Here is a 56,018-nt window from a genome sequence, read left to right on the forward strand (position 1 = left end):
TCATGCCCGGATGCGTTCCGGACTGCTGCGCGGGCCTGGAGGCCCGGTGCGGGTCCGTCCCGCCGCGCGCTCAGTCCAGGCTGTCGCGGCGCCAGAGCGCCGCCGCCTCGGTCAGGTCGGCCGCCAGCTCCGTCAGGCGGAGTGCCCGCGTCGTGAGTTCGCTCGCGCGCTCGGACGCGACCAGGTCCGACTCGTCCGCCACGGCCGTCGCGCCGGCGGCGGTCAGACGACAGAACGACGCCCCGCGGTCGAGCGCCACCGCGAGGTCGCCCGTGTACAGGCCGTGCAGGATGCGGTCGGCGAGCGTCAGGATCTCTGCCGGGCCCGTCGGTTCCTCGGCGCCAGCGACCGCCTGGTCGATCGTGCCGATCTGCGCCGTACCCCGCTCGAACAGGTACGCGATCTCCTCCGGGTTCTGCCGGATGACGATGCGCACCAGGTACACCCGCCAGAGCGCCCCCGGCAGGGTGTGTGCCCCGACCCGTGCCCACAGCTCCGCGATGGCGTCGATGCCGTGCACGTCGGTGTAGGTGACGAGCCGCTCGACCACGGCGGGGTCCGGGTCTTCGCGCACCCGGTGCAGCAGTGCGTTCGCGGTCTCGTGCGCGACACGGTTCACCAGCGCCGGGTCCTCACCGCCCTGGATGGCGGCGAACTCGGCGTCGGTGAAGTGGACGGGACGGTGGTGATCGCGAGGCACCGCAGCAGTGTAGGCGCGGCCGGTGACACGCCCGCGTCCCGTTCGCCCAGAACGCAACGGCTGCGCCACGCGTACCGTGTTGCGGCAGGGAGGCGCTCCTCCCTGCACGTGAAGGAGAGGATCTTCCATGAACGCCCTGCTCATCATCCTGGCTGTGATCGCAGTCATCCTGCTGTTCGTCGGCGGGTTCGCCGCGAGCCTGAAGTTCTTGCTCTGGGTGGGCATCGTGCTGCTCGTCATCGCGGTCATCGCGTGGCTGCTGCGCTCGCTCACCGGACGTCGGGGCTGACCCGGACCGACGGTTCCTTCCTGGAGGCCCTCACCCGCTAGCCTTGCGGGTGAGGGCCTCTAGCTCAGTTGGTAGAGCACCGGACTTTTAATCCGAGGGTCGTGGGTTCGAGCCCCACGGGGCCCACACCTTCGCGAACGCCGGCTTTTCATCCGAGGGTCGTGGGTTCGAGCCCCACGGGGCCCACACCCTCCCGAACGCCGGCGAGTCCCACGGGGCCCACACCTTCGCGAACGCCGCTGTGTCAGGCAGACGCCCCACCGGCGGCGATGCGGATGGCGGTGGACAGGATCGCCCCGGCCGTGGTGCCGGTCGCGACCGTCGGGTGGACGCCGTCGACGTCGGCCGCACCGGACGCGTAGGTGCCGTCGAGGCGACGGACCGGGAACCAGGGGTCGACGAGCAGCCACCCCCGATCGGCCGTGAACCGCGCGAGGTCGCGGTTGTGGGCGAACCCGCCGGCGGCACGGTCGATGTGGTCGGCGCCGTAGTCGATCAGGTTGGACGGTGCGACCTGCCCGATGACGACGTGGTCGGCACCGACGACCTCGACGATCGCCGCGATGTTGTCGCGGATGGTCGACCGACCCACGCCGAGGCGGATGTCGTTGGTACCCACCATGACGACGAGGACGTCGGCATCTACGGGGGCCACGGCGTTCCGCACCGCCGCCGACGTCGCGCCGCTGATGCCGACACCGCTGACGAGCCGCAGATCGGTCCCGGTCAGGAACCGGGTCCAGGAGAACGAGTTCTCGGGGTTGGTGATGCTGTCGCCGGCGTAGGTGACAGTCGTCACGGGAGCTCCCAGGGTCGGTTTCGGTCGCGGGTGTCCAGCCAACCACGCCCAGGACAGCGCTCCGCGTGCCGCCAGCGGTGTTCGCGGACACTCCTCACCGGTCAGCCGAGGTGCGGATCGGGCCGCGTAGAATCCCGGCCGTGGCCCGACGAACCGACGGCGGATGGCCGGACGGTCCCCGTTCGCTGCTGCTCAGACGACGACGCCGGAGGCGACGCCTGGTACCGGCTGTCGCCCTCGGCGCGATGAGCCTCGGCGTCGCCGGGCTCCTCGTCCTGCTCCCGACGGTGTCGGACGCGTGCCAGCCGGATCCGGGAGCGCCGACCGTGTCGGCGAGCGAGGCGGCATCGGCGATCGCCGCCGGCTCGGACGTGCTCATCGTCGGCGACTCGTACACGACCGGGCGAGGCTCGTACGACGGCATGCACGGTTGGGCGCAGGACCTCGTCGCGGAACGCGGCTGGGACGCCACCATCGACGGCGTGCCCGGGAGCGGCTACGTGAACACCGGAAGGTCGCACTCCTCCGCACGGACCTACATCGCGCGGATCGAACGGCACGCGTCCCTCGATCCCGAGCTGGTCATCGTGCAGGGCAGCCAGAACGACTGGCTCGTCGACGCCGCGACGCTCGAGTCCCGCGTCGAGCAGACCCTGCGGACCGCGGAGCGACAGTGGCCGGACGCGGTCGTGGTGGCGATCGGCCCCTCGGCACCGCAGCCCCGCGCGAAGACCACCGTGGCCATCTCGGCGGCGGTCGCCGCCGGCGCACGAGACGCCCGGGTGCCGTTCATCGATGCGATCGACCGGCAGTGGTTCACGTCGGCCAACAGCGCGAGCTACGCGGCGGGCGACGGGCAGCACCTCAACGACGACGGGTACCGCTACCTGGCCGACAAGATCGACGGGGCGCTCGAGGAACTCACCAGGGCCGCGCCGAGCGAACGCTGCTCCTGACGACGCGACCGGGCGCCGGGGGCCGCGGCACCGGGGTACAAGTCCTCCTCAGCTGGCTCATGGCGGATCCCCTGCACAGCCCAGCCCGCCCTCAGCGGATTGTTGGCATAGCGCCGATAGTGTCGTTCCCGGATCCGATCGACGGATCCTGCAGCACAGCACCACCACGAACGAACGGGGTACACCGTGATCGAGCCCATCGAAGCCACGCAGACCAGCACCACCGGTGACGCGCGCCGCATCGTCGAGCTCGCAGCAGCGACCAACACGACGATGAGCAACGAGCTCCTGCTCGACACGCTCCGCCGCAACGCCCAGGTCACGACCCGCCACATCCGCAAGGACTTCATCGAGGTCGCCACGACCACCGCCGTGCTCGGCTACGTCTGCCGGCAGCGCAAGGACTTCATCGCGCTCCGCGGCGACGACCCGGCGTGGGCGCACGAGGTCGGCCGGTACGCGACCGAGTCCCTCGCGGTCGAGGCGCTCCGGATGCGCCGCGGCTGACGCCCGGCTCCCGACACGAACGACGAAGGCCCCGCAGGACACCCGGCGGGGCCTTCGTCGTGTCAGCGGTGCGCGCCGACCGGAGTCCTCAGGACCAGACGCGGCGGATCCCCCACGAACCGGTCCAGGTCTCGTCCGGCTCGAGCCAGCGCAGGCCCTCGCCCGAGTTCAGCGCGTTGGCTGGTGCCGTCATCGGTTCGACCGCGACCGCCAGGCCCTTCCCGTCGCCACGCGGGTACTCGCGCGACGTGAAGACCTGCACGTAGGGGAACGAGGCGTCCTGCCAGAGCTCGACCCCGTCGCCCTCGGGCCCGTGCATCGTCGTCCGGCGGATCCCCTCGGCGTCGGGGGTGACGTCCTTGTACGCGGTGTCGAGGTCCGAGTCCCCGGCCCGCCGCCCCTGGCGCAGGTCGTAGGGCGTGCCCTCGACCGGCACCGAACCGTTCGGCACCTTCTGCTCGTCGACGGTGAAGGCGGTCGCGGCGTCGAGCGTGACGACCAGGTCGTCGGCGGGGGTGTCACCGGCGCGCAGGTACGGGTGCGCACCGATCGCGAAGGGTGCACGGACGCCCGAACGGTTCGTGACCTCGTGCGTGACGCGGATGCCGTCGTCGACGAGTTCGTGCAGCACGCGCGTCTCGAGGGTGAAGGGCCACCCGTGCTGCGGGTGGATCGTCGCCTCTTGCTGGATCGACGTCTCGGTCTGCGAGACCACCCGGTACGGGGCGAACCGGAGCAGTCCGTGCGACGCGTTGCCGTACTTCGGCTCCGAGACGTCGAGTTGCTGCCGCTTGCCGTCGAGCTCCCACACGCCACCGGCGACGCGGTTCGGCCAGGGTGCCAGGACGATCCCGTTCGCCCCCGGCGGCTGCTCGGTCACGGGGAACGGCTCGGTGATGTCGAAGCCGGCGACGCGGAGTTCGCGGATGCCCGCGGCGACCTCGGTGACCACGGCTTCGACGACCCCGTCGGGCCCGGCGTGGTGGAGGCGGTACTGGCCACCCGTGGGTGCTGCGGTCATGGGGTGTTCTTCCTTCCGGCTGGTTCGGTGTGCTGCTCGCCGTCGGCGACGATCACCTGGGCGCCGGCCGCCCGGATCGTGGCGACCGCGGCGGCGTCGGCCTCGGCGGTGACGACGACGTCGATGTCCTCGAGCGCGCGGACGACCCCGATGTGGGCCCGGCCGAACTTCGACCCGTCCGCGACCACGACGGTACGCCGGGCCGTCCCCGCGAGCATCCGCTTGGCCTCGGTCTCGGGCAGGTTCACGTTCGTCAGGCCGTGGTCGACGTCGAGGCCGGTGCCACCGAGGAACACGAGGTCGGCGGCGATCATCGGCAGGACCGCGCCGTTGAAGGGCGCGACGAGTGAGTGCTGCAGGGGGCGGAGGGTGCCGCCGGTGACGATCACGGTGAAGCGCGGGACGGCTCGCTCGAGCGCGAGCGCCGTGGTGAGGGAGTTCGTGACGACGGTGACGCCGGTGAGTTCGGTGCGCGCCACGAGCGCCTCGGCGACGGCGGCGGGCGTGGTGCCGACGTCGAGGACGACGCACTCCCCCGGGCGCACCAGCGCCGCCGCCGCACGGCCGATGGCCGCCTTGGCCACCTGGTGCTCGACGGCGGTCTCCTCGAAGGGGCGCTCGGTGGACCCGGCCCCGAGGCGGACCGCACCACCGTGCACCCGACGGATCCGGGCCTCCTGGTCGAGGACGGCGAGGTCCTGGCGGACCGTCACCTCGCTGGTGCCGAGGGACGCGGCCAACGCGGCCGTCCGGACCATGCCCGGGGCGCCGTCGACGATCGCGACGATGCGGTCCTGCCGCAGGGGCGCGGGCAGCGCGCCGGCGAGGAAGGAGAGGTCGGCGTCCGTCATGTGGACAGTTTCGCTTGCTTCCGATGTCCTTCGCAACGCTTCGGATCGGCGCTAGGCTGTTCCGGTGATCACCAAGCGCGTGACGAAGCTCGCGGACGGCCGCGACCTCTTCTACTTCGACGACGCCGACTCGACGCTGCCCGCAGAACGCAGCATCGACGAGCGCGTGCTCGACCCGCGGCCCGAGACGGCGCGGATGCGGCAGGACGTCCTGACGGGCGAGTGGGTGTCGATCGCGGCGTCCCGGCAGAACCGGGTGTTCCTGCCGCCGGCCGACCAGGACCCGCTCGCGCCCCAGAGCGCGGCCAACCCGTCCGAGATCCCGAGCCGCTACGACGTCGCCGTGTTCGAGAACCGCTCGCCGTCGTTCGGCCCGCTGCTCGAAGCCGACGACGCTCCCGAGTCGCTCGAGTCCCTGAGCGACGTCGGCCTGAACCGCCAGCTCCGCTCGGTCGGCCGGTGCGAGGTCGTGTGCTTCTCGCCCGAGACCTCCGGGTCCTTCGCCTCCATCTCCGAGTCGCGTGCCCGCACCGTCGTCGAAGCCTGGGCCGACCGCACCGCCGCACTCTCCGCGATGCCGGGCATCCAGCAGGTGTTCCCCTTCGAGAACCGGGGCGAGGCGATCGGCGTCACGCTGCACCACCCGCACGGACAGATCTACTCGTACCCGTACATCACCCCGCGCACCCAGCGACTGCTCGCGAGCATCGAACGGTTCGGCCCGGACCTGTTCGAGCAGCACCTGGCGAACGAGCGGGGTTCCGAGCGGGTCGTCCTCGCCGGCGAGCACTTCACCGCCTTCGTCCCGTTCGCCGCGCGCTGGCCCATCGAGATCCACATGCTGCCGCACCGTCACGTCCCCGACTTCGCCGGCCTGACCGACGCCGAGAAGGACGAGCTGGCGCACATGCACCTCCGGCTCACCCGTGGGCTCGACGCGCTCTACGGCGACCCGACGCCGTACATCGCCGCGTGGCACCAGGCACCGGTGCACACCGCCCGCGACACCGTGCGGCTGATGCTGCAGATCACCTCGCCGCGACGTGCGGCGGACAAGTTGAAGTTCCTGGCCGGCAGCGAAGCCGCCATGGGCGCCTGGATCGGGGACCTCGTGCCCGAGAAGGCGGCCGAGTTCATCCGACAGGGAGTCGAGCGCGCATGACGTTCCAGCAGGTCTACGGGTACGAGCCGACGGTGCGGTACTCCGCTCCGGGTCGCGTCAACCTGATCGGTGAGCACACCGACTACAACGACGGGTACGTGCTGCCCTTCGCGATCGACCGTCGCACCACCGCCTCCATCGCGCAGCGCGACGACCGGACGATCCGCGTCGCCTCCGCCTTCGACGCCACGAGCGAGCCGGTGGCGCTGTCCCTCGACGACCTGTCGCCCGAGGCCATGAGCGGCTGGTCGGCCTACGTCCTCGGCATCGCCTGGGCCCTGCGCGAGCAGGCCGGTGCCGATCTGGGCGACAAGACCGGGTTCGACGTCTTCATCGAGTCCGACGTCCCGGTCGGTGCGGGCCTGTCGTCCAGTGCGGCGATCGAGTGCGGTGTCGCGCTGGCGTTCAACGACCTGTGGGAACTCGGCCTCGACCGGAAGACCCTGGCGCGCGTCGGGCAGTACTCGGAGAACCACGCCGTCGGTGCCCCCACCGGGATCATGGACCAGTCCGCCTCGCTGCTCGGCGAGCAGGACGCCGTCGTGTTCCTCGACTGCCGCACGCTCGACACCGCCGTCGTCGACCTGGCGCTCGAGGCGAACGGGCTCGAGGTCCTGGTCATCGACACCCGTGTCGAGCACGCCCACGCGACCGGTGGCTACGCGGCTCGTCGGGCCTCGTGCGAGAAGGGTGCGCGGGTGCTCGGTGTCGAGGCCCTGCGTGACGTCAGCGTCGAGGACCTCCCTCGTGCGCAGGAGCTCCTGGACGACGAGACCTTCCGCCGCGTTCGGCACATCGTGACCGAGGACCAGCGCGTCCTCGACACCGTCCGCACGCTGCGCGAACAGGGCCCCCGGGCGATCGGTTCCCTGCTCGTCGCGTCGCACGAGTCGATGCGCGACGACTTCGAGATCTCCGTGCCGGAGCTCGACCTGGCCGTGGCGACGGCGGTCGAGCACGGTGCCGTCGGTGCCCGCATGACCGGGGGTGGGTTCGGCGGCGCGGCGATCGCGCTGGTCGACCAGGAGTCGCGCGGTGTGATCACCGCCGCCGTCACCGCTGCCTTCGCCGACGCCGGGTACCGCGAGCCGAACGTGTTCACGGTGCACGCCGCGCAGGGCGCCCGGCGCGACTGACGGCGCTCGCGCGCTCGACGTTTCGCGCTCAGCGACAGGTCACGCGGCGATCAGCCCGTGGGCTGTCGCTCAGCGCGAAAGAACGGCAGCACCCCGACCACCCCGACCGCGCGCGTCCGCCTACTCAGCCGAGGTAGTCCGCGTACCGGACGTACTCCACGACGTTCCCGAGCACGAACGGGTGCGTCCGACCGTGCTCCACGGCCCACTCCACCCACGCGGTCTGCGCCGGCATGAGCAGCCACACCACGACGGTCGTCCCGAGCACGGCAGCCAGGGTCAGGCCCATCACGGTGTGCTCGTCGAAGCGGGCTGCACCACGGCGGGCGATCGCGACGACGAACCCGGCGACCGCGAACCCCACCGTCGCGAGCGTCCACCCGAACCAGGGGCCCGACGTGAACGTGTACTCCTGGCCGGCGTGCGCGAGTGTCATCGACCAGGTCGACCCCGGAGCCTGGAACAGCACGCAGAGCGCCACGATGACGATCAGCCACCGGGCGTCCTTGGTCAGTTGCGACGGCTCGGGCCGGGGGCGCATCACCGGCGCCGTCTGCAGTCGTTCGTCCCCCATGCCGCGACCGTAGCACCGGCGGAGTGCACTTCGTGAGCAGCAATGGTCGGGTGCGATGACGCCACCCGACCATTGCTGCACTCCATCAGCACGCGAGCGCCCGCGCGCTACGACAGCAGGCGCTCGGCGGCCTCGACGACGTTCTTCATGAGCATGGCGCGGGTCATCGGCCCGACACCACCGGGAGTCGGCGACAGGAAGCCCGCGACCGATGCGACCGCGGGGTCGACGTCGCCGTGCAGCTTCGCCTTGCCGGTCTCCTCGTTGACCACGCGGGTGATCCCCACGTCGATGACGGCGGCACCGGGCTGCACCCAGTCGGGCTTGACGAGCCCGGCGACCCCGGCCGCGGCGACGATGATGTCGGCACGACGGCATTCCGCGGCGACGTCCGCGGTCAGCGAGTGCGTCAGGGTCGCGGTCGCCTCGAGCCGCGTGAGCAGCAGGCCGAGCGGCCGTCCGACGGTCAGCCCCTGCCCGATGATCGTGACGTGCGCACCACGGATCGGGATCTCGTACGCGTCGAGCATCGCGACGATGCCCCGAGGGGTGCACGGCAGCGGTGCGTCGATCGTGCCGGCACCACCGGGCACGGCGAGCACCAGCTCGCCGAGGTTCGTCGGGTGCAGGCCGTCGGCGTCCTTCGCCGGGTCCATCAGCTCGAGCATCGGCGTCGGGTCGATGCCGTGCGGCAGCGGGAGCTGCACGATGAACGCGGTGACCCGGGGGTCGTCGTTCATCTGCAGGATCGCGGCCCGGATGTCGGCAGCGGACGCCGTCTCGGGCAGGTCGATGCGGTGCGAGTCGAGCCCGATCGACGCCGAGTCGCGGTGCTTGCCAGCGACGTAGGACATCGAGCCGGGGTTCGAGCCGACCATGATCGTGCCGAGGCCCGGACGGATGCCGTGCTCGTGCAGGCGGTCGATCCGGCCCCGGAGTTCGTCGAGCGTCCGGGCGGCGAGGGCCGTGCCGTCGATCCGGACGGCACTCCCCTCACCGGCCCAGAGCTCGCGCGGGAGCGCCGCGCTGACCGAACCGCTCACGCGTAGAGCGGGAACGCGTCGGTCAGGACCTTCACGCGGGCCGAGAGCGCTGCGACGTCCGGGTTCGGCATGAGGGTCAGCGCGATGATGTCGGCCACCTCGGTGAACTCGGCGTCGCCGAAGCCGCGGGTCGCCAGCGCCGAGGTGCCGATGCGGACACCCGAGGTGACCATCGGCGGGCGCGGGTCGAACGGCACGGAGTTGCGGTTCACGGTGATGCCGACCTCGTGCAGCAGGTCTTCGGCCTGCTTGCCGTCGACCTCGGACGCGCGCAGGTCGACGAGCACCAGGTGCACGTCGGTGCCGCCGGTGAGCACGTCGATGCCCGCGGTCTTGGCGTCGTCGGCGGTCAGGCGGGCGGCGAGGGCCTGGGCGCCACGGATCGTGCGCTCCTGACGGTCCTTGAACTCCGGGGTGCCGGCGAGCAGGAACGCGGTGGCCTTCGCGGCGATCACGTGCATGAGCGGGCCGCCCTGCTGGCCCGGGAAGACCGCGGAGTTCAGCTTCTTGAACAGGGTCTCGTCGTTCGACAGGATGATGCCCGAGCGGGGGCCGCCCAGGGTCTTGTGGACCGTCGACGAGACGACGTGGGCGTGCGGGACCGGCGACGGGTGCAGACCGGCGGCGACGAGGCCGGCGAAGTGCGCCATGTCGACCCAGAGCTTCGCGCCGACCTCGTCCGCGATCTCGCGGAACTTCGCGAAGTCGAGCTGGCGCGGGTAAGCGGACCAACCGGCGATCAGGACCTTCGGCTGGTGCTCGATGGCCTTCGCGCGGATGTCGTCGTAGTCGACCTCGAACGTCTCGGGGTCGACGCCGTACGCCACGGCGTTGTAGATGCGGCCGGAGAAGTTGAGCTTCATGCCGTGGGTCAGGTGCCCGCCGTGCGCGAGCTCGAGGCCGAGGATGGTGTCGCCGGCCGAGGCGATGGCGTGCAGGACGGCCGCGTTCGCCGTCGCGCCGGAGTGCGGCTGGACGTTGGCGTACTCAGCACCGAAGAGCGCCTTGGCACGGTCGATGGCGAGCTGCTCGGCGACGTCGACGTACTCGCAGCCGCCGTAGTAGCGCTTGCCCGGGTAGCCCTCGGCGTACTTGTTGGTGAGCACGGAGCCCTGTGACTCGAGCACGGCGCGCGGCACGAAGTTCTCGGACGCGATCATCTCGAGGGTGTCGCGCTGGCGGCCGAGCTCCTGCTGCAGGACGGCGGCGATCTCGGGGTCGACCTCGGTGAGCGGGGCGTTGAACGCGGCGCGGGCGGCGGCCGGCTCGGCCACCTCGGCCGAGTCGGAGACGAACGGGGGCAGATCGGCAATGGACACGGGACTCCTACGGTGTGCGGACGACCAGCTGGTCGCACTCGGACGGTCGGTCGGTGCAGCCCAGGCGTACGGCCGCGCACCGTGTCTTTGTCGCTCCCCGATGGTGACCCATCCAACGCCAGTCGCGACCTGACGATCGTACCGAGCGACCCCGCCCTGTGTCACCCTGGATGCATGACGCTGCTCTCGCCCGACGTGGACGAACGGACCACCACGGACGAACGGACCAGTGCGCGGGCGGACACCCCGTGGGTCACGGTGGTGTGGGACGACCCGGTGAACCTGATGTCGTACGTCACCTACGTCTTCCAGCGGCACTTCGGGTTCTCGCGCGAGCAGGCCGAGCGACTCATGCACCAGGTGAACGACGACGGTCGGGCGATCGTGGCGTCGGGTCCACGCGAATCGATGGAGGCCCACGTGCAGTCCATGCACGGCTACGGGCTGCAGGCGACCGTCGACAAGGCCCCCGAAGCGTGATCCCGTTCGTCCGCCGCGCCGACGGCGTCCACCTCGGCCTGTCCTCCGGCGAGCGCGACCTGCTCGCCTCGCTCACCGCGCAGCTGCGGCAGGTGCTCGGCGGCGACCTGTCCACCGATCCGATCAGCGAGCGGATGTTCCCGGACGCCTACCCCGGTGACGACGAGGCGAGCGCGGAGTTCCGGAAGTACACGCAGTCCGACCTGCTCACGCAGAAGACGACGAACGCCTCGATCGTGCACGACTGGCTGACGGGCACCCGCGACGGTTCGCTCGACGCCGAGGACGAGCAGGCGTGGCTCCGCACCCTCACCGACCTGCGGCTGACGATCGCCGACCGGCTGGGCATCGAGGACGCCGACGACGAGGAGCGCTCCGTCGAGGCCGACGCGGGCGTCGGCCTGCGCGACGTCTACGACTGGCTCGGCTACGTGCAGGAGCACCTGGTCGTGACGCTCACGTCGCGCTGACGGCCCACGGCCTGGAGGCCCGGATCACCTCCGGCGCGACGGGTCACCCCAGCAGGTCGTCGCGGTGGGCTCGCGCCCAGTCGGTCAGGCTCCGGGGTGCGGTGCCGGTGATGCGCAGGACGTCGTCGCTCATCACGTCGACGCCGTCGAGGCCGCGTCGGACGACCCGGCCGAACTGCTGCCGGAGCCCCTCGGCCTGCCAGGCGGGCACCCCGCTCAGGCGCAGCACACCGGCGTAGACCCGACTCGGCAGGTGCAGGGCGCGCACGGGTCGGCCGAGCCCTGCGGTGAGCGCGGCGGCGACACCCCGCGCATCGAGCAGGTCCGGCCCGGTGAGCACCGGTTCGGTGCCGTCGTGGCCGTCCTCCGTCAGCACCCGGGCGGCGGTCCGGGCGATGTCCTCGGTGTCGATCCAGCCGATCACCCCGCGGCCCGTGGTGTGCGGGAACCACCCCCGGCGGATCGCGGGCGCCGAGGGCTGCACGTTCGTCATGAACGACGAGGGGTGCAGGATCGTCCACGCCAGCCCGCTCTCGCGCACCAGCCGGTCGATGTGCCAGGCGGCGCTCGCCCACGACATCGGGGAGTGCTCGGCGGCGTCCCCGCCCGACAGCTGCACGATCCGGCCGACCCCTGCCCGCTGCGCCGCACGGACCCCGGTGGTGCCCTGCTCGCGCTGCCGCTGGCTCACCGGCGTCACGAGGAAGAACCGGTCGACCCCGTCGAGCGCGGCGGTGAGCGCGTCCTCGTCGTCCAGGTCGGCCAGGCGGCCGTCGATGCCCCGCGCCCCGAGCGCGTCGACCTGCTCGGGTCGTCGGACCACGGCTCGCACCGTCACCCCTGCCGCCCGCAGCAGCTCCGCCGTCTTGCCCCCGACGTCTCCGGTCACGCCGGTGACCGCCACGATCTCGCCCATGTCTGCTCCTCGTTCCACTGACCGGTTCTGGTATCAGTTTCCTGATACATGAACGTACGCCGGTACGATCACCCCGTGCCCCAGGAACTCCCAGCCCCGCGTGACGACGTCGACGGCATCGTGGCCTGGACGGTGATCCGGGCCGCACGGACGCTCTCCCGCCGACTCGCGGCCGAGCTGGCGCCGCTCGGGTTGACCCCCGTCGAGTTCGGGGCGCTCATCCAGCTCGCAGCGGCCGGCGAGCTCAGCCAGGCCGACCTGGCGCGGGCGGTCGGCGTCCGACCGCAGAGCATGACGACGCTCGTCGGGGGGCTCTCGACGCGGGGACTCGTGGAGCGGGGTGCTGCACCGGGCCGGGGACGGGCCTCCCGGATGCGACTGACCGACCAGGGCGAGGCGCTGCTGGCACGCGCCCACCCGATCGTCCGGGCGAGCAACGCGTGGTTCGGCGACGGCGCGGAGCCGATCTCGGCGACCCTGCTCCCGCTGCTCGAGCCGGACGCGGGCGACGTCGGTTCCGCCGTTCCCTGACCGGTATCGGAAGGCAAACTTGCAAGGTGGGCTGGTGACGGACTAGCCTCCGGGGCGTGACCGACGCACCGGAGACCGACCCGACCGACCTGGCCGACGCCGTGCTGACGATGCACGGACGACTGCGGCGGTCGTTGCTGGCCTCGAAGTCGGACGACGTCACGGCGTCGCAGACCGCCGCCCTCGGACGCCTGCTGCGACACGGGCCGGCCACCATCGCCGACCTGGCCCGAGCCGAGGGTGTCCGACCGCAGTCGATGGGCGCGACCGTCCAGGCCCTGGTCGACCTCGGCCTGGCCGAGCGGCAGGCCGACCCGACGGACGGCCGGCGGGCGATCGTCAGCGCGACGGCGGCCGGTCGGGACGCGCGCCAGACCGCCTGGGCCGCGCGGAACCACGAGCTCGCCGAGCGGCTCGCGACCCTGCCCGAGGCGGACCGCCGCGTCATCGCGCGGGCGATGGACCTGCTCGGGCCGATCGTCGATCCCTGACCCGCACCCCTCGCCCAGTCCTGCAACCGGAAGAAGCGCTCTCACGTCCACCACCACCACGACCCCCGACACGACCACGGGCAGCGGCTTCGGCCCGAAGCTCCTCATCCCGGTGCTCGTCGGGCCCCTGCTCAACCCGATCAACACCACGATGGTGTCGGTAGCCCTCACCCCGATCTCCCGCGACCTGGGCATCGGTGCGGCGCAGGCGATCTGGCTCGTCGCGGCCCTGTACCTGGCGAGTGCGATCGCGCAGCCCACGATGGGCAAGCTCGCCGACCGGTTCGGCCCGAAGAAGGTGTTCCTGACCGGGCTCGTCATCGTCGGGATCGCCGGGGTGGTGCCCGAGGTCCTGACCGGGTTCGGCGGCGCCGTGTTCGCCCGGGTGCTCATCGGCATCGGGACGTCGTCGGCGTACCCGGCGGCGCTCACCACGCTCCGGCAGCACTCCGCCCGGATCGGGAAGCCGACGCCGCCGCTCGTGCTCGGGGCGCTGTCGATCACGTCGCTCGTGTCCGCCGCCGCCGGCCCACCGCTCGGCGGGGCGCTCATCGCCGCGTTCGGCTGGCACGCGATCTTCCTGGTGAACGTGCCGCTCGCGGTGTTCGGCATCGTCGTGGCGACGCTCTGGCTGCCGTCCGACCGGCTGCGTCCGCGCGACGACGCCGAGCTGCCGGTGCTGCAGGCGCTCGACCCGCTCGGCATGGTGCTGATGACCGGGACCGTCTCGGCGCTGCTCGTCTTCCTGCTCGACCTGTCCGCCGGGCTGTGGTGGTTGCTCGCGGTGGCGCTCGTGCTGCTCGTCGCCCTGGTGGCGTGGGAGCTCCGGGCCGTGCGACCGTTCGTCGACGTGCGGCTGCTCGCCCGGAACGGCGCGTTGTCCCGCACGTACGGCCGCCTGTTCCTGACGTACCTGCTCGCCTACACGATGACCTACGGGTTCTCGCAGTGGGTGCAGGACGTCGCGGGCTACCCGAGCGACGTCGCCGGGTACATCCAGCTGCCGGCCGCGATCGTCGCCGGGGTGGCCTCGTTCGTCGTCGCACGGAAGACGGCGATCCGCGGGCCGCTCGTCGTCGCCGCGCTGGTGCCGATCCTCGGCGGTGTGCTCCTGCTCTTCCTGCACACCGGGTCGCCCGTCGTCCTGCTCGCCCTGACCCCGGCGCTGTTCGGGGTGCCGCAGGCCCTGGCGTCGGTGTCGAACCAGGCGGCGCTGTACCGGCTCGTCCCCGCGGAGTACATCGGCACCGCGGCCGGGCTGTCCCGCACCGCGGTGTACATCGGGGCGATCGCGGCGTCCTCGCTGATCGGCGGCGTGTTCGGCCAGGCCCCGACGACGCCGGACCTGCACGTGCTGGCGTGGGTGATCCTCGGCGTCGCGGTGCTCCTGACCGTGCTGACCCTGGCCGACCGTCGCCTGCGTGACGCCGACGCACCGGCCCCTGCGCGTGCGCCCGACGCCACCGCCGCTGCGTCTGACGCCCCCGCCGCTGCGTCTGACGCTTCGTGAGCAGGAACGGTCGGGTCACCGCTGCCCACTCGACCGTTCCTGCTCACGAAGCACATCCCCCTCGGCCGGTACCCTGATCCGGTGACCGACCCGACCCCCACACACTGGACCCTGACGCTCGTCTGCGACGACCAGCCCGGGATCGTGCACGCTGTCTCCGGAGCGATCGTCGCCGCCCAGGGCAACATCACCGAGTCGCAGCAGTTCTCCAGCGCCGACACGAACACGTTCTTCATGCGCCTGCAGGTGATGGCGCCGGTGGACCGCGCCGCCTTCGAGGCAGCGCTCGCCCCCGTCGCCGCCCGCTACGACGCCCGCGTCCAGCTCGACGTCGTCGGGCGTCCGCTGCGCACCCTCGTGCTGGTGTCGAAGGCGGGCCACTGCCTGAACGACCTGCTCTACCGGCAGCGCGGCGGACAGCTGCCGATCGAGGTCCCCCTCGTGCTGTCGAACCACGCGGACCTGTCCGAGCTCGCGGCGTTCTACTCCGTACCGTTCGAGCACCGCCCGGTCACCGACGCCGATTCGAAGGAACAGATGGAGCGACGCGTGCTGCAGGCGGTGGAGGAGCACGACATCGAGCTCGTCGTCCTCGCCCGCTACATGCAGATCCTGTCGCCCGAGCTCTGCGCCGCGCTCGAGGGCCGTGCCGTCAACATCCACCACTCGTTCCTGCCCGGCTTCAAGGGCGCGAACCCGTACCGGCAGGCACACGCCCGCGGGGTGAAGCTCATCGGTGCGACCGCACACTTCGTGACGAGCGACCTCGACGAGGGCCCGATCATCGAGCAGAACGTCGTCCGCGTCGACCACACCAAGGAACCGGCCGAGCTGGTGTCCATCGGGCAGGACGAGGAGTCCCGCACGCTCACCCAGGCGGTGCGCTGGATCGCGGAGGACCGCGTCCTGCTCGACGGCGCCCGCACCATCATCTTCAAGTAGGCAGCACCATGACCAACGCCCCGCAGTCCCCCGTCGACTGGGAATCGGTTCCCGACCCGGCCGCCGTCCGGCAGCCGCGACGGCGGTTCGAGGCCTGGATGGTCCTGCGGATCGCCGTGATGGTGTTCGGCCTGCTGTCCCTGGCCTTCTGGGGATACTGGTCATGGCAGCTCCCGCTCCCCGGCTACCTGTTCATGGTCGGCGCCCCGCTGTTCGCCGCGGTCGTCTGGTACTTCTTCCGGTCGCCGCGGTCCCCGATCGAGACCGACATCGTCGGCAAGACCATCGTCGAGGTCGCCCTGGTCGTCGCCGCAGGCGCGACCTGGATCTCCATCGGCCACCCGGTCGTCGGGATCGTCTTCATCGTGATCGCCGCCCTGAGCGGCCTGATCGCGTTCCGCAAGGAGACCGCATGAGTGCCACGGGCCTCCAGACCGGCCAGGAGGCCCAGCGCACGTTGGTCCGCGCAGCCCGCGTCGTCGACGCAGCCGGCACCACGGCCGACGGCTGGGTCCTGGTCGTCGGCGACACGATCCACGCGACCGGTTCCGGCCCCGAGGCCCCCGCGGCCGACCGGGTCGTCGACCTGGGCGACGCGGTCCTGACGCCCGGCTTCGTGGACCTGCACGGGCACGGCGGGGCGACCGAGGCGTACGAGGACGACTCGTTCGACCGTTCGCTCGCGATGCACCGTTCGCACGGCACGACCCGCTCCGTCCTGTCGCTCGTCGCGAACCCGGTCCCCGCCCTCGCGGCGTCGCTGACCCGCGTCCGCGCCGTGATGGCGACCGACCCGCTCGTGCTCGGTGTGCACCTGGAGGGACCGTTCCTGTCCCCGCACAACAAGGGTGCGCACAACGAGTCGTTCCTGATCGACCCGACGCCCGCCGCGGTCGACGCGCTGCTCGGAGCGGGCGAGGGCGTCATCCGACAGGTGACGATCGCGCCCGAACTGCCCGGAGCCCTCGACGCCGTCCGCCGGTTCGTCGAGGCCGGCGTCACGGTCGCCGTCGGGCACACGGTCGGCACGTACGACCAGGCCCGCGCCGCCTTCGATGCCGGGGCGACGATCCTGACCCACGCGTGCAACGCGATGCCGGGGCTGCACCACCGCGCACCGGGGCCGATCGGCGCTGCCGTGGCGGACGACCGGGTGACGCTCGAGCTCATCCTGGACGCCGTGCACGTGCACCCGGTCGTGGCGGACACGCTCTTCCGGGCGACGCCGGGTCGTGTGGCGCTCATCACCGACGCGATGGGCGCTGCGGGTGCGGCCGACGGCTCGTACCGGCTCGGATCGCTCGACGTCACGGTGACCGACGGGGTCGCGCACGTCGCGGGGACCGACACCATCGCGGGATCGACGCTGACGCAGGACGTGGCGCTCCGCAACGCGGTCTCGCTCGCCGGGCGGACCCTGCCCGAGGCCGTGGCGGCGCTGACGAGTGCGCCGGCCGCGGCGCTCGGGCTCGGCGACCGCCTGGGTCGGCTGGCGCCGGGGTTCGCCGCGGACCTCGTGGCGTTGTCGCCGTCGCTCGAGGTGCAGCGCGTGTGGGGCGGGGGGCGCGAGCTGCGCTGAGGCGCGCAGCGCGTGTTCAGCGGTCGACCGGGCGCCCTCGCTCGCCGCTCGCCCACGACGTGTCCGCCGTCTCCCCGACCCGGAGCGACAGCGTGCCGCCCCGCGTCACGAAGGACGCCGGCACCCACGACTGCTCCAGCGTCCGCCCGTTCAACCGGGCTCCCTGCACGTACGGCTCGGTCCCGGTCGACCGGATGACGATCCGCTCCCCGCTCGAGCGCCGGATGTCGACCGTGCTGAACGTCGGGCTGCCGATGAGCATGTCCGCTCGGCCGGGCGTCTGCGGGAACAGGCCGATCGAGGCGAAGACGTACCAGGCGCTCATCGTGCCGAGGTCGTCGTTGCCGGGCAGGCCGCCGGGGCCGGTCGAGTAGGCGTCGTCCACGACCTGCCGCACGGTCTCCTGCGTCTTCCAGGGCTTGCCGAGGGCGTTGTACATCCACGGCGTGTGGATGTCGGGCTCGTTCGTCGGGTCGAACTTCGTGGCGTCGCCACCCGTCACCGCCCAGTTGCCCGAGGCGTCGTGGAAGAAGTCGTCGAGCCGTGCGACCGCGGCGTCGTCACCGCCGAGCGCGCTGGACAGCCCCTGCACGTCCTGCGGCACGAGCCAGGTGTACTGCGCGCTGGTGCCCTGCGCGAACCCGGTCCCCGTCGACGGCGACCAGCCCGGCGTCCACGAGCCGTCGGCCTGCCGCGCGGCCTGGTACCCGACGGCGGCGTTGAAGGTGTTCCTCCAGGAGGTCCCCCGCTCGGCGAACATCCGGGCGTCGGAACGAAGTCCGAGGGAACCTGCCCAGTACCCGAGCGCGCTGTCGGAGATCGAGTCCTCGAGGGTCTCGGCGGCACCGCCCCAGCAGGAGCAGTCGTCGTTCGCCGCGTACTGCCGCTCCAGGTACTCGTCGAGTGCGGGCCGTTGCGCCAGGCACTGCCCCGGGCACCCGATGTCGCTCTCGGCGTCCGCGTTCTCGACCGTCGCCTGGCGTTTCAGCGAGGCGTAGGCGGCCCGGACGTCGAAGTTCCGGACGCCCATGGCGTACCAGGTGGCGAGCGTCGCGGCAGAGGGGTCGCCGGTCATCACGTGTGTCGGCGCGCCGAGGTGCAGCCACCGGTCCCACACCCCGCCGTTCTGCTCGGCGAACCGCAGCATCGACTGCGCCATGTCCCCGGCGACGTCCGGCCGCAGCAGCGCGAGCAACTGGATCTGCGCCCGGTACTGGTCCCACCCGGAGTACGTGCCGTAGACGGCCCGGTGTCCGCGGTCCATCCGGTGCACCCGCAGGTCCGGGCCCAGGTAGCGCCCGTCGCGGTCGTTCAGCGTGTTCGGCTGCATGAGTGCGTGGTAGACCGACGTGTAGAGCTGGGTGGTCCGGTCCGCCGTGCCGCCGCCGACGCGCAGGCGCGACAGTTCACGGTTCCAGGAGGCCCGTGTGCCGGCCGCCACGCTGGCGACGGTCGAGCGCCCGGTCACCTCGCCGTCACGGTTGGCGACAGCCCCGGCTGCGCTCACGTACGAGATGCCGATCTTCGCCTGCACCGTCGCTCCGCGACGCGCGTCGAACCCCACCCACGCGCCGGAGCCGCGTCCGGCGCGGTCGGCCCCGGTCAGGTAACCCTCCCCACCGGAGGAGGACGTGCCTCCAGGCTGGACCGTGCCGTCCTTCCAGGTGCCGGTGCTCGCGAACGCCGTGTCGAAGGTCGCGGTGAAGTACAGGCGGTAGTAGCTGCGGCGGTCCGGGTTGGTGGCGCCGCCGCCGTTCGCGCGGCGGCTGCAGAAGCCGCCCGTCAGGACGCTGCCGCTGACCGTGCGGGTGCGGGGGTCGACGCGGGTGATCGCGGCCTCGCTGCCGTTGATCGAGTTCGACGTGCGGAACAGCAGGTTCGCGTCCTTGCCGGCCGGGAACGTGAACGCGCCGACGCCGGCGCGCGTGGTGACGGCGAGGTCGGTGCGGACGCCGTTGTCGAGCGTGACGCCGTAGCGGCCGGGGCTCGCGGACTCCTGGTCGTGGGAGTACCCGGCGGCGTAGACAGCGTCCTTCGAGTCGGCCGACGGCGAGGTCGTGACCGGGGTCGTGACCGGCATGATCGGCACGTCTCCCGCAGCACCCGGAGCACACCCGGCCCCGTTCAGGTGCGTCAGGCTGAAGCCGCGCAGCCGGTTCACGTCGTACGAGTAGCCGTTCGCGACCGGGGTCGACGTCTGGTCGCCCGCGGTCCCGGTGGGACTCCACTGCACCATGCCGAACGGTGCGGTGGCCCCGGGCCAGGTGTTGCCGTTGTTGCTCGTGCCGACGAAGGGGTCGACGTACCGGGCCGGATCGCTCACGGTCCGCCCGGCCTGCGTCGATGGCGAGGCCACCGCCGGCGCGGCGACGATCCCCGTGCCCAGCAGTACGGCGATCGTGGCCACCGCGGCGAGCGGGAGCGGACGGACGAGCGGGCGACGGTGCACGCGAGATCGGTTCACGTTCGTGACGCTAGCCCCCTCGGACGGGGGACGCCGCTCTCGTCACCGACCGCTCTCCCGCTGTTCACGTCGGGTTCGGCGTCGGGCCGGCGCCGTTCGGTCAGACAACCGTGCGCGCTGCGACCTCGTCGACGAAGGTGCGGACCCGCTGCCGGAACCCCGGGTCGGCGGCTGCCCCGCGGACGGGGACGACGTGCAGCCGCCGGTCACCCCGACGCAGCGCCGGCCCGACGAACACCCCCTCGGCGACGTCCGGTGCGGTGGCCGACCAGAGCGTCGAGCGAGCGCCGTCCTCCGCGGTCCGGGCCATGCTGCGGGCGACCAGGCCACCGAGGCGCTGCGTGAGGGTCTCGGCCTGGTCGTTCATCCCCGTCGCTGCGATGCCGGGGTGTGCGATGACCGAGCGGACGTCCGAGCCAGCCGCGCGGAGCCGCTCGCCGAGGTCGACCGCGAGCGCCGTCGCCGCCGTCTTCGAGTCGGTGTACACGGCGAACTGGGAGTAGCCGCTCGCATCGTCGACCCCGCCCGGTGCAGGCACGCGGCGGGTGCGCTGCGACAGGTTCGACCCGACGAGCACGACCCGGGGTGACGGTCCACCGAGCACCGGGAGCATCGCGTCGGCGAGCACGGCTGGCCCGACGACGTTGGTGGCCCAGGTGCGTTCGATGCCCTCGTCGGTCAACCCGAACGCGCCGAGCGTCGCGCCGGCGTTGTTGACGAGGGCGTCCACGACGATGCCGTCCGCGGCGAGCTGCCGGGCGAACGCCGTGACCGAGGCGACCGACGCGGTGTCGACGACCCGCGCCTCCAGACCGGCGGGCAGGACGCGAGCCGCCTTGTCCGGGTTGCGGACCGCCGCGATGACGCGCGCTCCAGCGGCGGCCAGTCGGGTCGCGACCACCAGACCGAGTCCGCCGGTCGCACCGGTGACCACGACCGTCCGCCCGTGCTGGTCCGCCATCTGTCCGGGCTCCCACGTGAAGGGTTCCATCGTCGTCTCCTGTCCGCACTCCGTATCGAATCGGATGATCCATCCGGAACGCTAGCACAACCGGATAGAGTGTCCGCATGACGATCGCCATGGCCCGCCCCGAAGCGCTGCGTTCCGATGCGCAGCGCAACCGGACCGCGCTGCTCGACGTCGCCCGGTCGTTCCTCGAGCGCTGCGAGCAGCCGCTCCTGAACGCCGTCGCACACGAGGCCGGTGTGGGTGTCGGGACCGCCTACCGGCACTTCCCGTCGCAGCAGCACCTGCTCGAGGCGCTCGCGATCGACGCGCTCGAGGACATGCTCGACCTCGTCCGTGTCGCCGTCGCCGTGCCGGACACCGGGGACGCGCTCCGGGGGGTCGTGACGGCTGCGTTCCGGAGCATGGTCGACGATGCCGCCCTCGGCGACCTGCTGACGAACGGCGGGTTCTCGTGCGCCGACACCGCTGCGCTCGCAGGAGACCTGGTGATGTCCGTCGACGCACTGCTCGCTCGGGCACGGGCCGAGGGGCTCGTGCGTGCCGACGTCGACGCGGACGACCTGCGACGGCTGCTGTGCGGCATGCGGGCGGCCGCCGTGGCGGGAGGCTCCCGGGTGCACGACCCCGAGCGCTACGTCGAGGTGCTGCTGGCGGGCCTCCGCCCGGCCTGACCACCACCCTCGCGCCCCGCGTGCCTCGCTGTCAGGATGGGCGCATGAGCGTCATGGTGTCCGTCTTCGATGCGTACCGGTCCCGCACGAGCGAGAAGTACACGGCCTACCCGCCGGACGTGCTCCCCATGTTCGTCGCCGAGATGGACAGCATGCTCGCCGAGCCGATCCGCGACGCCCTGGTCACCGCGGTGACGAACGGCGACACCGGGTACGTCGGGCACGGGCGGGCCCTGCCCGAGGCGTTCGCCGACTTCGCCGAGAGCCGGTGGGCGTGGCGGGTCGACCCCGACCTGGTCCGCACCACCACGGACGTGTCGGTCGCGGCGGTCGAGGTGCTGCGCCGGGTCATCGAGCCGGGCGACCAGGTGGTCATCATGCCGCCCGTGTACCCGCCGTTCTGGGAGTACGTGTCCGAGGCCGGCGGCACCGTCACCGAGGTCCCGCTGCTCGCCCCTGCAGGCGCGGCCGACCCCTTCGACACCACGGCCGGCTGGCGGATGGACCTCGACGGCCTCGCGCAGGCGTTCGCCGACGGAGCCCGCACGGTGCTGCTCTGCAACCCGCACAACCCCCTCGGCCTGGTGCACGACCGTGCATCGCTCGTCGCACTCGCGGAGCTGGCCGCCGAGTGGGACGCCATCGTGGTGTCCGACGAGATCCACGCGCCGCTCGTGCACGCCGACGCGGTGTTCACGCCGTTCCTGGAGTCCTGCCCCGAGGCCGCATCGCTCGGGGTCGCCCTGACGAGTGCGAGCAAGGCCTGGAACCTCGCCGGCACGAAGTGCGCGATGATGATCGGCGCCTCGGAGCGGGCCCGCGCCTGGTTCGACGGCCTGCCGACCGAGGTCGTCGAGCGCACCGGCATCCTCGGCTACACCGCGAGCGTCGCGGCCTTCAGCGAGGGCGAGCCGTGGCTGGCGTCACTGCTCACCGAGCTCGCGGCGAACCGGCGCACCCTGGCCGAGCGGATCGGCGACGTGCTGCCCGGCGCCGAGTACCGGCAGCCGCAGGCGTCGTACCTGGCGTGGCTCGACCTGCGGGCGCTGCCGTGGGGCGACGACCCCGCGGCGGAGCTCGTCGACCGGGCGAAGGTGGCGCTCGGCTCCGGCCCGGCGTTCGGACGGCAGGGCCGGGGCTTCGCGCGGCTGAACTTCGGGTGCTCGGCTGAGACCCTCGACGAGGGGCTCAGCCGCCTCGCCGCAGCCGCGCGCGCCTGACACCGGACCTGGCCGGGCCGGAAGACGCCGGCGTGCGCGTGCGACGCCCCGCAATCGTCGACACGCCCCCGAATTCGGCGGCGTGTCGGCGCTCGGGCGGCGTCTGAGCAAGACGCCGGCGTCTACCGCAGCAAGACGCCAGCCGCCTACTCGAACCGCTGCCAGGCCGGCTTGTTCGCGTACGTGTAGCGGTAGTAGTCGGCGAGCTGCAGCCCGGCGGCGGCTTCCTCGTCGACGACGACGGTCGCGTGCTCGTGCAGCTGCAGGGCCGAACCGGGCACGAAGGAGCTGAGCGGCCCCTCGACCGCAGCGGCGACGGCCGCCGCCTTCGACGGGCCCTGGGCGACGAGGACGAGCTCACGGGCCTCGAGGATGGTGCCGAGCCCCTGCGTCATGCAGTGCGTCGGGACCTGCTCGGGCGAGTCGAAGAAGCGCGCGTTGGCGTCTCGGGTCGACGGCGCGAGGGTCTTGATGCGGGTGCGCGAGGCGAACGACGACGTCGGCTCGTTGAACCCGATGTGGCCGTTGGCCCCGATGCCGAGGATCTGCACGTCTATCCCGCCCGCGGCACGGATCGCGGCGTCGTACTCCTTGGCCGCGAACTCCAGGTCGGCGGCACGGCCGTCCGGCACCCGCACGCGCGACGCGTCGAAGCCGAGGGGCGCCACGACGTCGCGGGCGATCACGGCAGCGTACGACTCGGGGTGCTCGAGCGGGATGCCGACGTACTCGTCGAGGGCGAACCCACGGGCCTCGGCGAACGAGATCTCGCCCGACTGCACCCGGCGCTGCAGGTCGGTGTAGATGCCCTGCGGGCTGGATCCGGTGGCGAGACCGATGACGGCGGACGGCTTCTTGGCGACGACGGACGCGATCTTGGCCGCGGCGACGCGACCGACCTCGTCCGGCGTGGGCAGGATGATGATCTCCACACGCCCAGCCTACTGGTCATGACCAGTCTGCGACAGGGGTCGTGTGGGTAGCGTGGAGGCATGCCGACCCCCGACTTCGTCCTGTCCCTGCGCGAGAAGATCGGCACGGCGCCGCTCTGGCTGTCGGGCGTGAGCGCGATCGTGACGCGCGGCTCCGGCGCCGAGCGCGAACTGCTCGTGGTGCGACGGGCCGACACGGGCGCGTACACGCCGGTCACCGGGATCGTCGACCCGGGCGAGGAACCCGCCGTCGCCGCCGAACGCGAGGTCCTCGAGGAAGCCGACGTCGTCGCCGTCGCCGAACGCCTGGCCTGGGTGCAGGTGCTGCCCGAGATGACCTACCCGAACGGCGACCGGTCGCAGTACCTCGACCTGGTCTTCGCCTGTCGGTACGTCTCCGGGACGCCGAACCCCGCCGACGGCGAGAACACCGAGGCGTTCTGGGCTCGGCTCGACGCCCTGCCCGACATGTCCGAGAACATGCGGGCACGCGTCGAGGCCGGGCTGGCGGACGAGCGCGAGGCGCGCTTCCAGCGCTGACCCCACCGGCCTGGAGGCGCGGTGCCAGGCCGCCACGGGCCTCCCGTCCGCGTCCCCCGACGTTTCGGGCACAGCGACAGTCCACGCATCTGGTCGCGCGTGGACTGTCGCTCAGCGCGAGACGTCGTCGCGACTACGCGAGCGGCGCGACCGCCACGGGTGCGCCGAGCAGGCGCACGGCGACGGGGTCACCGGTGGCCCGGCGGTCGCCGACCTCGTGCTGGACGGTCACGACGGTGTCGTCGTCCAGGCGGACGGTGGTGCGGCGGATCGACCCGAGGAAGCTCGAGGTGACGACGGTGCCGGTGATGCCCTCGGGGGCGAAGGCGATGTCCTCCGGCCGGACGTAGGCGAGCACCGGGCCGTCCGGAGCCGAGGAGTCGAGCGCCGGTACCCGGAATCCGTACACGAAGACGTCGCCCCCGCGCAGGTCGCCCTGCAGCCGGTTCGACTGGCCGACGAAGTCCGCCGTGAAGGCCGACGACGGGGTGCGGTAGAGCTCTTCGGGCGTGCCGATCTGCTCGATGTCGCCCGCCTGCATCACGGCGATCCGATCGGAGACGGCGAGCGCTTCCTCCTGGTCGTGCGTCACGAACACCGTGGTGATGCCGAGGTCGCTCTGGATGCGGCGGATCTCGTCGCGCAGCGAGACCCGGACCTTCGCGTCCAGGGCCGACAGCGGCTCGTCGAGCAGGAGCACCCGGGGGCGGGTGACCAGGGCACGGGCCAGGGCGACGCGCTGCTGCTGCCCGCCGGAGAGCTGGTGCGGGTAGCGCTCGGCGAACTCGCCGAGGTGGACCATGTCGAGGGCCTCGACCACGCGGCTCCTGCGCTCGGCGGCGGGGACCCGGCGCATCTCGAGGCCGAAGGCGACGTTCTGCCGGACCGTCATGTGCGGGAACAGCGAGTACTGCTGGAACACCATGCCGATGTCGCGTTTGTTGACCGGGGTGTCGGCGACGTCCTGGCCGTCGATGCGGATCGAGCCGGCGTCGATCGCCTCGAGGCCCGCGAGCGCCCGGAGCGCCGTCGTCTTGCCGCAGCCGGACGGGCCGAGCAGCGACACGAACTCCCCCGGCTCGACACGGAGGGACAGCCCCGCGAGCGCCCGGTGTGCGCCGTAGTGCTTCTCGACGGCGTGGAGTTCGACGACGGCACCGGTGGTGGCGAGGGACGCCGGGGCTGCCGGAGCGGTGACGGTCATGCGGACTCCTGGGTGCGGGGACGACGGGTGGTGCGGGTGCGGGTGCGGGTGCGGGTGCGGCGGACCCGGCCCGTGCGACGGGTCCCGATGCGGCCGATGAGGACGAGCAGCACGAAGCCGAACACCAGCGCGGCGACCGAGAAGATCGCGGCGACGTACGGGTCGGTCCCCTGCACGAGCACGAGCCCGGTCTGGAACGTGCTGCGGGAGAGGAACGCGGCGAGGGTGTACTCGCCGAGGACCACGGTGATCGTGAGGAAGCACGCGGCGGTGATGCCCCGGCGCAGGTTCGGCAGGAGCACGCGCCAGGTGACGGTCCACCACGAGGCACCGAGTGAGCGGGCGGCCTCGGACAGGACGATCAGGTCCATCGCGGTGATGGCGGCGGCGATCGGGCGGAACGCGAACGGCAGCGTGACGATGCCGATCGCGAACGCCAGCGTCCAGGCGCCGGAGCCGAAGACCTGCGAGACGACCTGGTACACGGGGATGAACCCGACGACGAGCACCACGACCGGCACGGTGATCGGCACGATGCAGACGAACTCCAGGATGCGTCGGAGCCTCGGGTAGCGGAGCGCGGTGATGATCTGGGCGGGCAGCAGCACGAGCAGCACGATCCCGACGGTGATCACGGCGATGAGCAGCGACGCCCCGAGCCCGTCGAACACGGGCTGGTAGGTGAACGCGTTGGCCGGGTCGCCGATCGCTGCCCAGTGCGCGAAGGTCAGGCCGCCGTCGGTGCCCTGCCGGAACGTGAACTGCAGCAGGGCGACCAGCGGGACGGCGAACAGCAGCCCGATCACGGTGAGCACGGTCACTGCCGCACCACGGGACGGGGCCGTGCCGAAGCGGCGGACGCGGGACGGGCCTCCGAGCCGAACCGGCTGCGCCGGACGCACCGGGCGGACCGGCGCCGCCGCGCTCATCGCTGCCACCTGGCGGCTCGGCGCTGCAGCAGCGAGTAGGCGCCCATCACGACCGCCATCACGACGACCATGCCGAACGCGAGCACCCCGGCGACGTTCTGCAGGCCGACGAGCGTCTCGCTGGTGAGCTGCGTGCGGATCGTGAGCGGCACGATGCCGCCCTGCGAGATGAGGGCCGCGGCGGTGGCGAACGACGAGAAGCCGTTCGCGAAGAGCAGCAGGAGCGACCCCCAGAACGCCGGCGCCAGGACCGGCAACGCGATGCGGCGCCAGTACGTCAGGCGCGAGGCGCCGAGGGTCGCGGCGGCCTCGCCCCACTGGGCCTTGACGCCCTCGAGTGCGGGCATGAACGTGAGGACCATGAGCGGCACCTGGAAGTAGACGTAGGGGATGACGAGCCCGGGCACGGTGTACAGGAAGGCGCCGTCCGCGTTGAGGTCGACGTGGAAGACCGTGACCAACCACGTCGTGACGAGTCCCTGCACGCCGATCGTGGCGATGAACGCGAACGCGAGCATGACGCCGCCGAACTGGGCGAGGACGCTCGCCGCCGAGTCGATCATCGACCGGACCAGCCCGTCCGGCCGCAGTGCCGAGAGCGCCCAGCAGACGACCGCGCCGAGCACGGCTCCGATGACCGCGGAGGCGGCGGACAGGCCGAACGACCCGCCGAACGCCCGCAGCACGGACGGGTCGGCGAAGGCCGCGAGGTTCGCGAACGTGAACGCTCCGGAGCCGTCGAAGAAGCCGCTTCCGATCGCGATCACGGCGGGGACGGCGAGGAACAGCAGGACGTAGGCGGCGAAGGGGGTCAGCCCCAGCCAGGCGAGACCGACGCGGCGCCGGACACGGGGTCCGGCGCCGCGACGGACGGCATCGGCGGGCGCGGACGCCGGGCGCACGGTGCTCGGAGCGCTCGTCGCGGGCGCGTCTGCCGATGCGGTGGTCATGCTGCTCAGGACCCCATCGTCGAGGACCACTTGGCCTTGAGCACCGTCGCGGCGTCGGCGACCTGCGCGTCGGTCAGCTCGACGTAGTCCTTCGGCGCGCCACCGGCAGCGTCGAGGGCGTCCTGGTCGACCTTGCCGGACTTCTCCATCGCCGACAGGGTGGCGGGGAAGGCACCGGCCTGCAGGTACAGGTTCTGGGCCTCCGGGCTGGCGATGTACTCCTGCCACAGGCGGGCGGCCGCGGGGTGCGGGGCGTCCTTGGTGATGGCCTGCGAGTAGTACGAGCCGAGCGCCTGCCCCTTCGGGACGACGGTCTTCCAGTCCTTGTTGCCACTCGCGCCCGCTGCCGGTCCCCACGCCAGGTTGTTGTACGACCACTGGATGACCACGGGGGTCTCACCCGAGGCGACCGTGGCCTGCGTCGGCAGCACGTTCTGGAAGTTGCCGGCCTTCTTCAGGTCGCCGAAGTAGTCGACGCCCTTCGTGATGTCGTCGGCCGAGCCACCGTTCTCGAGCGCCGCCAGGTAGACGGCCGATGCTGCCTGGTTGGCCTGCGTCGGGTCACCCGCGATCGAGACCTTGCCCTTGTACTCGCTGCCGAGCAGGTCCTGCAGGTCCTTCGGGGCGTCGGAGATCTTCGACGAGTCGTACCCGATCGACATCAGGCCGGTGTAGTCACGCGTCCACGCGCCGTCCTTCTCCTTCAGGTCGGTGGGGATGTCGTCCCAGTTCGCGACCTTGTAGTCGGTGAGCAGGTCGAGGTTCTCCTGCAGCACCGCGTTGCCGAGGTCGAGCACGTCGGGCGCGGTGGACTGGCCCTTCTGCGACTTCACGGCGGCGACCTCGTCGGCGCTCGAGCCGTTCGGGTTCGCGGAGTTGATCTTGATGCCGTACTTCTTGGTGAAGCCGTCGATGATCTTGCCGTAGTTGGCCCACGACGGCGGCAGCGCGATGACGTTCAGCTGGCCCTCGGCCTTGGCGGCCTTGACGAGGGCGTCCATGCCGCCGGCGGACTGGGCGCTGGTGGCGGTCTTCCAGTCGGCGTCGCCGTCGGAGCCGGCGCTCGCGGAGCTCGTCGCCGAGCATCCGGCGAGGGTGACGATCGCTGCGGCGGCCAGCGCGATGCCGGCCAGGGTGCGCTTGTGCTGCACGGGTGGGCCTTTCGGGTGGGGGAAGGTGCTGAGGTGACCGGGGGTCCGGGTTCTGGTCGATCGTGGACGCGGCCGGTTTCCGGCCCGTGCTCCGGTGGTGAACGGCGGCGGAACAGCGGGTGCGGCTGTACGCTTTGCTCGATCTGGGCGCATGGTCGCGCCCACATCAGGCCTGGAGGCACGGATGCGGTTCACGACGACGGTCCTGCAAGCACGGAAGACGGCGACCGGACTCCCCGTCCCGGAGTCCGTCATCGAGGCGCTCGGATCCGGCAAGCGCCCCGCGGTGGTCGTCACGATCAACCGGGGCTACACCTACCGCTCCACCGTCGGGGTCATGGACGAGCAGTTCCTGGTGCCGCTGTCGGCCGCACACCGTGAGGCCGCCGGGATCGCCGCAGGGGACACCGTCGAGGTCGCACTCGAGGTCGACACCCTGCCCCGGACCGTCGACCTGCCGGAGGACCTGGCGGCCGCGCTGCAGGAGGCCGGCGTGCGTGCGGCGTTCGACGCCCTGTCGAACTCGCGGCAGCGGGCGCTCGCCGACCCGGTCACGCAGGCGAAGGCGCCGGAGACCCGGGCCCGGCGGATCGAGAAGGCCGTGGAGGCCCTGCGGGGGTAGTGGTGCGGAGCGGGGGGGGCGGGCTGGGGGGTTGGGCGGCCAGGTCGTTTCGGGCGTACCTGGTCGTTTCGGGCGTACCTGGTCGGAAGTTCTCGCCAGGTATGCCCGGAAGCACCAGGTATCGCGGGCGTTCTGGGAAAGAACGGGCGGGCTCAGGCTCCGAGCTCGACCAGGACCCGCGGGATCTCGGTCACGAGTTCGCTCGCCAGGTACCCGAGCGGCCCGACCTGCACCGCGAGTCGGTCGCCTGCGGCAGCGTGCACGTAGGACGCCCACGCCACGGCCTGTGCCGGATCGGCGCCGCGGGCGAGCAGGCCGGTGACCGCACCGGACAGCACGTCCCCACTGCCGCTCGTGCCGAGACCGCCGGAGCCGGTGCCCTTGAGCCACGCCCGACCCTGCGGTGTGGCGATGGCGTCGCCGAGGGCCACGACCGCACCGAAGCGGTTCGCGATCGCCACGGCGTCGGCCACGTCGTCGTCGCTGCACTCACGCCCGAGCAGGCGCTCGGCCTCGCCGGAGTTCGGCGTCATCACGAGCCGTCCACGCAGCGGCTCCAGGCGGTCCCGCACGTCGGCGGCCACCCCGAGGGCGAAGGCGTCGAGCACGACGGTGGTGTGCGGACCGACGACGTCGGCGAGTCCGGCCACGAGGTCACGCGAACCGTCCGGCTCGTCGAGCCCCGGCCCGACCAACACGGCGTCGGCACTCGACGCGCTGTCCGCGATGCCCTCGATCGCGCCGACGGCGATGTGCCCGTCCTGGTCCTCGTCGAGGGGTTCGACCCCGGACTCGGGCACCGCGACCGCGACCTCGTTCGCCACGCTCCGGCCGACCGCCAGGGTGAGACGACCGGCGCCCACCCGGAGTGCGGCGAGCGCGGAGAGCATCGCTGCGCCCGGGGTCCGAGCGGCGCCGCCGACGATGAGCACCTGCCCGCGGCCGTACTTGCCGGCACCGGGTTCGGGCAGTGGCCAGTCCCGCAGGAAGTTCGGGGTGACGGGTTCAGTGGACATGCTCGTCGTCCTTCCGGCCGGTGTGCTGGGTGACCTCGTCGTCGTCCAGGTGCCCGACGGAGGAGAACTCCTCGAGCACCCACGGCGATCCGGCGTCGTCGCGACGGAGTCGGGTGAGGGAGGCGTTGGCGACGGCGTGGGTCCGGGCGAACTCCATGAGCGCCGGCTCGTCGAGGTCGAGGCACACCGCGACGGCGAGCATCACCACGGCGTCGTGCGCGGCGATCACCAGGCGCTCGGCGCCGTCGACCCGCTCGACGTCGCCGAGGAGCGACCGGAGCCGGAGCATCACATCGGCCCACGACTCCCCGCCCGCCGGCCGGTGGTAGTACTTGCCGAGCCACTGCCGGCGGCGTTCCTCGTCCGGGTACCGGTTGCGGACGCCCTGCAGGGTCAGCAGGTCGAGGACGCCGAGTTCGCGGTCGCGCAGCCGCTCGTCCACCCGCTTCTCGGGTTCGGCGAGGCCGGCTGCCTCGAGCGCGATCGCGATGGTCTGTTGTGCGCGGAGGTACGGCGACACCCACAGCGCGACGGGGACGTCGTCGATCCCGCGGTCGGCGAGCTCCTGCCCGAGGGCCCGGGACTGATCGGTGCCGAGCGGGCTGAGCGGGACGTCGGCGTCCCGGAACTCGACGTCGATGACGTCGTCGCCCGCTGCTTCGGCCCGAGCCGCCGCGACGTTCGCGACCGATTCGCCGTGACGGACGAGCCAGATCTCCTGCACTGCCATGCCGCCACGCTAGCCAGAGCGTGCTGTGCCGGTTCACCGGTGCCGAACGGCCACCCCGTGCGGTGCCGGAGGGTCACCCGCGCGGCGCCGCACGGTCACCCCGCGCGGTGCCGAGCGCTCCGGACCGGGCGGACCGCGCACGGGAGCCCCGCCGCCCGGAGTCGCAGTGCCAGCGCTTCGAGGTCGAAGAGGTCTCGCCACTCGAGCCGGATGATCGTCCGGACACCCGGCACGGTGAGCAACCGACCGTGCCGCCGCTTCTCGTCGAGGAACACCTCGGTCGGGCTCCGGCCGCCCAGGTAGCGCTCCTGGGAGTACTTGGCCCGTCCGTCGATCTCGACGACGACCCCGTGGTCCGGGAACCAGAAGTCGACCGCGGACCGACGGCCGTCCACGACGAACTCCTGCTGCAGCACCGGCGCAGGCAGTCCGAGCTCCCGGAACACGACCCGAGCGAGCGACTCGGCCGGCGACCCGGACCGACCGTCGGCCAGGTCGAGCACCTGCTGCGCCAGGGCTCGGGCGCGGGCCTTCGGAGGAACCGCTCGTCGGAGGTCGGCGTCGTCGAACCCACGTCGCAGCGCGGCGTCCGCGATGACGACGCCGGCCCGCAGGTCGCCGGACATCGCGATGTCGACGACGGTCCGGGGCACGGAGGTGACGGCGATCGCACCGACCGTGATCCGTTCGGCCCGGCCGACGGGTCTCGTGTGCAGGACCAGCTCGGCGCTCCTGCCCCGGTACATCGACTCCGGCACCGTCGCGTGCACCGGGACGTCCCACCCGCCGAGCGCCGGGAGACCGTGCAGGGCCGCCGCGGACAGGTGCGAGGCCGTCGCCCGCGTGCCGAGCCGTCCGAGCCGCGCGAAGACCCGGGTGACGTACCGCTGACGAGGCCCGGCGGCGTCCCACGCGGCGCCGTCGACGAAGGCGTTCGGTCCGACCCGGACCAGGCGGCCGACACCCTGGGTCCGGGTCCGGCGGCGCAGGGTGGTGGCATCGAGGCCGGCCTCGTGCATGGCGGAGGCTCGGAGGATGGGCAGCGACTCGTTCATGCACGTGACGATGCCCGCTCAGCCACCCGCTCCTGGGGCCGATGTCGGGAACTGTGGACGGGCCTCCAGGCCTGGGCGGTTGTGGAGGGGAGACGTTCCTTCCCAGAACGGCCGCGATGCCAAGCGGAACCGGGCGTACCTGGCCGGAAGTTCCGACCAGGTACGCCCGATTCGACCAGGTACGCCCGATTCGACCAGGCCGCCGCCCCCGCGCAACACGACGCCGAACGGAACGCACCCGTGTCCCGTCCGGCGCCGCGGTCTCTCCCCGACCGAACGCCGGGCCCGCTGCCTCAGGCCCGACGCACGCGCAGCGTCACGATCTCGAACGGCCGCAGGGTCAGTACGACCGGCTCCCCGGCCGACCACGAGCGCTCCAGGGCCCGCTCGAGCAGGTCGACCTGCGACACCGACTCGACGTCGAACCCGAAGGAGACCCCGACGTCCGACGCCCGGCCGCCGAGTCCCTCGTACAGTCGCACGACGACGTCTCCGGAGCGGTCCTCGGCGAGCTTGACGGCCTCGACGAACACCTGCGGCGACGACACCGTGACGAGCGGCGCGACCTCGGCCGACCCGGGGACGCTCCGTACCGGCAGGTTCAGCCGGTACCCGGAGTCGGCGGCGTCGAGCACCGAGGCCCCGATCCGCAGCACCGTCCGGAACACGTGGTGCCCCTGGTCGGCGTTCGGGTCCGGGAACGTCGGCCCGCGCAGCAGCGACTCCCGCACGAGCGTGGTGATCCCGCCGTCGGGCCGGGTCTCGCGCGTGATGTCGTGGCCGTAGGTCGAGTCGTTCGCCACGGCGACGCCGAACCCGGGCTCCGCGACGTGCACCCAGCGGTGTGCCGAGGTCTCGAACCGGGCGTGGTCCCACGAGGTGTTCTGGTGCGTCGGCCGGTCGATGTGCCCGAACTGGATCTCGCTCGAGGCCGACGACGCGAGCACGTCGATGGGGAACGCGAGCTTCAGCAGCTTCTGGTGCTCGTGCCAGTCGACCTCGGTCTCGACGGTCAGCTCCGGTTCGCCCTGCACGGCGGAGTAGCGCGTGGTGAGCGTCGACGATCCGAAGGACCGTTCCACCACGAGCGAGGAGCCGTCGACCGAGACGGACGACGCCGACAGCACCGTGCCGTTGCGCTGGTACGCGCGGTCGATGTCCCACGCCTCCCACTGGTTCGGGGTGTCGCGGAACACCGTGTACTCCGCCGCCGCGGCGCCGGGCGCGATCGCGTCGCGTCCGGTGGCGTGGTCGACGAACGAGACGACGTGGCCGGCGGCGTCGATGGTCGCGGTGACGACGCCGGTGTCGAAGACGAAGCGGTCGCCGCTCCGGACGGGAGGCACGGGTCGCGGCGCGTGGACGACCGAACCTGCCAGGGCGGTCACGTCCCCTGCCGCGACCGGCGAGGCGTTGAAGCGCACGACCGACGCGGCGCCGGCGAGCGCCGTCGGCGCGCTGCCCGCGAGCGCCGTCGTCGCGCTGCCGATCAGCCCCTCGAGCACCTCGGCGACCCGGGCGTACTGCTCCTCGGCGTTCTCGTACACCCACGCGATCGAGGACCCGGGCAGGATGTCGTGGAACTGCTGCAGCAGGACGGTGTGCCAGGCGTCCTCGAGTTCGGCGTACGGGTACTCGCTGCCGAGCCGGACCGCCGCCGTCGCTGCCCAGAGCTCGGCTTCGCGCAGCAGGTGCTCGGAGCGGCGGTTGCCCTGCTTCGTGCGGATCTGCGACGTGTAGGTGCCGCGGTGGAACTCGAGGTACATCTCCCCCGACCAGACCCCCGGCGTCGGCAGCTCGGCTTCGAGCTGCTCGAACACCTGCGCCGGCGTGCCGAGTGTGACGTGTGGCGACCCGTCGAGGTCGTGCTGGCGGTGTGCGGCGCCGACCATCTCGCGGGTGGGACCGCCGCCGCCGTCGCCGAAGCCGTACAGGAGCATCGAGGTGTTCGCGGTGCCGCGTTCCTTGTTGTTCCGTTCGCCGCGGCGCAGGTCGGCGGGCGAGACGTCGGAGTTGTAGGTGTCGGCCGGGGGCAGGTGCGTCAGGACGCGCGAGCCGTCGATGCCCTCCCAGTGGAACGAGGTGTGCGGGATGACGTTCGTCTCGTTCCACGACGGCTTCTGGGTGACGAACCACTTCGACCCGGCGGCGCGGACGATCTGCGGCAGGGCGCCCGAGTAGCCGAACGAGTCGGGGAGCCAGGCCTCGGGGGTGTCGATGCCGAACTCCTCGAGGAAGAAGCGCTTGCCGGCGACGAACTGGCGGGCCAGGGCCTCGCCGCCGGGCAGGTTGGTGTCCGACTCGACCCACATGCCGCCGACCGGGATCCACCGGCCCTCGGCGACGCGCTGCTTGATGCGGGTCCAGATGGACGGGTACTCGTCACGGATCCACGCGTACTGCTGCGCGGACGAGCAGGCGAAGGTGAAGTCGGGGTCGCGGTCCATCAGGTCGAGCACGTTCGAGAACGTCCGCGCGCACTTGCGCTTCGTCTCGCGCACGGGCCACAGCCAGGCGGAGTCGATGTGAGCGTGCCCGACCGCGATCGCGCGGTGGGCGGCGGGGCTGGCGGGGACGGCGAGCACGGGCGCCAGGACCTGACGGGCGTCCGCGGCGGTGCCGGCGACGTCGTCCGGGTCCAGGGCGTCGGCGGCGCGTTCGAGTGCCCGCAGGATGTCGGCGCCGCGGGTGCCGTCGGTGGGGAGCTCGGCCATCAGCCCGCGCAGCACCCAGAGGTCCTGCTGCAGTTCCCACACGGTGTCGTCGCGCTCGACGACCTCGAGGGCCTTCAGGCGGTAGATCGGGTCGTCGCCGGCGGTGGAGCGCGAGCCGAGCGGCGTCGCACCCTGGAACGAGTCGCCGCCGATGTCCGGGTTCGCCCCGGCCTCGATCCAGAGCTCGAAGGACTCTCCCGGGCCGACCTCGAGCGGCACGGTGTCGTTCCGCGGCTCGATCGCCTTGATCGTGGAGCCGTCGGCGCGGAACGCGAGTCCCTCGGCCTGGAAGCCGGGCTGCCGCTTAGTGAACCCGAGGTCGACGAGGAGCTCGGCGGTGGTCCCCGGCGCGGTGCCGAAGTCCGCCGGCACGGTCCCGGTCACCCGGAACCACGTCGTGCCCCACGGGCGTCCGCCCCAGTGCGACCCCACCGTGAACGGTGTGTACGTCTCGCCCACGGCGGCGTCGAACGGCACCGGTTCGTCCGGCACCTCCCACGCCTCGATCGTCACCGGCGCCGAGCGACGGAGGACGGCGGGGTCGACGCGGTCGCGCACGAGGCGGGCGATCCGGGCCTCGACGAGCGGTTCGTCCTGGTGCATGTGCTTCCTTTCTGGTTCGCGGAACACCGGTGTTCGCGGATCGAACCGCGGTTCGCGGGTGTTCGACGCGCGAACACCGGTGTCTTGCAAGGGTGGGGGCCGGCGTCAGCCCTTGATGCCGCCGGCGAGGGCGTTGCCGCCGCCGAGGCCTCGGGACACGATCACGTAGAGGGCGATGACGGGCACGGAGTAGACGATCGAGAACGCGGCGAGCTGGCCGTACGCCACCGCCCCGTTCTGCCCGAAGAAGTTGAAGATGCTCACCGCGGCGGGCACCTTCTCGGGCGAGAGCAGCAGGACGAACGGGACGAAGAAGTTCCCCCACGCCTGGATGAACACGAAGATGAAGACGACCGCGATGCCCGGACGCATGAGCGGGATCACGATGCGGGTCAGGGTGGTGAGCATCGAGGCGCCGTCGGTCCACGCCGCCTCTTCCAGCGAGATCGGCACCGAGTCCATGAAGTTCTTCGCCATCCAGATCGCCATCGGCAGCGACGTGGCGGCGAGGAAGAAGATGCAGCCCCACACGTTGTCGATCAGGTTGAGCGACACGAACAGCGCGTAGACGGGCACCATCATCGCGGTGATCGGCAGACCGGTGCCGAACAGGATGCTGTACAGGAACGGCTTGTTGACCCGCATCTTGTACCGGGACAGCGGGTACGCGGCGAGCAGGGCGAACACCACGGTGACGACCGCGGTGCCGCCGGAGAGCAGCAGGCTGTTCGCGAGCGGGATGAACGACAGCTCGGGGGTGAGCACCTTCGCGAAGTTGTCGAGGGTGAACTGCGAGGGCAGCTTCACCGACAGCGACGCCTGGGTGTCGAACGACGCGAGCACGAGCCAGAGCAGCGGCACCGCGAAGCACACCGCGATGACGAGCAGCACGGTGTTCGACACCCACCGCATCGTGCGGCCACGCGGTGAGGTCATGTGCATCGACCCCGGTGCGGTCACCGAGCGGGTCGTGGTCTGGTCGAGGGACGGGGCGGTCATGGCCATCAGTCCACCTCCGGCTTGAGGGCCCGGATGTAGATGATCGAGAAGACCGCCCCCACCACGAGCAGGATGGTCGCGATCGCGGTCCCGAAGCCGAGCTGCGAGAACTTGAACGCCTCCTGGTACGCCAGGATCGGCAGGGTCGACGAGTTCGTGCCCGGACCGCCGCCGGTCATCACGAAGATCAGCGTGAAGACTGACAGGGTCTGCAGCGTCGTGAGCATGAGGTTCGTCGAGATGCTCCGGCGGATCACCGGGAGCGTGATGTAGACGAGCCGCTGCCAGCCGGTGGCTCCGTCGACCTCGGCGGACTCGGTGATCTCCTCGGGGACCTCCTGCACGGCGGCCGAGTAGACGAGCATCGAGAACGCGGTGCCGCGCCAGATGTTCGCCAGGATCACGGCGAGCATCGGGTACGTGTAGAGCCAGTTCGCGCCGGTGATCCCGATCGATGCGAGGAACGTGTTGAGCGTCCCCTCGTCGTTGAAGAACGCGTACGCCGCGAAGGACGCCACGATCTCCGGCAGGACCCACGCGGCGACCACGAAGGTGCCGACGATCGCCCGGACGGCCTTGTTCGCCGAGCGCATCAGCAGGGCCAGCCCGAGGCCGAGCACGTTCTGTCCCACCACGGCCGAGGCCAGCAGGAAGACGACGGTCAGGATGACGGACTTCGGGAAGTCCGGGTCCTGGAACAGCTCGACGTAGTTCTGGAACCCGACGAACTGCTGGTCGGCCGCGCTGGCACCGGTCAGCGCCGAGTTGGTGAACGACCCGTAGAACGAGGAGATGACGGGGCCGAGCAGGAAGATGACGAGGAGGACCAGAGCGGGGATGAGCGGAACCGCTCGTCCGACGTTCCGCAGTGGTCGCCGCTTGCGCGGCACGGGTGGATCGGTGCGCTTCGGCGCACCGGGCGCCGACAGCGTCGGCGCGAGGGGGGTGCTGGACACGATGGGTGCCTTCCGGGTGCGGAGGGGTTCCGAAGGTGGGGAAGAGCGGACGGGAGGCGCGGTGCGGGACCGCCCCGCGCCTCCAGTCCGTCAGTGGGTGACGTCCGTCAACCAGCGGAGACGGTGTTCTCCTTGCCGACCACCTGCGTGACGGCCTTGTCGTAGGCGGCAGCCGCGTCCTTCGGCGACTGCTGACCCGTCATGACCGCTTCCATCGCGACCTGGATCGCGTTGGACACCTGCGAGTAGTCACTCGTCGCCGGGCGGAAGTTGGTGTTCTCCACCAGCCCCGAGAAGAACTTGAACGTCGGGTTCGCCGCCGTGTAGGCCGTGTCGTCCGCGACGTCCTTGCGGACGGCGATCTGACTGTTCTCGGTGTCGTACTGCAGCGAACCGTCCTTGTCGAGGAAGCTCGTGATGAAGTCGAACGCCGCCTGCGGGTTCTTCGACTTCGCGCCGACCGCCAGGGTCCATCCGCCGGACATCGAGTTGTAGCCGGGAGCCTGCCCGTTCTGGGTCGGCATGGGTGCCTGGCCCATCACGTCGTTCCACTCGGGCCACGGCGCTGTGCCGGACTTCAGCCACGTGCCGGACTGCCACGAACCGTCCAGGTCGATCGCGAGCTTGCCCTTCGGCAGCCACGTCTGGGCGATGGTCGTGCCGACGTTCGTGTCGAGCGCCTGCTGCGGTGTCGGGCCGAGGCCGCCCTGGTAGACGTCCTTCACGAACTTGAGCGAGTCCTCGAACTGCTTCGAGCCGGTGACCCACTTCTTGTCCTTGTACAGGGTGTTGCCGGAGCCGTCGGCGCCGTACAGGAGCATCTCGAAGCCCTGCATGGTCGAGGCCTCGCCCTGCGCCTTGCCCGAGTAGATGTTGAACGGGATGACGTCGGGCTGCTTGTCCTTGATGGTCTTCGCCGCCGCGAGCACGTCGTCCCACGTCTTCGGCTTCCACGGGACCTCGAGCCCGGCCTTCTTGAAGATGTCCTTGTTGTACCAGAGGGCTCGGGTGTCGGTGCCCATCGGGACGCCGTAGATCTTGCCGTCGTCACCCTGCCCGGCCTGCTTGGCGTTGTCGAAGAACTGGTCCCACTCGTCCCACTTGTCCGTGTACTTGTCGAGTGGCAGCAGGTAGCCCGCCTCGGCATCGGCCTTGACGAGGAACGTGTCCTCGTACATGACGTCCGGGGCGGTGGCCGGCGCCTTGTTCATGAGCGCGAGCTTCGTGTAGTAGTCGTTGCCCTGCGCCTGGATGGGCACGAGGGTGACCTTCTTGCCGGGGTTGTCCTTCTCGTACTGCTTCTTGACGACCTTCATCTGGGCGTCGAGCTGCTGGAAGGCGCCGAACTTCTGGTACGCGATCTTGATCGTGTCGCTCGAGGCGGACCCCGAGCTCGAGCAGCCAGCCAGACCGACTGCGGCCACGGCCACAGCTGCGAGTCCGGCGATGATGCGGGTGCGTTTCATCGGTGCTCCTTTGCACGGGTGATGTCCGCGGGCACCATCGCCCGCGCGCAGGATTAGTCCACCGTATTGACTTAACCGTGTCAAGGAGTTTCTGGGGGAGGGCGCCGGCGGAATCGGGCGTACCGGGTGAAATCGGGCGTACCGGGTCGGAAGTTTCGACCAGGTACGCCCGATTCCGCTTCCCAACGCATGCGTTCTGGGAAGGAACGTCCGTCAGGAGATCGGCGTCGCGCTCCCCGTCACCGTGATCCCGCCGGCCTCGGGGACGTCCACGAGCAGCAGACTCGGACGCCCGACGTGCCGCCCCTGCCGGATCGTGATGCGGTCGCCCGGCTGCGCTGCACCGATCTGCCGCAGGTACGCCCCGGTCGACGCCGCAGCCGATCCCGTCGCCGGGTCCTCGGTGATGCGCCCGGCGGGGAACAGGTTGCGCGCCTCGTACTCCCGGTCACCGGTGCGGTGCAGCACCGTGACGGTCCCCGCCCATCCGGCCTCGCGTTTGAGCTCGGCGAGGGGCCCCGGCGCGAACCGGAACTGGTGGAACAGCTCGCGGTCGTGCAGCACGAGGACCGGGTGCCAGTTGCCGGCGAAGGACTCCAGCACCGGGAACCCCGGAGCGATGTCCGCCGCCTCGAGTCCGAGCAGGTCGAACAGCCGCGCCAGCAGGGCCGGGTCGAGGTCCCGTGTGGCCGGCTCGACGCTCGTCATCGCGACCTGCACCGCGCCGTCCGCACCGACGATCGCATCGAGGGCGACTTCGCCGGCCAGGGTCGTGAACACCCGGCGGCCCGTCCCTTCGCGCTCGGCCAACGCGACGGCCAGTGCGACGGTGGCGTGCCCGCAGAACGGGACCTCGGCGCTCGGCGAGAAGTAGCGGACCCGCGGCCCGGTCGCCGTCGAACCGACGACGAAGGCGGTCTCGGGGTACCCGACCTGTCGGGCGATCGCGAACATCTGGTCGTCGGACAGCCCGGCCGCGTCGAGCACGAGCCCGGCGGGGTTGCCACCGCCCGGTTCGGCGGCGAAGGCGGTGTACCGGAGGATCTCCTGCTGCATGCCCCGACGCTACTGCGGCACGGTGACGGGGTGCGCGGGCCGATCCCCGACGGGGGGCACGGCGCGGCAGGTGGGGCTAACCCCCGACCGCTTCCGGGTGCGCACGTGATGTTTCAGCGCCGCGACCGTCGCGAGACTGGATCCATGAGCACCGACACGCGCCCCACCACCGCCCGCCGCACCCTCCGGATCGCCCTCGCCTCCACCGCCGCGGTGTCCGCCCTGCTGCTGACCGCCGGCTGCAGCGCGATCCAGGACATCGTGCCGAACAAGACCCCGCAGAAGCACTTCGACGCGTACTCCGACGCCCCGCGCTCCGGGGAGTCCGAGGACCTGGCGTTCTTCATGCCGAAGTGGGTGCCGGAGGACGCGAAGGACATCGACGTCCGCCTCCACGTCTCCCAGCCCGGGTACGTCATCGGGTTCGCCTCGAAGGACGGCGTCGACGTGGACGACTGCACCCCGCTCGACGAGTCGTACGGCGGCACGGCGATGACCGCCGACTTCCTGCCCGAGGAGCTCCCGACCAAGGGCCTGGTCACCTGCGGCGACGGTCGCGCGGTCACCGAGATCGACGGCCGCTGGTACGGCTGGACCACGAAGGACGCCATCCCCGGTCAGGACGACACCCAGACCATGCACGGCACCGAGCACTGAACGCACGCACCCACCGGCCTGGAGGCGCGGGGCGGCCCCGCACCGCGCCTCCCGTCCGTCGCGCGGTCGCGCCCACCACCCATGGTGCGCAGAAACGGTCGGGTCCGCTGTTCGAACCCGACCATTCCTGCTCACGAAGTGCGCCCGTGGGGCGTGGGGACTACTCCGCAGCCACCGTCCGACGTCGGCGACGCACGACCAGCACACCCGCACCCGCCGCGAGCAGCAGGAACGCCACCAGCGCACCGGCACCGAGCCCCGCAGTACCCGTGAACGCGAGCTGCCCATCAGCGGTGATCGTGATCGGGGTCCACCCGATCAACGACCCGTCAGCAGCCGTCACCGCCAACCGGTGCATACCAGCCACCGTGTCCGCCGGGATCGTCACCCGAACCGTCCCGTCAGCAGCCACCACCGCCGTACCGATCAACGTCGGCTCCGAGAACAACCACACGTTCACCGTGTCACCGGCCGACGCCGTGCCCACCGTCACCGTGATCGTCTCCCCCGCACGAGCCGACGCCGGAGCCGACACCCCACCACGACTCGCCTCCGTCAACAGCGACCCCGACGGCGCCACCGGAACAACCGGGGCAGCCGAGGGACCCGGGGTCGGGCCCGCGGTGGGCGTCCCACCCGGGGTCGGAACCGGCGTCGGCGTCGTGCCGCCGTCGCCCGGGGTCGGAGTCGGAGTCGGAGTCGGCGTCGGCGTCGGCTCCGTGCCCGGGTCCGTGTCGCCGCCCTCGCACGGGTACGTCCCCGTGCGGAGCGAGAACCCGTCCGTGTCGTTGTCGTCGGCGTAGAAGGTCGCGCGCTCCCCGTCGGTGCAGACGCCCGAGATCGCGAAGCCCTCGTTGGCGAGCGTGCGGTCGGCTGCCGACGGCGCCTCGTACAGCGTCGATGCGGCGAAGACCCCGTCGGTCACCTCGTACAGTGCGGTCCGACCCGAGCACACCTCGTCGCAGACCACCCAGAGCGCATCGAGCGTCGGGTCGAACTGCACGTCGGCGACGACGGCGAGCGAGGTCGCGATCGTGGCGACCCGCGCCGAGGACCCGTCGTCCATCAGGGCGTAGGCGTACACGCTCGCGGTGCCCTCGACCCCGACGAAGAACAGGCCCTCGCCGTGTCCGGCGTAGCGCGACGGTGCGTAGGCGGTGCCGGTGCGCTCGTCGGTGAAGCCGTGCGCGGTGAGCCAGGTGTCCGGGATCCAGGTGACGCCCTCGAGGCCGGCGTTCGCGCCGAGCCCGGGGAAGTCCGCGGCGAGGTTCCACTCGTCGGTGGCCCGCAGGGTGCCCTCGGAGCCGTCGGTCGTGGCGTAGCGCAGGACCGACGGACGGCTCGTGCCCGACACGTCGTTGTTCCGCTCGGTCGACACGTAGACGGCGCCGGGGTCGTCGCTCGTGACCGTCACGCCCTCGGCGTCCGGTGTGCCCGTGCCGTCGGCGTAGCGCAGGTCGGTGCCCGCGGCGTTCGACGGCGCCCAGCCGCCCGTGCCGTCCGGGGTCAGGTGGTAGAGCAGGCCGTCGCCGTTCTGCACGGCCCAGAGCTGACCGTCCCGCGAGGTCCCCGAGGTCGTCCAGTCGAGGCCGCTCAGGTCGCCCGTGAAGGTGTCCTCGTCGTCGAGCACGGTCTCGTCCGGGCCGCCGGGCCAGGCCTCGGCGGTGACGACACCGGCGAACCGGTTCGCCGCGCCCTTCGTGGGCGCTGCCGTCTCGGCGAAGTCCCCGGTGCCGTCGGGGTTGCGGCCGTACGTCGTGCTCGCGTGCGCCGTCCACGAGGTCGAGTCGACGACCGCACCGCGGGCGTCGAAGAGCCGAACGGAGTCCGCCTTGCCGAGTCCGAAGCCGAACGACGCCTCGTCGAGGACGGTGAGGCCCCCGGCCGCGACGGTCGTGCCCGCGGGGATCGTGTACGTGTGGTCGTCCTCACTGTCGCGCAGCACGTACCCGCCCAGGTCGACGGTGGTGCTGCCGGTGTTGGTCAGCTCCACCCAGTCGCCGGGGGTGCCGTCCTGCGACTCGACCTCGTTGATCCGCACGGGCGAGGAGCAGTCGTTCGCGGCACCCTTGGTCGAGGACGTGGTGTCCACGAGCGGCCCGACGCCGTCGGCGCAGCGACCGTAGGTGACACCCGCGTGGGTCGTCCACGCGTACCGGAGCACCAGGTCGCCGGCGGGGTCGTAGAGGCGCACGGTGTCGGCGCCACCGAGCCCGAAGTCGAAGCCGGGGGCGGTCGTGGACAGCTGTTCGACGACGAAGTAGCCACCGGCCGCGATCGTCGAGCCGCTGGGCAGCACGGAGGCGTCGTGCGAGCTGTCGGAGTCGAGGAACGCGTACCCGGTCAGGTCGATCGCGGCACCCGAGGTGTTCTTGAGCTCGACCCAATCGGTGTCGTCAGCGTTCGACTCGACCTCGTTGACCACGAGGCCGTTCGCCGCGACGGCGCCGACGGCCGGGTCGTCGTCACCGACGGCGGCGAGGGCCGGGCTGGCGGTGACGACACCGGCCGCGACGACCAGGGCGGTCGCGACGACTGCGCCGATCCGCATCGTGGGTGGGCGCAGGGCAGGAGCACGCATGCAGGGTCCTTCTCGGGGGAGAGAGCGGGCGGAGACCTGCACGACTGTTCAGCATCCACGCGACCGGCCGGTGGCCGCCGGGTGAACGGGCGGTGTCCCGGGTCGCGACCGGCGCCCTGGACGCGCGGCGTGCGGACGGGAGGCGCGGGTCGGGGCCGCACCTCGCCTCCCGTCCGCCCTGCGGTCGCGCTCACCGCATCCGGTGAGCAGAAGGTGAGCGCGCGCCGTCAGCGCCGGATCAGCAGGGTGCTGGCCCGCGGCGAGAGCGCGGCGTCGAGCACCAGGCAGGCGGCACCCACGGCGGCGACGTCGGCACCGCGGTCGCTCTCCACCACCTGCACGGCGTGCTTCGGCACGAGCAACGGCGACCCGACGATGGCGGTCCGCGCAGCAGGCAGCGCAGCGCTCGCGATGCGCGACCAGAACGGGCCGCCGAACACCACGCGGTCGATGTCGAGCAGGTTCACGATGAGGACGACGGCGTTGCCCATGACGGTGCCGGCCTCGGCCGCGAGCGTGACGGCGGTGTCGTCCCCGTCGGCGATCGCCACGGCGAGCTCGTCCCACGCGGCGTTCACGGCGTCGACCGAGTCGGCATTCGCGGCGTCGGCGGCTGCGCCAGCACCAGCCTCCGTGACCGCGCCGCCGCCCGACAGCGCGAGCCCCCGCGACCGCGCGATCCGCACCAGCCGGTCCGGCGCGACGGCTGCACCGACCTCGCCGCGCGTGCCCGAGCCGTCCGGGGTGCCCGCGAGGGACCCCTGGTCGACCATGATGTGCCCGGCGTCGCCCGCGTTGGACCCCACCCCGCGCACGGGTTCGTGGTCGACGACGAGCCCGACGCCGAACCCGGTGCCGAAGTACACGAACGCGAAGTTCCGGGCCGAGGACTCCCCCGCCAGGAACATCTCGCCGACCGCGGCGGCCGTGACGTCCTTCTCGAGCAGGACCGGGTAGCCGGTGGCCTCGGCGAGCGCATCGCGCAGCGGCACGTCCCGCCACCGGGGCAGGAACGGCGGGTCGACCACGATGCCCGCCTCGACGTCGATGGGTCCGGGGCTCGCGATCCCGACACCGAGCACGCTGTCGACGGCCACCCCGGCGTCGGCGACGAGCCCGTCGACGGCCGAGGCGATCGTGCGAACCACCTCGGACGGGTCGTCGGCCGTGGGGGTCGAGGTGGTGGACGCGGCGACGACGGTGCCTGCGAGGTCGAGCAGCACGTAGGTGACGACGGCCGGGTCGACGTGCACGCCGACCGCGTACCGGCTGCCCGGTTCGAGCCGCAGGATGGTGCGGGGCTTGCCGCGGCCGGACACGACGGTGCCGGACTCGACGATCATGCCGGCCTCGATCAGGAACCGGGTCACGTTCGACACGGTCTGCGCGCTCAGTCCGGTGCGGGCTGCGAGTTCGACGCGGCTCAGGCCGTCGGGTGAGCGGCGGACGGCGTCGAGGACCACGGTGCGGTTGAACCCGCCGATCGACGGGAGGTTCGCTCCGCGTCGATGCTCTGCCATGCCGCGACCATACCGCGGCAACGGTGCGGTCTCGGTCTGCCCCGGTCTCTGGCTTCCGCAGGGTCTGCACCGTTAGCCTGGCCGCATGTCCGACCTGCGCCTGGAAGAACTCTCCGCGAAGACCGCTGCCGCGGCCAACTCCCTGACGCTCAAGCCGGGCCAGGAACAGTTCGTGCAGCCGACCACCTACGGGGTCGCCGAGTCCGACGTCAAGCCGAGCTCCGCGTGGACCCGTGTCGTCCTCGACGACGACGAGGTCCTCGGCCTGATCATCGGTTCGTTCGACGCCGACAACGCGCAGGAAGAGCTGCGCAGCTGCATCTGGCGCGTCAACGTGGCGGCGAGCGCACAGGGCCGGGGCGTCGGTCGCTTCGCCGTGCACGGCCTGGCGGACGAGGCACGCAGCCGTGGGTTCGAGCGACTGACGGTCGTGTACGAGCCGGGCGGCGACGACAGCCCCGAGGCGTTCTTCCGCGCCGTGGGCTTCGAGGTCGTTCGCGAGACCCAGTACGGCGACCACTTCGCGGTCCTGACGCTCTAGCGCCCCCCGACGACGTACGCTCCGACGCCGTGGCATCCGACACCGTGCCGTCCGACACTGTGCCCTTCGCAGACGCCGCCGGCGACTTCGGCGCCGCCGTCGCCGAGGTGGTGCGGATGATCCCGCCGGGTCACGTCATGACGTACGGCGACGTCGCCGCAGCCCTCGGGTCGCGGGCGTCGCGAGCCGTCGGCAAGGTGATGGCGCACGAGGGCGCCGACCTGCCGTGGTGGCGCGTGGTGCGCGCAGGTGGGCACCCGCCGCTCCACCACGAGGCCCGGGCACTCGAGCACTACCGCGTCGAGGGGACGCCGCTCGTGCAGGGGACGTCGACCTGGAGGCTCGACATGCGTCGTGCGCGCTGGTCACCAGCAACGGACGCGGACGACCCGTTCTGATCCCGGTCCACGCAGATCGGCCCGCCGGGGTCCGCCCCGGATCGGCCGTCAGCGGTCGAAGCGCGCACCCTTCGGGTTCGCGGGCAGCAGGCACAGCACGTACACGATGAGCGAGCCGAGGCCAGGCAGCACGTGCAGGAACTGCCAGAACCCGGACAGGTTGGCGTCGTGCAGCCGTCGGGCGCCGAGCGCGAGCGACCCGATGAGCGTCGCGAGCACCCACAGCATGAACAGGTACGAGCCGACGGGGTTCTCGAGCGCCGGGGTGTCCGGCGTGAACACCTGTGGCACGAGCTGCAGCACGAGCCCGATCGCGAACGACGTCAGCCACCACCACCAGAACTCGGCGCGCGATGCCCGTCCGGTGAACACGGTGTACTTCCGCCAGAACCGTCGGACGGCCTCGGTGAAGGGCGCCCCGTAGAAGGGGTCGTGCAGGGCGACGCCGCCGGGCTGCACCACGCTGTCGTTGCTCATGGAGCAAGCCAACCACGTGGTGCAGCCCGATCGGGGCCTAGACGAGCGAGTCGCGCCAGGCCGCGTGCAGCTGGGCGAACCGCCCGGTGCCGGCGATGAGGTCGGCGGGGGTGCCGTCCTCGACGATCCGGCCGTGCTCCATCACGAGCACCCGGTGGGCGATCGCGACGGTGGACAGCCGGTGCGCGATGATCACCGCGGTGCGGTCGGCGAGCAGGGTCTCCAGACCCTCTTGCACGAGTCGCTCCGAGGGGATGTCGAGCGACGCCGTGGCCTCGTCGAGGATGAGCACCTTGGGGTCCGCGATGAACGCCCGCGCGAACGAGAGCAGCTGCCGCTGACCCGCCGAGACACGACCGCCGCGCTTGTTCACGTCGGTGTCGTACCCGTCGGGCAGCGCCATGATGAACTCGTGCGCGCCGACGGCCTTGGCGCTCGCCTCGATCTCCTCACGCGACGCACCGGGCTTGCCGAGCGCGATGTTGTCGGCGACGGTGCCGGAGAACAGGTACGCCTCCTGCGTGACCATGACGATCGCGCGACGCATGTCCTTCGTGTCGAGGTCGCGCAGGTCCACACCGTCGAGCTTGACCGAGCCCTGCGTCGGGTCGTAGAAGCGCGCCATGAGCTTGGCCAGCGTCGACTTGCCGGCACCGGTGGACCCGACGAGGGCGATGGTCTGCCCCGACGGGATGTGCAGGTCGAACTCCGGCAGGACGACCTTGCCCTTGTTGTAGGCGAAGACGACCTCGTCGAAGTCCATCTTTCCGGTGGCGTCCGCCAGACGGGTGGGCTTCACGGGGTCCGGCACGCTCGGCCGTTCCTCGAGGACACCGGAGATCTTCTCCATCGCCGCCGAGGCCGACTGGTACCCGTTGTAGAACATCGCGAGTTCCTGCGCCGGGTCGAAGAAGCGCTTGGCGTACAGCGCGACCGCGAGCAGCGCACCGACCTCGAGCGTCCCGCCGACGATCCGGAAACCACCGACGATGACGACCGCGGCGAGCGTCGCGTTGCCGATGAGCACGAGCACCGGGTCGAAGGTCCCGAACAGGTTGAACACCTTCGTGTTCGCCACCCGGTAGTCCTCGACGTAGCCGCCGTACTCGTCACGGTTGCGGGACTCCTTGCGGAACGCCTGCACCGCGCGGATGCCCGTCATCGTCTCGACGAAGTGCACGATGACGCGCGCCGAGGTGACACGGGTCGAGCGGAACAGCGTCTGCGAGTTCGTCTGGAACCAGCGGATCAGGAACCAGAGCGGCACGAGCGACACCGCCAGCACGAGCCCGGACGTCGGGTCGAGCAGCACCAGGGCCACGGCGGTGAACGCCATGTACAGCACGCCCTGGATGAGCTGGTTCAGTCCGGAGTCGAGCAGCTCGCGGATCGAGTCGAGGTCACTCGTCTGGCGCGAGATGATCCGGCCCGACGTGTAGGTCTCGTGGAACTCGAGCGAGAGCCGCTGCGTGTGCAGGAACACCCGCTTGCGCAGGTCGAACAGGATCGCCTGGCTGATCCGTGCCGCGAGCACCGTGTACCAGGCCGTGAGCACCGCACCGAGGACGGCGACGACGATGTACGTCGCGACGACGCCGAACGCCGGCACCCAGTCGTTCTGGTCCATCACCGCGGGCAGGGCGTTGTCGATGCCCCACGCGATGAGCGCCGGACCCGCGACGGTGCCGGCGGTCGAGACCACGACCACGATGCCGAGCAGCACCAGCCGGAGCTTCAGCGGTGCGGCGAGGGACCCGAGCAGGGCGAGGGACCGGCGCCGAAGGCGCTTGCTCTCGGCCTTCGTGAAGTCCTCACGCTCCTCGCCGCGCACGCCCATGGTGGTGATCGAGGCGGTGACGGGCGCGGCAGACTGCGCGTCGGCGATGTCGTCGACGACGGGATCCGCGCCTCCCGGCCCGGCCGACGTGTCGAGCGGCAGGTTCTTCTCTTGCTGGCTCATGCCATCGCCTCCTGTCGTGCGGTCGCGTCGTCGTCGTCGAGCGACGAGATGACGTAGCGGTAGTGCTCGTTGGTGGCCATCAGGTCGTGGTGGGTCCCGACGGCCGTGACGACGCCGTTCTCCATCAGGGCGACCCGGTCGGCCAGCGTCACCGTCGACGGACGGTGCGCCACGATGAGCGACGTGGTGTCGGCGAGCACGCGACGCAGGCCCGCCTCCACCCGCGCCTCGGTGTCGACGTCGAGCGCCGACAGCGGGTCGTCGAGCACGAGCACCGACGGCCGCGCGGCGATCGCTCGGGCGAGTGCCAGGCGCTGTCGCTGGCCACCGGACAGCGACAGCCCCTCTTCACCGACCCGGGTGTCGACGCCGTCGGGCAGGTCGTCCACGAAGGACGCCTGCGCGATGTCGAGCGCCTCGCGCATGAGCGCCTCGGCCTCGGCACCCTGCACGTCCGGTCGGCCGAGCAGCACGTTCTCACGCACGGTCGACGAGAACAGGGTGGCGTCCTCGAAGGCGACGCCGACGTGCCGGCGCAGTTCCTCGCGGGTGAGGTCGCGGATGTCGACCCCATCGATCGTCACCGAACCGCCGGTCACGTCGTACAGACGCGGCACGAGCGAGAGCAGCGTCGTCTTGCCGCAGCCGGTGAGCCCGACGAGCGCCATGGTCTCGCCCGGCTGCAGCTGCAGTTCGACGCCGTTGATCAGGTCCGGGTACTGCGGCGCGGAGTCCTGGTACCGGAAGTGCACGCCGTTGAACGACAGGGCGCCGTGCGGCTCGGCGATCGTCTTCGGGTGCTCCGGGTCCGTGATGGTGTTCTCGGAGTCCATGACCTCGAAGAAGCGATCGACCGCCGTGCGGGTGTCGAACGTCATCGAGAGCAGGAAGCCGATCGACTCGATCGGGAACCGCAGCACCGTCGCCGTCGCGAAGAACGCGAACAGCTGGCCGACGCTGAGCTGCCCCTGCGACGCCAGCCAGATGCCGGCGAGCAGGCACAGGGCGAACGCGACGTCCGGCACGAGCAGCAGCCACAGCCAGATGCCCGCGATGGCCTTCGCCTTCTTGATCTCGGTGCCGCGCAGCGCCTCGGCCTGCTCGCTGAACTCCTCGAGCTTCGCGCCGCCGCGACCGAACGCCTTGAGCACGCGGATGCCGTGCACCGACTGCTCGACGCTCGTGGCGAGGTCACCGACCTGGTCCTGGCTGCGGCGTGCGACGGCGGAGTACCGGCGCTCGAACAGCAGGCCGTTGATCCACAGCGGGATCGACGCGACCAGGAAGATCAGCCCGAGGATCCACCCGAAGGTGAACAGCACGACGAAGCCGACGACGATCGTCACGATGTTCACGACGAGCAGGACGACCCCGAAGGCCAGCCAGCGCCGGATCAGCGACAGGTCCGACACGGAACGGGACAGCAGCTGCCCGGACTCCCAGCGGTCGTGGAACGCGACCGGCAGGTCCTGCAGCTTCGCGTAGAGCGAGTTGCGCATGCTGGTCTCGATGCGGGTCGAGGGGCGCATCACCAGCCGGCGGCGCGAGGCGATGAAGAACGCCTCGAGCACTCCGAGGGCGAGCACCCCGAGCCCGGCGGGCCAGATCTGTGCGGAGTCACGCGACGACAGCGGACCGTCGACGAGCCACTGCAGCACGTAGGGGATTGCGAGCGCCACCAGGGAGGCTCCCATCGCTGCGGCCATGCCGCCGATGAGGCGCCCCTGGTAGGGCTTCACGTAGGGGTAGATCCGCGCGATCGCGCGGAAGGTGGACGGGCGCGCCGTGGTGGGCGACTTGGACATGCGTTGCGTCCTCATGCGTCTGCCGGGTCCCCGGGTCGCGCTGCGCGGTGCGTGCGTGCTTGCTTGCTTGCTTGCGGCTTGCTTGCTCGCGTTGCGCGGCTTCGGCCTGGAGGCTCGGTGTGGCGTTGCGTGGTGATCATCGGCCGGGCGCGTGGTCGCGTCTCCGCCGTCACTCGCGTGACGTCGGTCGGGCCGGAGGCACCGAGGGAGCGTCGTCCCCCGGGTTCAGGCGGGTGGTTCGCGGACGCCGGTGGTGCTGCGCCGCGGGGCCGTGGGAACGGCCCGACTAGACGGCGGCCGCGGCGCGGGGCCGCGGTGCGATCAGGGATCGCCGTGCGGGAGTGGTCCCCACGACGGACACGAGACCTGCGCGGGCGGCCGTCGCCACGGTTCCGGTCATGTTGTCCATCGTCACTCCAGTCGTCGTCTTCGTCACCGTTGTGTCCGCGGTGCCGCCGGTCCCGAGGGATCGTCGGCTGCCTGCCACGGAGCCTTACAGACTATTCACAGTGACTCACGGCGCGCAATGGTTCGCCACCGATTGTTCACATCAGTGGAAGAAGTGGCGCTCGCTCGTGAAGTACATCGTGACACCGGCGGCCTTCGCCGCGGCGATGACCTCGTCGTCGCGGACACTGCCACCGGGCTGCGCCACCGCACGGACACCGGCGTCGAGCAGCACCTGCAGGCCGTCGGCGAACGGGAAGAACGCGTCCGACGCCGCCACGCTGCCGGTCGCGCGGTCACCGGCCCGGTTCACCGCGAGGTGGCACGAGTCGACCCGGTTGACCTGGCCCATGCCGACGCCGACGCTCGCGCCCTGGTTCGCCAGCAGGATGGCGTTCGACTTCACCGAACGGCTCGCCTTCCACGCGAAGGCCAGGTCGGCGAGGGTCTGCTCGTCGGCGGGCTCGCCGGCGACGAGGGTCCAGGTGGCCTGGTCGAAGCCCGTGAAGCGGTCGGCGTCCTGCACCAGGAACCCGCCGGAGATCTGCTTGACCTCGCGGTCGGCGAGCGCGAAGTCGGCCGGCAGCGTGAGCAGGCGGATGTTCTTCTTGCGCGACAGGATCTCGAGCGCCTCGGGGTCGAACCCGGGGGCGACGACGACCTCGGTGAAGATGTCCTTCACGGTCTCGGCCATGGCCACGGTGACCGGGCGGTTCGCAGCGATGACCCCGCCGAACGCCGAGAGCGGGTCGCAGGCGTGCGCGGCGGCATGGGCCGAGGCGATCGGGTCGGCGGAGTCGGCCGGAGCGATCGCGATGCCGCACGGGTTGGCGTGCTTGATGATCGCGACGGCGGGCTCGTCGAAGTCGAAGGCCGCACGGACCGCTGCGTCGGCGTCGACGTAGTTGTTGTACGACATCTCCTTGCCGTGCAGCTGCGTCGCCTGCGCGATGCCGGTGCCGTCCGACGTCGTGTAGAGCGCCGCGGCCTGGTGCGCGTTCTCGCCGTAGCGCAGGGTCGCGGACAGCTCGGCTTCGAACGAAAGGTGCTCGTCGAACGCACCCGGGGTCCGGATGTCGCCGGCGGTCGTCGGGGCCGCAGCGGCGGTGACGACGTCGCTCGCGAAGTAGGACGCCACCGCGGTGTCGTAGGCGGCGGTGTGCGCGAAGGCCTGGGCTGCGAGGCGCTTCCGGAGCTCGAGTGTGGTGCCGCCGGCACGGACGGCCTCGACGACCTCGGGGTAGGACGCCGGGGACACGACGATCGCCACGTTCGGGTGGTTCTTCGCCGAGGCGCGGACCATCGCGGGGCCGCCGATGTCGACGTTCTCGACCACAGTCGCGGTGTCGGCACCCGACGCCACGGTCTCGACGAACGGGTACAGGTTCACGACGACGAGCTCGAACGGCGCGATGTCGAGGTCGGCGAGCTGCTGCTCGTGCGACTCGAGCCGCAGGTCGGCGAGCAGGCCGGCGTGCACCGACGGGTGCAGGGTCTTCACCCGGCCGTCGAGCGACTCGGGGAACCCGGTGACGCTCGCGACGTCGGTGACGGCGTAGCCGGCGTCACGGATGGTCTGCGCGGTGGAGCCGGTCGACACGATCTCGACCCCGGAGTCGGCCAGGGCGCCGGCGAGCTCGAGCAGGCCGGACTTGTCGCTCACCGAGATCAGTGCACGGCGGACCGGGACCACGTCTCGGTCGCGGTAGAGGCTGGGGTCGGCTGCGTGCACGCTCATGCGCTCGGGGTGCCCTTCAGGTCGGTGGTGCCGTTGGCGATGTCGAGGATGGTCTGGATGAGCAGGCGGCGCTCGACCGGCTTGATGCGGTCGTGCAGCGCCGACTCGGTGTCGCCCGGCAGCACCGGGATGCGCTCCTGCGCGAGGATCGGCCCCGTGTCGACGCCGTCGTCGACCGCGATGACGCTCGCGCCGGTCTCGGTGACCCCGGCGGTCAGGGCATCCCGTACGCCGTGGGCGCCGGGGAACTCGGGCAGGTACGCCGGGTGGGTGTTGATGATCCCCGGGGCGAACTCGGACACCACGGCGGGGGGCAGCAGGCGCATCAGGCCGGAGAGCACGAGCAGGTCGGGCGACCACGGGCGGATCTGCTCCGCCAGGGCCTGGCCCCACTCGGCGCGCGAGTCGTAGCGGGTGAACGGCACCGTGAAGGTCGGGATCGAGAACTCCTCGCCCAGGCCGAGGCCCTCGGCGTCACGGTCGGCACCGATGGCGACGACACGGGCGGGGTACTCGGCGTCGAAGGTCGCTTCGAGCAGGGCTCGGAGGTTCGACCCGGTACCGGAGATCAGGACGACCAGTTCGAGCACGGCACCAACCCTACCGGCCGCAGCGCGCAGAGCCTGTCTGGATCGCGACGAAACCTGCATGTCACGTATTGACGGCCAGTCGCCCGGCCGTCTAGGTTCCCAGTCACCGGCCGTGACGTTGCGGCCCAGAGCCAAGGGGACACCATGACGAAGCTCCGCTCCTCCCTCGCTGGGATCGCACTCTCGACCGTCTTGGTCGCGGGAGGTCTGACGGTCGCGGCACCGGCAGGTGCAACCGAGCAGACCAGCTCGGCGGACGCGTACGAACGTCTGGCGACCGTCTCCCCGACCGAGGTCGCTCAGGCAATCGCCGAAGCGGACGCGGCTGGGCTCGTGACGAAGCAGATGACCGCGCCGAACGGCGCGGTCACGACCACGATCGACCTCGGCGACGGTTTCGTGTTCGATCTCATCCAGCCGACGGACGACCAGCGAATCGGCGTCGGGACGGACACCAGGGGCATCTACGTCTCGTTCAACGCGACCGACCAGAACATGATCATCAGCGGAGCGGCTTTCGGCCTCGGCGCCGGGCTGTGCGCCGTGGGAGGCCCGGCGTTCTGCGTGATCACCGGTGCGATCATCACGATGGCAACCGTCGCGATCACGGGGAGCGGTGCGATCCGCTGCGGAACGCGTGCACTGCGCGTGTACCCGTTCGCTGGCGGCCGGGTCAAGCCGCGTTGCGCGTAGCGCCTGGAAGAGCAGAGCGCATGCGCAACATGCTCCGGGGGGTTCCGTTCGCCGTCCTCGTGAGCCTCGCGCTCGTCGTGGTCGGGTCGATCGTCGCGACCAGCCCCGCGACCAGGGGCTCGTGGATCGGTACCGCTGTTCCGGCGGCGTGCTTGTTCGCGGCGATCCTCTGCACCGGGACGGCCGTCACCCGCGATCGGCGTGAACGCTGACGAGCAGAGTCGTCACCGGTCGTCCTTCGGCTGACGCCACCAGGGAAGTTCGTCCTCGGGGATCTGGTCGGTGACGTCCCACTTCGTCGGGCGGGACTGCTCCGCCGGCCTCGAGGCGGGCCCACGGGTGTCCGGCGCGACGTCCACGCGGTCCGCCTCGGCCGTCTCGTCCACGTCGTCGCGTCCTGCGACGAACTCCTCGGTGCTCCACGGGAACGCGGGCTGGGCGTCGGTGGGCACCGGTGTGGGTGCAGCTGCCGGGGCGGGCGCTGCGGGCCGCTCGGTACCGGAGCGCTGGGGCTCGGCGTCGGAGCCGGTCACGCGGTCGCGGAGTGCACCGGCTCGTCCTCGGACACCCTCGGCCGCGCCGGCCAGGCGGTCGCGGAGGCCGCCCAGGGCTGCTCGTCCGGCGCTGCGGCGCTCCCGTCCGGGCTCGGCGGCCAGGCGGTCGGCGGCCACCGCGTCGGTCTTCGCCCAGTCGGGGAGCTCGACGTCGTGGTCGGTGCCACCGGCGCGCGGTGAGACGGGCGCGGGTGCGGAGGCGGGCCGTGCTGGTGCGGAAGTGGACCGTGCGGGTGCCGCATCGGCGGGCTCGCTGCGGATCGGCTCGCTGCTGACCGGCTCGGTCGCGTGCTCGGTCGTCCCGCGGGGCCGTGCAGCGGTCGACCCATCGTGGGACTCCTCGACCACGAAGCGGTGCACGTCGGTGGTGCGCCCGGCACCGGCCTGGTCGAGCGCCGCGAGCAGGGAACCCTCACCAAGGTCGACCCCGGCGTGCGCCGTGTCGTGGTCATCGTCGGGTTCGTCGGCCTCGGTCCAGCGCTCCCGCGTCCATCCGCGGTCCGGCAGCCGGACCAGGTCGCTGCCCGCGGCGAGGGCGATGATCGCCGGCAGGCCGACCTCGAGTGCGGCGAACCCACCGACCGCCAGGGCGTTCGGGCCGACGTCGGCCAGGCGCCCGGGGCCGAACGAACCGGAGGACACCCAGGCGATGAGCCCCGTGAGCACACCGGCCACGAGTCCTGCGACGACGCCGCCGAGCGCACGGTGCAGCGCGGAGTCGGCGGCGCCCAGGGCCCGCACCAACCGTGGTCGCATCGAGCCGCCGATCGCGAACCCGGCGATGACCGGCACGAGGACCCAGACGAGCCCGAAGGTGTGACCGGAGGTCGGCAAGGCGCCGAAGACCGGCAGACCGGGGATCGGGCCCAGGGTCGTGGCGATCGGGGACACGCTCGACCCGGTGCCGATGGCGAACCCGGGGCCGATCAGCCACGAGGTCGCCCACCCGACGAAGTCCGGCAGGAACGCGAGCTGCCCGACGGTGAGCGCGACGCCGCCGATGACCCCGGCGTGCGACTGCTCGTACAGGGTGATGACCTCGGCGAACGAGGTGAAGAGGAGCAGGCCGACGAGCACCGCGGCCACGCCGACGACCACGGCGGTCGCGGCGGTCCCGGCGCGCAGGCCGAACCCGGCGACGGACCGCCAGACGGCGGGGATGCGGTCGACCAGGTCGATGACCCGCTGGGTGCCGGCGTCGGCGGGCAGGTCACGGCGACGACGGCAGACCTCGGAGGCGGCGAGTGCGGGGATCCCGAACCAGAGCGCCGGCAGCACCACGGCCTGCCAGAGCGTGGGGCGGGTGGCGGCGGAGGTCGACGACAGCGCGACGGCCAGACCGAGGAGCGCGACGACGGCGGTCCCGACCAGCAGCCCGGTGGTGCGGTGCTCGGTCTCCGCGAACCGACGTCCGGCGCGGGCGCCGAGCCAGGCCGTCACGACCGCGAACCCGAGGGCCGCCAGGGTGACGTGGATGGGGTCGGCGGCGCCGCTGACCCCGGTGCTCTTGGCGAGTGCGGACCCGAGCAGGAACGAGACGTCGACGCCGTGTCCGACGAGCCACACGCTGCCGGTGGCCTTCCAGAACACGTCCCAGTCGACCTGCAGGCCGTACTCGAACCCCCAGAGCAGCGTCAGGGGCACGAGGGCGATCCCGATGCCGACGCCGACCGTCACGACCGCCTCGATCGCGGCGAGCAGAGCGGTTCCCAGGCGGTTCATCGCAGCGAGGATACGTGCCCCTCGCGCGGCCACCCCGGAGCCGCGCGGCTGCCGACGCAAAACACCGGTGTTCCCAGGACGAACACGCGCAGGACGCGGTTCAACCGACGAACACCGGTGTTGTGCGGAACAGACGAACCGCTAGCGAGCGGCGACGACCTCACGCAGCAGCGCGGCGGTCTCGGACGGCGTCTTGCCGACCTTGACGCCGGCGGCCTCGAGCGCCTGCTTCTTCGCCTCGGCGGTGCCTGCCGAACCGGACACGATCGCGCCGGCGTGGCCCATCGTCTTGCCCTCGGGAGCGGTGAAGCCCGCGACGTAGCCGACGACCGGCTTGGTGACGTGCGCCTTGATGAACTCGGCGGCACGCTCTTCGGCGTCGCCACCGATCTCGCCGATCATCACGATGGCCTCGGTCTCGGGGTCGGCCTCGAACGCGGCGAGCGCGTCGATGTGCGTGGTGCCGATGACCGGGTCGCCGCCGATGCCGATGGCGGTCGAGAAGCCGAGGTCCCGGAGCTCGTACATCATCTGGTAGGTCAGGGTGCCGGACTTCGAGACGAGCCCGATCGGGCCCTTGCCGGTGATCGTCGCCGGGGTGATGCCGACGAGGGACTCCCCCGGGGTGATGATGCCGGGGCAGTTCGGCCCGATGATCCGGGTCGTGCCGCCCTTCGCCTTGGCGTGCGCCCAGAACTCGGCCGAGTCCTGCACGGGGATGCCCTCGGTGATGACGACGACGAGCGGGATATCGGCGTCGATGGCCTCGGTCACGGCGTCCTTCGCGAACGCCGGCGGGACGAAGACGATC

The 56,018-nt window shown here is 71.6% G+C and carries 54 protein-coding genes, 1 tRNA gene and 1 riboswitch (1 of these 56 running past the window's edge); of the genes, 23 read left to right on the forward strand and 32 right to left on the reverse strand.

Features of this window, described 5'->3' with window-relative positions:
• Positions 1–70: 70 nt before the first annotated feature.
• Positions 71–700 carry a hypothetical protein gene (locus BIU89_RS06635; RefSeq protein ID WP_027466634.1) on the reverse strand — a complete coding sequence of 210 codons (630 nt, stop codon included), beginning with the start codon at positions 698–700 and terminating at the stop codon, positions 71–73.
• Positions 701–827: 127 nt separating this feature from the next.
• Here BIU89_RS06635 and BIU89_RS18050 point away from each other — a divergent pair, with 127 nt between their 5' ends.
• A complete protein-coding gene (locus BIU89_RS18050) occupies positions 828–989 on the forward strand; it encodes a DUF2207 domain-containing protein (RefSeq protein WP_138801981.1) in 162 nt (53 codons plus the stop codon).
• A 53-nt stretch (positions 990–1,042) separates the two neighbouring features.
• A tRNA-Lys gene (locus BIU89_RS06640) sits at positions 1,043–1,115 on the forward strand.
• Positions 1,116–1,233: 118 nt separating this feature from the next.
• On the opposite strand, the gene BIU89_RS06645 is transcribed toward BIU89_RS06640, so the two are convergent.
• Positions 1,234–1,788 carry an SGNH/GDSL hydrolase family protein gene (locus tag BIU89_RS06645; protein WP_071245337.1) on the reverse strand — a complete coding sequence of 185 codons (555 nt, stop codon included), beginning with the start codon at positions 1,786–1,788 and terminating at the stop codon, positions 1,234–1,236.
• Positions 1,789–1,928: 140 nt separating this feature from the next.
• Between BIU89_RS06645 and BIU89_RS06650 the strand changes: the two genes are divergently transcribed.
• Together BIU89_RS06650 and BIU89_RS06655 are read left to right on the forward strand one after the other, a co-directional pair.
• Positions 1,929–2,744: an SGNH/GDSL hydrolase family protein gene (locus BIU89_RS06650; protein WP_139178854.1), complete on the forward strand. Its 816-nt coding sequence runs from the start codon at positions 1,929–1,931 to the stop codon at positions 2,742–2,744.
• Between the two features lie 186 nt (positions 2,745–2,930).
• Complete coding sequence (locus BIU89_RS06655; protein WP_071245341.1) at positions 2,931–3,251, forward strand: hypothetical protein; 321 nt, start codon at positions 2,931–2,933, stop codon at positions 3,249–3,251.
• An 88-nt stretch (positions 3,252–3,339) separates the two neighbouring features.
• Here the strand turns inward: BIU89_RS06655 and BIU89_RS06660 are convergent, their stop codons facing one another.
• Positions 3,340–4,272 carry an aldose 1-epimerase family protein gene (locus tag BIU89_RS06660; RefSeq protein WP_027466637.1) on the reverse strand — a complete coding sequence of 311 codons (933 nt, stop codon included), beginning with the start codon at positions 4,270–4,272 and terminating at the stop codon, positions 3,340–3,342.
• Positions 4,269–5,123, reverse strand: coding sequence for a DeoR/GlpR family DNA-binding transcription regulator (locus BIU89_RS06665; protein WP_027466638.1), 855 nt, complete (start codon positions 5,121–5,123; stop codon positions 4,269–4,271). Before BIU89_RS06665 ends, BIU89_RS06660 begins: the two co-directional genes overlap by 4 nt.
• A 64-nt stretch (positions 5,124–5,187) precedes the next feature.
• On the opposite strand from BIU89_RS06665, the gene galT reads away from it, so the two are divergent.
• Together galT and galK are read left to right on the forward strand one after the other, a co-directional pair.
• Positions 5,188–6,285: a galactose-1-phosphate uridylyltransferase gene (gene galT, locus BIU89_RS06670; RefSeq protein WP_071245343.1), complete on the forward strand. Its 1,098-nt coding sequence runs from the start codon at positions 5,188–5,190 to the stop codon at positions 6,283–6,285.
• Positions 6,282–7,421, forward strand: coding sequence for a galactokinase (gene galK, locus BIU89_RS06675; RefSeq protein WP_071245346.1), 1,140 nt, complete (start codon positions 6,282–6,284; stop codon positions 7,419–7,421). The genes galT and galK overlap by 4 nt, the downstream gene beginning before the upstream one ends.
• 124 nt (positions 7,422–7,545) lie before the next feature.
• Here galK and BIU89_RS06680 read toward each other — a convergent pair whose 3' ends face one another.
• The 3 genes from BIU89_RS06680 to glyA form a co-directional block, all read right to left on the reverse strand.
• Complete coding sequence (locus tag BIU89_RS06680) at positions 7,546–7,995, reverse strand: hypothetical protein (protein ID WP_027466641.1); 450 nt, start codon at positions 7,993–7,995, stop codon at positions 7,546–7,548.
• 107 nt (positions 7,996–8,102) lie between these two features.
• The gene (locus tag BIU89_RS06685) at positions 8,103–9,038 is read right to left on the reverse strand and encodes a tetrahydrofolate dehydrogenase/cyclohydrolase catalytic domain-containing protein (protein WP_071245348.1); all 936 of its coding nucleotides are present in this window, start codon (positions 9,036–9,038) and stop codon (positions 8,103–8,105) included.
• Positions 9,035–10,312 (reverse strand): serine hydroxymethyltransferase, encoded by a 1,278-nt coding sequence (gene glyA / locus BIU89_RS06690; RefSeq protein WP_071245650.1) that lies wholly within the window; start codon positions 10,310–10,312, stop codon positions 9,035–9,037. The genes BIU89_RS06685 and glyA overlap by 4 nt, the downstream gene beginning before the upstream one ends.
• Positions 10,313–10,408: 96 nt before the next feature.
• Positions 10,409–10,493: riboswitch (ZMP/ZTP riboswitch) on the reverse strand.
• Between the two features lie 38 nt (positions 10,494–10,531).
• Here glyA and clpS point away from each other — a divergent pair.
• Together clpS and BIU89_RS06700 are read left to right on the forward strand one after the other, a co-directional pair.
• Positions 10,532–10,837, forward strand: coding sequence for an ATP-dependent Clp protease adapter ClpS (clpS, locus tag BIU89_RS06695; protein WP_071245350.1), 306 nt, complete (start codon positions 10,532–10,534; stop codon positions 10,835–10,837).
• Positions 10,834–11,307, forward strand: coding sequence for a DUF2017 family protein (locus BIU89_RS06700; RefSeq protein ID WP_071245351.1), 474 nt, complete (start codon positions 10,834–10,836; stop codon positions 11,305–11,307). Before clpS ends, BIU89_RS06700 begins: the two co-directional genes overlap by 4 nt.
• A 43-nt stretch (positions 11,308–11,350) precedes the next feature.
• Here the strand turns inward: BIU89_RS06700 and BIU89_RS06705 are convergent, their stop codons facing one another.
• On the reverse strand, positions 11,351–12,223 hold the full coding sequence (locus tag BIU89_RS06705; protein WP_083404221.1) for an NAD(P)H-binding protein: 873 nt from the start codon (positions 12,221–12,223) through the stop codon (positions 11,351–11,353).
• 75 nt (positions 12,224–12,298) lie between these two features.
• Between BIU89_RS06705 and BIU89_RS06710 the strand changes: the two genes are divergently transcribed.
• From BIU89_RS06710 to nagA, 6 genes are all read left to right on the forward strand, one after another.
• Entirely contained in the window at positions 12,299–12,754 is a 456-nt protein-coding gene (locus tag BIU89_RS06710; protein ID WP_071245353.1) for a MarR family winged helix-turn-helix transcriptional regulator, read from the forward strand.
• A gap of 56 nt (positions 12,755–12,810) precedes the next feature.
• Complete coding sequence (locus BIU89_RS06715) at positions 12,811–13,245, forward strand: MarR family winged helix-turn-helix transcriptional regulator (RefSeq protein WP_071245355.1); 435 nt, start codon at positions 12,811–12,813, stop codon at positions 13,243–13,245.
• 112 nt (positions 13,246–13,357) lie between these two features.
• Positions 13,358–14,755: an MFS transporter gene (locus BIU89_RS06720; protein ID WP_083404223.1), complete on the forward strand. Its 1,398-nt coding sequence runs from the start codon at positions 13,358–13,360 to the stop codon at positions 14,753–14,755.
• 81 nt (positions 14,756–14,836) lie between these two features.
• A complete protein-coding gene (purU, locus tag BIU89_RS06725; protein ID WP_071245357.1) occupies positions 14,837–15,697 on the forward strand; it encodes a formyltetrahydrofolate deformylase in 861 nt (286 codons plus the stop codon).
• Between the two features lie 8 nt (positions 15,698–15,705).
• Positions 15,706–16,113 (forward strand): YrdB family protein, encoded by a 408-nt coding sequence (locus BIU89_RS06730; protein ID WP_051596981.1) that lies wholly within the window; start codon positions 15,706–15,708, stop codon positions 16,111–16,113.
• On the forward strand, positions 16,110–17,276 hold the full coding sequence (gene nagA, locus BIU89_RS06735; RefSeq protein WP_071245359.1) for an N-acetylglucosamine-6-phosphate deacetylase: 1,167 nt from the start codon (positions 16,110–16,112) through the stop codon (positions 17,274–17,276). Before BIU89_RS06730 ends, nagA begins: the two co-directional genes overlap by 4 nt.
• Positions 17,277–17,292: 16 nt before the next feature.
• On the opposite strand, the gene BIU89_RS06740 is transcribed toward nagA, so the two are convergent.
• Complete coding sequence (locus tag BIU89_RS06740) at positions 17,293–19,740, reverse strand: GH92 family glycosyl hydrolase (RefSeq protein ID WP_254791522.1); 2,448 nt, start codon at positions 19,738–19,740, stop codon at positions 17,293–17,295.
• Between the two features lie 100 nt (positions 19,741–19,840).
• Positions 19,841–20,731, reverse strand: coding sequence for an SDR family NAD(P)-dependent oxidoreductase (locus BIU89_RS06745; protein ID WP_083404224.1), 891 nt, complete (start codon positions 20,729–20,731; stop codon positions 19,841–19,843).
• Between the two features lie 77 nt (positions 20,732–20,808).
• Between BIU89_RS06745 and BIU89_RS06750 the strand changes: the two genes are divergently transcribed.
• Positions 20,809–21,381 carry a TetR/AcrR family transcriptional regulator gene (locus BIU89_RS06750; RefSeq protein ID WP_071245363.1) on the forward strand — a complete coding sequence of 191 codons (573 nt, stop codon included), beginning with the start codon at positions 20,809–20,811 and terminating at the stop codon, positions 21,379–21,381.
• Positions 21,382–21,425: 44 nt separating this feature from the next.
• Entirely contained in the window at positions 21,426–22,601 is a 1,176-nt protein-coding gene (locus BIU89_RS06755) for a MalY/PatB family protein (protein ID WP_071245365.1), read from the forward strand.
• Between the two features lie 146 nt (positions 22,602–22,747).
• Here the strand turns inward: BIU89_RS06755 and nagB are convergent, their stop codons facing one another.
• Positions 22,748–23,533, reverse strand: coding sequence for a glucosamine-6-phosphate deaminase (gene nagB, locus BIU89_RS06760; RefSeq protein ID WP_071245367.1), 786 nt, complete (start codon positions 23,531–23,533; stop codon positions 22,748–22,750).
• 60 nt (positions 23,534–23,593) lie between these two features.
• Here nagB and BIU89_RS06765 point away from each other — a divergent pair, with 60 nt between their 5' ends.
• A complete protein-coding gene (locus BIU89_RS06765) occupies positions 23,594–24,073 on the forward strand; it encodes an NUDIX hydrolase (protein ID WP_027466654.1) in 480 nt (159 codons plus the stop codon).
• Positions 24,074–24,206: 133 nt separating this feature from the next.
• Here the strand turns inward: BIU89_RS06765 and BIU89_RS06770 are convergent, their stop codons facing one another.
• The 4 genes from BIU89_RS06770 to BIU89_RS06785 all read right to left on the reverse strand — a co-directional run bounded on the left by BIU89_RS06770 (position 24,207) and on the right by BIU89_RS06785 (position 28,307).
• Entirely contained in the window at positions 24,207–25,277 is a 1,071-nt protein-coding gene (locus BIU89_RS06770; protein WP_071245369.1) for an ABC transporter ATP-binding protein, read from the reverse strand.
• The gene (locus BIU89_RS06775; RefSeq protein WP_441294449.1) at positions 25,274–26,098 is read right to left on the reverse strand and encodes an ABC transporter permease; all 825 of its coding nucleotides are present in this window, start codon (positions 26,096–26,098) and stop codon (positions 25,274–25,276) included. The genes BIU89_RS06770 and BIU89_RS06775 overlap by 4 nt, the downstream gene beginning before the upstream one ends.
• A 104-nt stretch (positions 26,099–26,202) precedes the next feature.
• Positions 26,203–27,156 (reverse strand): ABC transporter permease, encoded by a 954-nt coding sequence (locus tag BIU89_RS06780; RefSeq protein WP_027466657.1) that lies wholly within the window; start codon positions 27,154–27,156, stop codon positions 26,203–26,205.
• A 5-nt stretch (positions 27,157–27,161) separates the two neighbouring features.
• Positions 27,162–28,307: an ABC transporter substrate-binding protein gene (locus BIU89_RS06785; protein WP_071245371.1), complete on the reverse strand. Its 1,146-nt coding sequence runs from the start codon at positions 28,305–28,307 to the stop codon at positions 27,162–27,164.
• A gap of 184 nt (positions 28,308–28,491) precedes the next feature.
• Here BIU89_RS06785 and BIU89_RS06790 point away from each other — a divergent pair, with 184 nt between their 5' ends.
• Positions 28,492–28,929 carry a YdeI/OmpD-associated family protein gene (locus tag BIU89_RS06790; RefSeq protein WP_071245373.1) on the forward strand — a complete coding sequence of 146 codons (438 nt, stop codon included), beginning with the start codon at positions 28,492–28,494 and terminating at the stop codon, positions 28,927–28,929.
• Positions 28,930–29,081: 152 nt separating this feature from the next.
• Here the strand turns inward: BIU89_RS06790 and BIU89_RS06795 are convergent, their stop codons facing one another.
• The 8 genes from BIU89_RS06795 to BIU89_RS06830 all read right to left on the reverse strand — a co-directional run bounded on the left by BIU89_RS06795 (position 29,082) and on the right by BIU89_RS06830 (position 39,524).
• Entirely contained in the window at positions 29,082–29,945 is an 864-nt protein-coding gene (locus BIU89_RS06795; protein WP_071245375.1) for an NAD(P)H-hydrate dehydratase, read from the reverse strand.
• Positions 29,935–30,675 (reverse strand): histidine phosphatase family protein, encoded by a 741-nt coding sequence (locus tag BIU89_RS06800; RefSeq protein WP_027466661.1) that lies wholly within the window; start codon positions 30,673–30,675, stop codon positions 29,935–29,937. Before BIU89_RS06800 ends, BIU89_RS06795 begins: the two co-directional genes overlap by 11 nt.
• Positions 30,676–30,770: 95 nt before the next feature.
• Complete coding sequence (locus BIU89_RS06805; RefSeq protein ID WP_071245377.1) at positions 30,771–31,730, reverse strand: hypothetical protein; 960 nt, start codon at positions 31,728–31,730, stop codon at positions 30,771–30,773.
• Between the two features lie 293 nt (positions 31,731–32,023).
• Positions 32,024–35,047 carry an alpha-mannosidase gene (locus BIU89_RS06810; RefSeq protein WP_071245378.1) on the reverse strand — a complete coding sequence of 1,008 codons (3,024 nt, stop codon included), beginning with the start codon at positions 35,045–35,047 and terminating at the stop codon, positions 32,024–32,026.
• Between the two features lie 105 nt (positions 35,048–35,152).
• On the reverse strand, positions 35,153–36,046 hold the full coding sequence (locus tag BIU89_RS06815; RefSeq protein ID WP_371836703.1) for a carbohydrate ABC transporter permease: 894 nt from the start codon (positions 36,044–36,046) through the stop codon (positions 35,153–35,155).
• 5 nt (positions 36,047–36,051) lie between these two features.
• Positions 36,052–37,002 carry a carbohydrate ABC transporter permease gene (locus BIU89_RS06820; RefSeq protein WP_027466664.1) on the reverse strand — a complete coding sequence of 317 codons (951 nt, stop codon included), beginning with the start codon at positions 37,000–37,002 and terminating at the stop codon, positions 36,052–36,054.
• A gap of 107 nt (positions 37,003–37,109) precedes the next feature.
• On the reverse strand, positions 37,110–38,468 hold the full coding sequence (locus BIU89_RS06825) for an extracellular solute-binding protein (protein WP_071245380.1): 1,359 nt from the start codon (positions 38,466–38,468) through the stop codon (positions 37,110–37,112).
• A gap of 213 nt (positions 38,469–38,681) precedes the next feature.
• Complete coding sequence (locus BIU89_RS06830; RefSeq protein ID WP_071245382.1) at positions 38,682–39,524, reverse strand: PhzF family phenazine biosynthesis protein; 843 nt, start codon at positions 39,522–39,524, stop codon at positions 38,682–38,684.
• Between the two features lie 144 nt (positions 39,525–39,668).
• Between BIU89_RS06830 and BIU89_RS06835 the strand changes: the two genes are divergently transcribed.
• Positions 39,669–40,181 (forward strand): hypothetical protein, encoded by a 513-nt coding sequence (locus BIU89_RS06835; RefSeq protein ID WP_071245384.1) that lies wholly within the window; start codon positions 39,669–39,671, stop codon positions 40,179–40,181.
• A 160-nt stretch (positions 40,182–40,341) separates the two neighbouring features.
• On the opposite strand, the gene BIU89_RS06840 is transcribed toward BIU89_RS06835, so the two are convergent.
• Positions 40,342–42,762, reverse strand: coding sequence for a lamin tail domain-containing protein (locus BIU89_RS06840; RefSeq protein ID WP_071245386.1), 2,421 nt, complete (start codon positions 42,760–42,762; stop codon positions 40,342–40,344).
• A gap of 227 nt (positions 42,763–42,989) precedes the next feature.
• The gene (locus tag BIU89_RS06845; protein WP_027466668.1) at positions 42,990–44,282 is read right to left on the reverse strand and encodes an ROK family transcriptional regulator; all 1,293 of its coding nucleotides are present in this window, start codon (positions 44,280–44,282) and stop codon (positions 42,990–42,992) included.
• An 85-nt stretch (positions 44,283–44,367) separates the two neighbouring features.
• On the opposite strand from BIU89_RS06845, the gene BIU89_RS06850 reads away from it, so the two are divergent.
• Positions 44,368–44,823: a GNAT family N-acetyltransferase gene (locus tag BIU89_RS06850; RefSeq protein ID WP_027466669.1), complete on the forward strand. Its 456-nt coding sequence runs from the start codon at positions 44,368–44,370 to the stop codon at positions 44,821–44,823.
• 29 nt (positions 44,824–44,852) lie between these two features.
• Positions 44,853–45,221: an MGMT family protein gene (locus tag BIU89_RS06855; protein WP_232536539.1), complete on the forward strand. Its 369-nt coding sequence runs from the start codon at positions 44,853–44,855 to the stop codon at positions 45,219–45,221.
• Positions 45,222–45,269: 48 nt separating this feature from the next.
• Here the strand turns inward: BIU89_RS06855 and BIU89_RS06860 are convergent, their stop codons facing one another.
• From BIU89_RS06860 to purN, 5 genes are all read right to left on the reverse strand, one after another.
• Complete coding sequence (locus BIU89_RS06860) at positions 45,270–45,698, reverse strand: DUF805 domain-containing protein (protein ID WP_027466671.1); 429 nt, start codon at positions 45,696–45,698, stop codon at positions 45,270–45,272.
• 37 nt (positions 45,699–45,735) lie between these two features.
• Complete coding sequence (locus BIU89_RS06865) at positions 45,736–47,535, reverse strand: ABC transporter ATP-binding protein (protein WP_139178874.1); 1,800 nt, start codon at positions 47,533–47,535, stop codon at positions 45,736–45,738.
• A gap of 119 nt (positions 47,536–47,654) precedes the next feature.
• Entirely contained in the window at positions 47,655–49,463 is a 1,809-nt protein-coding gene (locus BIU89_RS06870) for an ABC transporter ATP-binding protein (protein ID WP_071245387.1), read from the reverse strand.
• Positions 49,464–50,013: 550 nt separating this feature from the next.
• A complete protein-coding gene (purH, locus tag BIU89_RS06875; RefSeq protein WP_071245389.1) occupies positions 50,014–51,648 on the reverse strand; it encodes a bifunctional phosphoribosylaminoimidazolecarboxamide formyltransferase/IMP cyclohydrolase in 1,635 nt (544 codons plus the stop codon).
• On the reverse strand, positions 51,645–52,238 hold the full coding sequence (purN, locus tag BIU89_RS06880) for a phosphoribosylglycinamide formyltransferase (RefSeq protein ID WP_071245391.1): 594 nt from the start codon (positions 52,236–52,238) through the stop codon (positions 51,645–51,647). The genes purH and purN overlap by 4 nt, the downstream gene beginning before the upstream one ends.
• Before the next feature lie 144 nt (positions 52,239–52,382).
• On the opposite strand from purN, the gene BIU89_RS06885 reads away from it, so the two are divergent.
• Both BIU89_RS06885 and BIU89_RS06890 read left to right on the forward strand, forming a co-directional pair.
• Positions 52,383–52,931, forward strand: coding sequence for a hypothetical protein (locus BIU89_RS06885; RefSeq protein ID WP_071245393.1), 549 nt, complete (start codon positions 52,383–52,385; stop codon positions 52,929–52,931).
• 20 nt (positions 52,932–52,951) lie between these two features.
• On the forward strand, positions 52,952–53,143 hold the full coding sequence (locus tag BIU89_RS06890) for a hypothetical protein (protein WP_071245399.1): 192 nt from the start codon (positions 52,952–52,954) through the stop codon (positions 53,141–53,143).
• A gap of 12 nt (positions 53,144–53,155) precedes the next feature.
• Here BIU89_RS06890 and BIU89_RS18450 read toward each other — a convergent pair whose 3' ends face one another.
• Both BIU89_RS18450 and sucD read right to left on the reverse strand, forming a co-directional pair.
• The gene (locus tag BIU89_RS18450; protein WP_071245401.1) at positions 53,156–55,207 is read right to left on the reverse strand and encodes a cell division protein PerM; all 2,052 of its coding nucleotides are present in this window, start codon (positions 55,205–55,207) and stop codon (positions 53,156–53,158) included.
• A 141-nt stretch (positions 55,208–55,348) separates the two neighbouring features.
• Positions 55,349–56,018 carry the 3' portion of a succinate--CoA ligase subunit alpha gene (gene sucD, locus BIU89_RS06900; RefSeq protein ID WP_071245403.1) on the reverse strand. Its footprint extends 218 nt past the window's final position, so only the last 670 of its 888 coding nucleotides appear in the window; the start codon falls outside the window, past its right edge; it ends in the stop codon at positions 55,349–55,351.

Origin of the sequence: Curtobacterium sp. MCBA15_005, assembly GCF_001864855.1 — a bacterium.
Classification (GTDB): domain Bacteria; phylum Actinomycetota; class Actinomycetes; order Actinomycetales; family Microbacteriaceae; genus Curtobacterium; species Curtobacterium flaccumfaciens.

Bases quoted from the DNA above. Each gene is read 5' to 3' on its own strand.
- BIU89_RS18050 (WP_138801981.1), top strand. From the start codon at position 828: ATGAACGCCCTGCTCATCATCCTGGCTGTGATCGCAGTCATCCTGCTG.
- BIU89_RS06660 (WP_027466637.1), bottom strand. From the start codon at position 4,272: ATGACCGCAGCACCCACGGGTGGCCAGTACCGCCTCCACCACGCCGGG.
- BIU89_RS06665 (WP_027466638.1), bottom strand. From the start codon at position 5,123: ATGACGGACGCCGACCTCTCCTTCCTCGCCGGCGCGCTGCCCGCGCCC.
- galK (WP_071245346.1), top strand. From the start codon at position 6,282: ATGACGTTCCAGCAGGTCTACGGGTACGAGCCGACGGTGCGGTACTCC.
- BIU89_RS06680 (WP_027466641.1), bottom strand. From the start codon at position 7,995: ATGGGGGACGAACGACTGCAGACGGCGCCGGTGATGCGCCCCCGGCCC.
- clpS (WP_071245350.1), top strand. From the start codon at position 10,532: ATGACGCTGCTCTCGCCCGACGTGGACGAACGGACCACCACGGACGAA.
- BIU89_RS06705 (WP_083404221.1), bottom strand. From the start codon at position 12,223: ATGGGCGAGATCGTGGCGGTCACCGGCGTGACCGGAGACGTCGGGGGC.
- BIU89_RS06730 (WP_051596981.1), top strand. From the start codon at position 15,706: ATGACCAACGCCCCGCAGTCCCCCGTCGACTGGGAATCGGTTCCCGAC.
- nagA (WP_071245359.1), top strand. From the start codon at position 16,110: ATGAGTGCCACGGGCCTCCAGACCGGCCAGGAGGCCCAGCGCACGTTG.
- BIU89_RS06745 (WP_083404224.1), bottom strand. From the start codon at position 20,731: ATGGAACCCTTCACGTGGGAGCCCGGACAGATGGCGGACCAGCACGGG.
- BIU89_RS06750 (WP_071245363.1), top strand. From the start codon at position 20,809: ATGACGATCGCCATGGCCCGCCCCGAAGCGCTGCGTTCCGATGCGCAG.
- BIU89_RS06755 (WP_071245365.1), top strand. From the start codon at position 21,426: ATGAGCGTCATGGTGTCCGTCTTCGATGCGTACCGGTCCCGCACGAGC.
- BIU89_RS06765 (WP_027466654.1), top strand. From the start codon at position 23,594: ATGCCGACCCCCGACTTCGTCCTGTCCCTGCGCGAGAAGATCGGCACG.
- BIU89_RS06770 (WP_071245369.1), bottom strand. From the start codon at position 25,277: ATGACCGTCACCGCTCCGGCAGCCCCGGCGTCCCTCGCCACCACCGGT.
- BIU89_RS06780 (WP_027466657.1), bottom strand. From the start codon at position 27,156: ATGACCACCGCATCGGCAGACGCGCCCGCGACGAGCGCTCCGAGCACC.
- BIU89_RS06790 (WP_071245373.1), top strand. From the start codon at position 28,492: ATGCGGTTCACGACGACGGTCCTGCAAGCACGGAAGACGGCGACCGGA.
- BIU89_RS06795 (WP_071245375.1), bottom strand. From the start codon at position 29,945: ATGTCCACTGAACCCGTCACCCCGAACTTCCTGCGGGACTGGCCACTG.
- BIU89_RS06800 (WP_027466661.1), bottom strand. From the start codon at position 30,675: ATGGCAGTGCAGGAGATCTGGCTCGTCCGTCACGGCGAATCGGTCGCG.
- BIU89_RS06805 (WP_071245377.1), bottom strand. From the start codon at position 31,730: ATGAACGAGTCGCTGCCCATCCTCCGAGCCTCCGCCATGCACGAGGCC.
- BIU89_RS06810 (WP_071245378.1), bottom strand. From the start codon at position 35,047: ATGCACCAGGACGAACCGCTCGTCGAGGCCCGGATCGCCCGCCTCGTG.
- BIU89_RS06815 (WP_371836703.1), bottom strand. From the start codon at position 36,046: ATGACCGCCCCGTCCCTCGACCAGACCACGACCCGCTCGGTGACCGCA.
- BIU89_RS06825 (WP_071245380.1), bottom strand. From the start codon at position 38,468: ATGAAACGCACCCGCATCATCGCCGGACTCGCAGCTGTGGCCGTGGCC.
- BIU89_RS06830 (WP_071245382.1), bottom strand. From the start codon at position 39,524: ATGCAGCAGGAGATCCTCCGGTACACCGCCTTCGCCGCCGAACCGGGC.
- BIU89_RS06835 (WP_071245384.1), top strand. From the start codon at position 39,669: ATGAGCACCGACACGCGCCCCACCACCGCCCGCCGCACCCTCCGGATC.
- BIU89_RS06840 (WP_071245386.1), bottom strand. From the start codon at position 42,762: ATGCGTGCTCCTGCCCTGCGCCCACCCACGATGCGGATCGGCGCAGTC.
- BIU89_RS06845 (WP_027466668.1), bottom strand. From the start codon at position 44,282: ATGGCAGAGCATCGACGCGGAGCGAACCTCCCGTCGATCGGCGGGTTC.
- BIU89_RS06850 (WP_027466669.1), top strand. From the start codon at position 44,368: ATGTCCGACCTGCGCCTGGAAGAACTCTCCGCGAAGACCGCTGCCGCG.
- BIU89_RS06860 (WP_027466671.1), bottom strand. From the start codon at position 45,698: ATGAGCAACGACAGCGTGGTGCAGCCCGGCGGCGTCGCCCTGCACGAC.
- BIU89_RS06865 (WP_139178874.1), bottom strand. From the start codon at position 47,535: ATGGGCGTGCGCGGCGAGGAGCGTGAGGACTTCACGAAGGCCGAGAGC.
- BIU89_RS06870 (WP_071245387.1), bottom strand. From the start codon at position 49,463: ATGTCCAAGTCGCCCACCACGGCGCGCCCGTCCACCTTCCGCGCGATC.
- purH (WP_071245389.1), bottom strand. From the start codon at position 51,648: ATGAGCGTGCACGCAGCCGACCCCAGCCTCTACCGCGACCGAGACGTG.
- BIU89_RS06885 (WP_071245393.1), top strand. From the start codon at position 52,383: ATGACGAAGCTCCGCTCCTCCCTCGCTGGGATCGCACTCTCGACCGTC.
- BIU89_RS06890 (WP_071245399.1), top strand. From the start codon at position 52,952: ATGCGCAACATGCTCCGGGGGGTTCCGTTCGCCGTCCTCGTGAGCCTC.
- BIU89_RS18450 (WP_071245401.1), bottom strand. From the start codon at position 55,207: ATGAACCGCCTGGGAACCGCTCTGCTCGCCGCGATCGAGGCGGTCGTG.